The 57,671-nt window shown below is 56.9% G+C and carries 33 protein-coding genes (2 of these 33 running past the window's edge); 14 read left to right on the forward strand and 19 right to left on the reverse strand.

The window, feature by feature from the left end:
- Both SH410x_RS22165 and SH410x_RS22170 read right to left on the reverse strand, forming a co-directional pair.
- Nucleotides 1-111, reverse strand: partial view of a DUF1588 domain-containing protein gene (locus SH410x_RS22165; RefSeq protein WP_473670823.1) — the start only. Its footprint begins 2,367 nt before the window's first position; 111 of the gene's 2,478 nt are visible here — the first part of the coding sequence; its start codon is at nt 109-111; its stop codon lies beyond the left edge, outside the window.
- Between the two features lie 113 nt (nt 112-224).
- Nucleotides 225-1,544, reverse strand: a complete 1,320-nt coding sequence (locus SH410x_RS22170) for a DUF1552 domain-containing protein (protein WP_473670825.1) — start codon at nt 1,542-1,544, stop codon at nt 225-227.
- A gap of 651 nt (nt 1,545-2,195) precedes the next feature.
- Between SH410x_RS22170 and SH410x_RS22175 the strand changes: the two genes are divergently transcribed.
- Nucleotides 2,196-2,975 (forward strand): SDR family NAD(P)-dependent oxidoreductase, encoded by a 780-nt coding sequence (locus SH410x_RS22175; protein WP_473670827.1) that lies wholly within the window; start codon nt 2,196-2,198, stop codon nt 2,973-2,975.
- A gap of 63 nt (nt 2,976-3,038) precedes the next feature.
- On the opposite strand, the gene SH410x_RS22180 is transcribed toward SH410x_RS22175, so the two are convergent.
- Both SH410x_RS22180 and SH410x_RS22185 read right to left on the reverse strand, forming a co-directional pair.
- Nucleotides 3,039-5,111: a S9 family peptidase gene (locus SH410x_RS22180; protein ID WP_473670829.1), complete on the reverse strand. Its 2,073-nt coding sequence runs from the start codon at nt 5,109-5,111 to the stop codon at nt 3,039-3,041.
- A gap of 183 nt (nt 5,112-5,294) precedes the next feature.
- Nucleotides 5,295-6,398, reverse strand: a complete 1,104-nt coding sequence (locus tag SH410x_RS22185) for a cis-3-hydroxy-L-proline dehydratase (protein WP_473670831.1) — start codon at nt 6,396-6,398, stop codon at nt 5,295-5,297.
- 793 nt (nt 6,399-7,191) lie between these two features.
- Here SH410x_RS22185 and SH410x_RS22190 point away from each other — a divergent pair.
- Together SH410x_RS22190 and SH410x_RS22195 are read left to right on the forward strand one after the other, a co-directional pair.
- Nucleotides 7,192-8,205 (forward strand): ThuA domain-containing protein, encoded by a 1,014-nt coding sequence (locus SH410x_RS22190; RefSeq protein ID WP_473670832.1) that lies wholly within the window; start codon nt 7,192-7,194, stop codon nt 8,203-8,205.
- Nucleotides 8,206-8,272: 67 nt separating this feature from the next.
- The gene (locus tag SH410x_RS22195; protein ID WP_473670834.1) at nt 8,273-8,887 is read left to right on the forward strand and encodes an HD domain-containing protein; all 615 of its coding nucleotides are present in this window, start codon (nt 8,273-8,275) and stop codon (nt 8,885-8,887) included.
- A 133-nt stretch (nt 8,888-9,020) separates the two neighbouring features.
- Here the strand turns inward: SH410x_RS22195 and SH410x_RS22200 are convergent, their stop codons facing one another.
- Both SH410x_RS22200 and SH410x_RS22205 read right to left on the reverse strand, forming a co-directional pair.
- Nucleotides 9,021-9,785 (reverse strand): platelet-activating factor acetylhydrolase IB subunit, encoded by a 765-nt coding sequence (locus SH410x_RS22200; RefSeq protein WP_473670836.1) that lies wholly within the window; start codon nt 9,783-9,785, stop codon nt 9,021-9,023.
- A 520-nt stretch (nt 9,786-10,305) separates the two neighbouring features.
- Complete coding sequence (locus tag SH410x_RS22205; protein WP_473670838.1) at nt 10,306-10,869, reverse strand: elongation factor P; 564 nt, start codon at nt 10,867-10,869, stop codon at nt 10,306-10,308.
- Between the two features lie 232 nt (nt 10,870-11,101).
- Between SH410x_RS22205 and SH410x_RS22210 the strand changes: the two genes are divergently transcribed.
- Together SH410x_RS22210 and SH410x_RS22215 are read left to right on the forward strand one after the other, a co-directional pair.
- Nucleotides 11,102-14,251 carry a DUF7133 domain-containing protein gene (locus SH410x_RS22210; protein WP_473670840.1) on the forward strand — a complete coding sequence of 1,050 codons (3,150 nt, stop codon included), beginning with the start codon at nt 11,102-11,104 and terminating at the stop codon, nt 14,249-14,251.
- Between the two features lie 104 nt (nt 14,252-14,355).
- Nucleotides 14,356-15,333: a DUF4886 domain-containing protein gene (locus tag SH410x_RS22215; protein ID WP_473670841.1), complete on the forward strand. Its 978-nt coding sequence runs from the start codon at nt 14,356-14,358 to the stop codon at nt 15,331-15,333.
- 228 nt (nt 15,334-15,561) lie between these two features.
- Here the strand turns inward: SH410x_RS22215 and SH410x_RS22220 are convergent, their stop codons facing one another.
- The 3 genes from SH410x_RS22220 to SH410x_RS22230 are packed head-to-tail and all read right to left on the reverse strand — an operon-like array spanning nt 15,562 to nt 21,454.
- A complete protein-coding gene (locus SH410x_RS22220; protein ID WP_473670842.1) occupies nt 15,562-16,971 on the reverse strand; it encodes a proton-conducting transporter transmembrane domain-containing protein in 1,410 nt (469 codons plus the stop codon).
- Nucleotides 16,971-18,359, reverse strand: coding sequence for a proton-conducting transporter transmembrane domain-containing protein (locus SH410x_RS22225; protein ID WP_473670844.1), 1,389 nt, complete (start codon nt 18,357-18,359; stop codon nt 16,971-16,973). Before SH410x_RS22225 ends, SH410x_RS22220 begins: the two co-directional genes overlap by 1 nt.
- A complete protein-coding gene (locus SH410x_RS22230) occupies nt 18,356-21,454 on the reverse strand; it encodes a DUF2309 domain-containing protein (RefSeq protein ID WP_473670845.1) in 3,099 nt (1,032 codons plus the stop codon). Before SH410x_RS22230 ends, SH410x_RS22225 begins: the two co-directional genes overlap by 4 nt.
- A gap of 1,170 nt (nt 21,455-22,624) precedes the next feature.
- Here SH410x_RS22230 and SH410x_RS22235 point away from each other — a divergent pair.
- From SH410x_RS22235 to SH410x_RS22245, 3 genes are all read left to right on the forward strand, one after another.
- A complete protein-coding gene (locus SH410x_RS22235; RefSeq protein ID WP_473670846.1) occupies nt 22,625-23,512 on the forward strand; it encodes a sugar phosphate isomerase/epimerase family protein in 888 nt (295 codons plus the stop codon).
- 132 nt (nt 23,513-23,644) lie between these two features.
- On the forward strand, nt 23,645-24,760 hold the full coding sequence (locus SH410x_RS22240) for a transposase (RefSeq protein WP_473670848.1): 1,116 nt from the start codon (nt 23,645-23,647) through the stop codon (nt 24,758-24,760).
- Nucleotides 24,761-25,420: 660 nt separating this feature from the next.
- A complete protein-coding gene (locus SH410x_RS22245) occupies nt 25,421-27,250 on the forward strand; it encodes an acyltransferase family protein (protein ID WP_473670850.1) in 1,830 nt (609 codons plus the stop codon).
- A gap of 337 nt (nt 27,251-27,587) precedes the next feature.
- On the opposite strand, the gene SH410x_RS22250 is transcribed toward SH410x_RS22245, so the two are convergent.
- Entirely contained in the window at nt 27,588-28,145 is a 558-nt protein-coding gene (locus SH410x_RS22250) for an IS66 family transposase (RefSeq protein ID WP_473670852.1), read from the reverse strand.
- 80 nt (nt 28,146-28,225) lie between these two features.
- Here SH410x_RS22250 and SH410x_RS22255 point away from each other — a divergent pair, with 80 nt between their 5' ends.
- Entirely contained in the window at nt 28,226-29,317 is a 1,092-nt protein-coding gene (locus tag SH410x_RS22255) for an IS630 family transposase (protein ID WP_473668492.1), read from the forward strand.
- 2 nt (nt 29,318-29,319) lie between these two features.
- Here SH410x_RS22255 and SH410x_RS22260 read toward each other — a convergent pair whose 3' ends face one another.
- A complete protein-coding gene (locus tag SH410x_RS22260; protein ID WP_473670854.1) occupies nt 29,320-30,207 on the reverse strand; it encodes an IS66 family transposase in 888 nt (295 codons plus the stop codon).
- A gap of 383 nt (nt 30,208-30,590) precedes the next feature.
- On the opposite strand from SH410x_RS22260, the gene SH410x_RS22265 reads away from it, so the two are divergent.
- Nucleotides 30,591-30,947, forward strand: coding sequence for a hypothetical protein (locus tag SH410x_RS22265; RefSeq protein ID WP_473670856.1), 357 nt, complete (start codon nt 30,591-30,593; stop codon nt 30,945-30,947).
- Nucleotides 30,948-31,345: 398 nt separating this feature from the next.
- On the opposite strand, the gene SH410x_RS22270 is transcribed toward SH410x_RS22265, so the two are convergent.
- A complete protein-coding gene (locus SH410x_RS22270; RefSeq protein WP_473670858.1) occupies nt 31,346-36,037 on the reverse strand; it encodes a WD40 repeat domain-containing protein in 4,692 nt (1,563 codons plus the stop codon).
- Between the two features lie 744 nt (nt 36,038-36,781).
- On the opposite strand from SH410x_RS22270, the gene SH410x_RS22275 reads away from it, so the two are divergent.
- Complete coding sequence (locus SH410x_RS22275; RefSeq protein ID WP_473670859.1) at nt 36,782-37,903, forward strand: serine hydrolase domain-containing protein; 1,122 nt, start codon at nt 36,782-36,784, stop codon at nt 37,901-37,903.
- 99 nt (nt 37,904-38,002) lie between these two features.
- Here SH410x_RS22275 and SH410x_RS22280 read toward each other — a convergent pair whose 3' ends face one another.
- Both SH410x_RS22280 and SH410x_RS22285 read right to left on the reverse strand, forming a co-directional pair.
- Nucleotides 38,003-39,397, reverse strand: coding sequence for a DUF1501 domain-containing protein (locus SH410x_RS22280; protein WP_473670861.1), 1,395 nt, complete (start codon nt 39,395-39,397; stop codon nt 38,003-38,005).
- Between the two features lie 33 nt (nt 39,398-39,430).
- A complete protein-coding gene (locus tag SH410x_RS22285; protein ID WP_473670863.1) occupies nt 39,431-42,559 on the reverse strand; it encodes a PSD1 and planctomycete cytochrome C domain-containing protein in 3,129 nt (1,042 codons plus the stop codon).
- Between the two features lie 952 nt (nt 42,560-43,511).
- Here SH410x_RS22285 and SH410x_RS22290 point away from each other — a divergent pair.
- Nucleotides 43,512-44,225 (forward strand): 3-keto-disaccharide hydrolase, encoded by a 714-nt coding sequence (locus SH410x_RS22290; protein WP_473670865.1) that lies wholly within the window; start codon nt 43,512-43,514, stop codon nt 44,223-44,225.
- A 37-nt stretch (nt 44,226-44,262) separates the two neighbouring features.
- On the opposite strand, the gene SH410x_RS22295 is transcribed toward SH410x_RS22290, so the two are convergent.
- Genes SH410x_RS22295 through SH410x_RS22305 form a run of 3 tightly spaced genes read right to left on the reverse strand, consistent with a single transcriptional unit; the run spans nt 44,263 to nt 51,745 of the window.
- The gene (locus tag SH410x_RS22295) at nt 44,263-46,629 is read right to left on the reverse strand and encodes a carbohydrate kinase family protein (RefSeq protein WP_473670866.1); all 2,367 of its coding nucleotides are present in this window, start codon (nt 46,627-46,629) and stop codon (nt 44,263-44,265) included.
- Nucleotides 46,630-46,667: 38 nt separating this feature from the next.
- The gene (locus tag SH410x_RS22300; protein ID WP_473670868.1) at nt 46,668-50,009 is read right to left on the reverse strand and encodes an efflux RND transporter permease subunit; all 3,342 of its coding nucleotides are present in this window, start codon (nt 50,007-50,009) and stop codon (nt 46,668-46,670) included.
- A complete protein-coding gene (locus SH410x_RS22305; RefSeq protein WP_473670869.1) occupies nt 50,006-51,745 on the reverse strand; it encodes an efflux RND transporter periplasmic adaptor subunit in 1,740 nt (579 codons plus the stop codon). Before SH410x_RS22305 ends, SH410x_RS22300 begins: the two co-directional genes overlap by 4 nt.
- Before the next feature lie 167 nt (nt 51,746-51,912).
- Here SH410x_RS22305 and SH410x_RS22310 point away from each other — a divergent pair, with 167 nt between their 5' ends.
- Nucleotides 51,913-52,509 (forward strand): TetR/AcrR family transcriptional regulator, encoded by a 597-nt coding sequence (locus tag SH410x_RS22310; RefSeq protein ID WP_473670871.1) that lies wholly within the window; start codon nt 51,913-51,915, stop codon nt 52,507-52,509.
- Nucleotides 52,510-52,665: 156 nt separating this feature from the next.
- On the opposite strand, the gene SH410x_RS22315 is transcribed toward SH410x_RS22310, so the two are convergent.
- Nucleotides 52,666-54,879 (reverse strand): hypothetical protein, encoded by a 2,214-nt coding sequence (locus SH410x_RS22315; protein ID WP_473670873.1) that lies wholly within the window; start codon nt 54,877-54,879, stop codon nt 52,666-52,668.
- Between the two features lie 99 nt (nt 54,880-54,978).
- Here SH410x_RS22315 and mnmG point away from each other — a divergent pair, with 99 nt between their 5' ends.
- Nucleotides 54,979-56,829 carry a tRNA uridine-5-carboxymethylaminomethyl(34) synthesis enzyme MnmG gene (mnmG, locus tag SH410x_RS22320; RefSeq protein ID WP_473670875.1) on the forward strand — a complete coding sequence of 617 codons (1,851 nt, stop codon included), beginning with the start codon at nt 54,979-54,981 and terminating at the stop codon, nt 56,827-56,829.
- Nucleotides 56,830-56,889: 60 nt separating this feature from the next.
- On the opposite strand, the gene SH410x_RS22325 is transcribed toward mnmG, so the two are convergent.
- Nucleotides 56,890-57,671 carry the 3' portion of a sugar phosphate isomerase/epimerase family protein gene (locus SH410x_RS22325; protein ID WP_473670877.1) on the reverse strand. Its footprint extends 67 nt past the window's final position, so 782 of the gene's 849 nt are visible here — the last part of the coding sequence; its start codon lies beyond the right edge, outside the window — the gene reads right to left on this strand; its stop codon occupies nt 56,890-56,892.

A 57,671-nucleotide genomic window follows, 5' to 3' on the forward strand; every position in this document is an offset into this window, starting at 1 on the left:
GGCGAGAAACGATTCAGCAAAGTTGCCAAAGTTTTGGCTGACCGGCTGTCCGGGCGTGTAAGTTTGGCCGCTCGCCACCGAGATCAGGCTCAAACCCAGGATCAAAGACAAGGCGAAGATCCTTGAAAAAAATTTCCAGAGGGTGATTTCCGATGCGCCCGGCTGGAAACTCACTCCACGTATTTCCTTCGTGCTGCTTTCGCGGAGCGAAACGCGACACGTACTCATACGAGTACTTCTTTCAGAGGGCCAGTACTCACGTCAAACTTTTTCGCCATCTTGTCGTCCATGTTGAAGCGATCACAGTTCTGGCCGGCGGCTCTCAGGAGCGATGTGTAGAGTGCATTGATCGGTCGCTTGCCGTCGAGCTGTGTGAAGCAACCGGATTTGAATGCGCCGTCCAAATTGCCCAACAGCATCACCGGCCAGTTGGCGCCATTGGTATGCTGTTTGTCCGCATTGTTGCTGGTGTAGACGATCAGCGTATTGTCCATCATTGTGCCATTTCCTTCGGGGACGCTTTCGAGCGTCTCCATGATCCGGACCAGCATGCGACTGTTGTACTGGCGGATCTTGATCCAGATCGGATTGTCGGGTTGATCCATGTGCCCAAGGTTGTGCCCCTGTTGCTCGACGCCGATTCCTTTCCAGGCACCGAAGATCTCGCCACGCCCCGAGCCGATGGTCAGCGTATTGGTGATCCCCGATGTGAGGGCCGAGATACCAAGGTCCAGCAGCACGTCGTGCCAGTCGGTTTCGAACTCTGGCTCGGTGTATCGCTCGTCAACGGTGGGCGCGAATTTCCGCAGGTGACCGGCAACCGTATCGAGCCGCGTCCGTAGGCCATTGACGTCCTGGAACCCCTCTACAAATTGGCCATAACGCTGCTGGTCGGAGGCGGGTAGCGATCGCCCCTTCGCCGCGGCCAGTTTCTCGACCTGATTCATCACACTCGATCGGGCTTCGTGCTGGAGCCGAATGTTGCCGGTCGAGATGCCGCCGTATAGCATCTGATAAAGATGGTTCGGATTCGAATGCATGAAAATTGGCTGACCGGCACCGCTGGCCGATAGCGTCGCAAGCGTGGGCTTGGTCTTCATGTTCTCAATCGAGTCCATGCCGATGCACAGATGAGGTAGCAACGTCTGCGGCAGAACCTTGCTCAGTTCAAAATCGATTGTCGATGCGCTGGGCGGCACACCGTCACTACCGCGATAGCCGCCCAACGCGCCAAAGAAGGCGCTGTGCGAGGGGCTGGTGTGGATGCCGTGCAAGCCGTTGATAATGTGAAGACGTTCCTTGTACGGTTCCAATGCGCTGATCGGCTCAGGCAGCTTGGCTTTGGCCAACGAACCGCTACTGGTCATCCCCTTCGGGATACAGGTCTTCGGATCAAAGCCCTGGTTCTGCATGAAGAAGACGATACGCTTGGGCGCCGCTTGGCCGATGGGGGATGCCATGAGACGTTCGGGAATAAGCGAAGCACCCAATGCGGCACCAGTGCTGGCTGCGATTCCTTGCAGCATCTTTCTACGGCTGAGCATGATCGTTCTTTCAATGTGATTGAAGGTCGACTGTCAATTTTGAATATGTCTGGTGGACCAGGTTGATCCGAACAGACCAATCTTCGAGAATTCACATACCCGCCGCGGCGGAGACGGCCGCAGGCCATCGTGATTCGAAGTGCATGGGGAGGGAGTGGGGGCAGGAGGTGTCCGTTGAGGCTTAATGCAGCACGTTTATTCTAGCGATCCATGGATGCCGGGTCAAAGCGACTTGCTAAACCTCTCGTATCTATTGGGAATGCCGCTCTTGATTGGATGGGTGGATGGCACCTCACTTTGGATGCGAACGTCGCCCCAAACATGATTCGGCATGTCTCGTTAGGCAGGCTAATCGTGATCGCCTTTGAAACGTGGAACGCGTTTGGATGCCGAGGTAGATCAATTTGCCGCGAGCAGCGGCACCCTGCGTGGACTGGAAATCGGTTAATGTAGCGTTGCGGATCCATGCCCCTTGTTTCGTTTAGTATCGTGTGCAGGAAAACTGACGTAGGTTCGCTCGCCAGCGCGTGAGATCCCGCCGTCTGGCGACGAGTAGCTGCGGGCGAATTCATCACTTGTTGTTCACGGGGTAATGCGGATTGGCTTTCCCTGATGATTGAAGCAATTTACCCTTCGTACTGAAAGTCGTTCATGAATCGTTGGCCCGGGCTCGCCCAATTTCAACTTACCGATCAGGTCGCCATTGTCACCGGCGGCTCGAAAGGGCTTGGCGAGGCCATGGCCGCTGGGCTCGCCTCCGCGGGCGCCAACCTGCTGCTGGTCAGTCGCACTGACGATGAAGCGAAAGCAGCGGCGGCAACGATCGCGACTGAGTATCCCGTCAAAGCGATTGGCATGGCTGCAGATGTGTCCGACGAAGACCAAGTTGCCACGATGGTCGCTCGCTGCATGGAGGAGTTCGGACGGATCGACATTCTGATCAACAACGCGGGCATCAACATTCGAGGGCCGATCGAGGAACTGTCGCTCGATGACTTCCGGCAGGTGCAGCGAATCAATGTCGAAGCGATGTGGCTTTGTTGTAAACATGTCGCGGTAGTGATGAAGCAGCGGCAGTACGGGCGAATCATCAACATGGCCAGCACGCTGGGGTTGGTCGGCTTGGCAAACCGAACGCCCTATGCGACGAGCAAGGGAGCCGTCGTGCAAATGACCCGCGCACTCGGCCTCGAATTCGCTCAGGATAAGATCACCGTCAATGCGATCTGCCCGGGGCCCTTTTTGACACCCATGAACGTACCCATCGCCGATAGCGAAGAGGCGAAGAAGTTTATCGTTGGCGCAACCGCACTCGAGCGGTGGGGCGAATTGAAGGAAATCCAGGGAGCAGCCATCTACTTGGCCAGTCATGCGGCCAGCTACACAACGGGAAGTATCCTGGCAGTGGACGGCGGTTGGACCGCTCGCTGATCATGATCGAATGAAGAGGCAGAGGAAAGCTCTCAATCAGTTTCTGCTGCCTGACATCGGACTCTACTGCGGGCCCGACGCAAGGTGTTCGATCAGGTAACGAAGGATGAGCATTCTCACATGCAACTCCGATCCCCGCCCCTCACGCAAGCCATGGTCTCGATTTGGGTAAACCATATAGTCAAATGGTTTGCCTAGCTCGATGAGTCGATCGACGAGACCTTCGATGATCTGTATGTGTGTATTGGTTTCACCAGAACCCGTGATCATCAAAAGGTTACCCTTCAGCCCCTCGGCGAAGTTGATGGGGGCCGAACGTTGATAACCATCGGGATTCACTTCGCGGGTTCGCATGTAAATCTCTTGGAACCATGCGTTGTAGAGGTGCGGTTGTGGTTTGGGCACGACTGCAATTCCAACGTCGTAGAGATCCGACTGGCGAAACATGGCGTTGAGCGTGTTGGAACCACCGCCACTCCAACCCCAGATCCCAATTCGCGATAGATCCACGTAGGGTCGCACGCGACCAAGTTCTTTCAGAGCAGCCGCTTGCTCCTCGGTTGAGAGTGGCCCCAGGCTGCCGAAAATGCTTCGCCGCCATGCAGCACCTTTCGGCGCGGGGGTCCCCCGGTTGTCAATCGAGACAACCAGATACCCCATGTCAGCGACCACGCGGTGAAAGTCGATCTGGCTTGCACCCCACTTGTCCAATACGGTTTGTGAATAGGGTTCGCCATAAACGTAAACGAATACCGGATACTTCTTCGAGTCATCGAAGTCCTTCGGCTTGATCATCCAGGCGTCGAGGGAAACCCCATCGCCGATATCGAGCTGAAAGAACTCCGTCGGATGCGAGATGACTTGATCCATCTTCGCTCGCAACGGGGCTTGATCCTCCAGTACGCGAACGACTCGGTGGCTCGGCAATTCGACCAGTTCAACGGTTGGTGGTGAATCCAGAGTAGAGAATGTATGGAACGCCCAATGGGCATCTGGGGAAAAATCGTAGTCGTGAGTACCGGGCTGGTCCGCGGGAGTGATCCTTTGCAGCGTTCCCGTTCCATCCAGTGGCACGCGGTACAAGTACTTTTGGGTTGCGTTATCGGGTGACGCATAAAAGTAGAACCACCCGCCACTTTCATCGACGACCGCGCGATCGATGATGTCGTACTCACCCGGCGTCAATACCGACAGTTCCTCGCCATCGCGGGAGTAAAGAAACGCGTGTCGCCAACCATCCTTTTCGCTGACAACAACGAACGCGTCGCCATCTTCAATCCAGTCCAAACCGGAGTTGATTCCCTGGCTACCGACGGCCCACGCAGTATTGGTTTCACTGTAAATTCGTCTTGCCGGGCCCGCGAGTGAAATTAAATAAAACTCACGTTTGTCACGAAAGCGGCTCAGGGTTTCGACAAGCACTTCGTCTGAGTTCCCTGCCCAATCCACCTGCCCGAGATAGAAGCCCTCCTCGGGTACCTCGATAGGCAACCACTGAACATCACCCCCACGGGAGCTTACGACGCCCACTCTCAGCGACCCGATTTTCTCGCCTACTCTGGCAAAACGAACGTCTCGCACGCCCGGGTAGGACGGATCGTCGGGCACCAGCACGGGGCGCCGTCGGACGTGCGTTGAATCCGACTCAACGAACAAAAGGTGTTGCCCATCGGGACTCCATATGGGATCACGATAAAAAATGTCTCGATCACCGGACCGCCTCGTCAACTGAGTACGTTGTCCACTTTCAAGATCTCGGACGAAAAGATTTCGATTCTGAAACTCCACGACGCGATCTCCCGCGGGCGAAAGACGCTTCCCGTGCTCCGCCTTGTTCTCGCCGTGCGTTTCAACTCGGGTTCGCTCGCCGCTACTCGCCTCAACGCTCCAAAGGACGGAAGTCTTAGTCTTCGGATCACGCTCTCGAATCGTATATCCAGAACTGTCTGCAAGCCATTCCGCATGAAACCCCGCAGGTCGAAACTCACCGCGTTCGTAGATCGCTTTGAGCCGTGGCAGCGCTTCGTCGACCCAGGCAGCGTTCGGTGTGACTTGCGCGTTCAGACTTGCACTGCCAACGACCAGGCAGAGTGCCCAACAAGCAATCGTGGATGGGAGCGTTGAATGGACTCTCATGATGTGTTCCTCGGTTCGCAGGTGCTTTGAAAACTGGATTGGTCACTACGGTCGGATCGAGCGGGCGACCATCGTCGCCTCGTGCGCCGCGAGAGTTGCGTGGGACTCGGCGCGGAGCGAAAGACGACTCAAACCTGCTCGATCAATGGTCATGATGTCATTACCTTGACCCGAATGCACCGTTTACTTCACTTCGAAAACCGGTTCGCCCAAAACATCCATCTTGGGAGTGACGCCGAGCCCCGCGTCGGTGCTGGCGGCCATGAAACCCTGTTCGCGGCGAGGCGCACCGTCCGCCGTGCTGACGGTGACGTAGCTGTTGAAATCAGTGGCCGTGAACCGAAACTCTTCCGGTGTGCTATGCGCCAAATGGGCAATCGCAGCGGTCGTGATGTCGCCACCCCAACTGTCTTCGAGCGTCATCGCGATGCCCATTGAAACGCACAAATCGCGAGCTTGCTTGGTCTTGGTGAGTCCGCCGAGCTTGCTGATCTTCAAATTCACGACATCCATCGCGAGATCACTTTTCGCCTGCAACAACATCTCCAAGCTGTCGATGTTCTCATCGAGCACGAACGGTTGATCTGTGTGCCGCCGAATCGCGAGACACTCCTGGTAACTCAAACAAGGTTGTTCGATGTAGACATCCACATCGCGAACTGCCCGAACCACTCGCATCGCTTCGTGCTGCGTCCATCCGGTATTCGCGTCGGCAACCAATCGATCCGTTGGACGAAGAACCGAACTGACTGCGAGAATCCGTTCGATATCCGTATCAGGATCACCACCGACTTTCAGTTGGAACCGCGTATAGCCTTCATCACGATAGCGGGCCACGTTACCTGCCATTTCATCCGGCGGCACTTGCGAAATGGCTCGATACAAACGCACACTCTCGCCATATCGACCGCCCATCAGTTGACAAACTGGCAGGCCACAGGCTTTGCCAAGAATGTCCCAACACGCAATGTCGATGCCCGTTTTGACATAGGCATGGCCTTTCAGTGCCATGTCCATCCGGTGGTTCAAGACGCCAAGTTCTCGAGGATCGCTGCCAATCAGGTGCGGTGCCAGTTCACGAACTCCCGCCCGTACCCCTGCCGCATAGGCGGGCAGATAGAACGGCCCCAAGGGACAGACTTCGCCGTAGCCGATTAGGCCACATTCCGTTTCGACGCCAATAATAGTGCTATCAAAAACGGAAACGGATTTCCCTCCTGACCATTTGTAGGAACCCTCAACCAAGGGTAATTCGACGCGGTAAGCAAAAATTCGAGCGATCTTCATAGAACACATACCTCTGGATGTCATGACAACGGGGGAATTGCTTCGCGAAAGCGAATGACTCAATCGAGTAACGAAACATCGCGTGAATAACCCATGACGAATTCTCTCGTCGCCAGGCGGTGGAATCCCACACTCGGGCGAGCGTACCTACGTCAGTGTTTCTTCAACGCGATCCAAACCAGCTCAGACATCGGGTGACGCGGAGTGAATTACCCAAATCTGCTTACGTGGGCCGGAACGTGGAGCCCACGTGTCTGGCGACGGTACCTGCCTGTGAATTGGCGTGATTCAATGTCTCGCTGTCGCTTCGCACTGGCGGCATTTTATCGACTTCCCTGATCGTGCTCTTGGCTCAAAACGTCCTCCACTCGCGAAAATGCGCACAGAACGGCAACCAACCCCAAGCACGGGTAGCTCCCCTCGGTTTCGAATCCACCCACACGGAGCGGGATATCGAACATTTTTCTTAGTCGGTCCTTGCCGAAATCACCAGCGAGAAAACGACTCGTCTTTCGAGACCGCCCGCTCCGTCTCGTCTTTTCGTTCCCGGTACGCTGAGGCGATTAACGAGTCTCGGAGGGATGCTCGCGTTTCTGAAACGCTCAAACGCTGGCTGTCGAGACCGGATCAAAGTACAATCACGTGCAAGTGGGCGTGGTGGATTTTGGCGGCTTTGCGATCGCGAAGACGATCACGCCTGACAGTTATTTTGAAACCGCTGCCAGTCGCGGCCCTGGTGAGTGAAGTCGTTTGTCGAAACCATTCCGACCGTTTACAAAAGGTAAGTAGAGAGATGAAGATTCACTCATTGTTAGCACCGAGTGTTGGATTGGCGTTCTTATTATGTTGTAGTTTCGTCAGCATGGGCTCCGCGAGTGCGCAGGCACCGGAACCCAAGTTGAAAGCGTTGATCATTGACGGCCAAAACAACCATCACGTGTGGCCCAAGTCGACCATCATGATCCGGCAATACTTAGAAGACACGGGCCTGTTTGACGTCGACGTTGTCCGCACTCAATTCACTTGGAATGGAAAACGCGAAAAGCAATTTTTACCCTTGGCGGGTGCGGGGGAAACACAGGATCTTCCAAAGCCAAAACGTGACCCAGAATTTTCGCCACCCTTTGCCGACTACGATGTCGTGATCTCAAATTTTGGCAACAGCGCCGCTGATTGGCCACCGCAGACACAGCGCGCACTCGAGGCCTATATGCGAAATGGTGGAGGATTCGTTTCGGTGCACGCGGCTGATAACTCGTTCGGGCAATGGGATGAATACAACAAGATGATCGGCCTTGGCGGCTGGGGTGGCCGCGAACCGAAATCAGGCGAATACGTTTATTATACGAACGAAGGTGAACTGACCCGGGACGCAACGCCCGGCGGGATTGGATCGCACGGCCCGCAGAACAATATTCTCGCTACCGTGCGAGAAAAAGATCACCCCATCACCGCCGGCCTCCCCGAGCACTGGCTAACGGCAAAGGACGAGTGTTATGCCAAACTTCGGGGCCCCGCTGAGAACCTGACCATCTTGGCTACCGGCAAAGACCAATCTGGTAGGGCGCCGACCGACCGTCACGAGCCTATTTTAATGGTGATTGACTACGGCAAGGGACGCGTCTTTCACACCACGTTGGGCCACGATTCGTATTCCTGCGAGGGCGTTGACTTCATCGTCACGCTGACTCGCGGTTGCGAGTGGGCGGCAACCGGCAAAGTGACTCAGCCGCTACCGGAAGACTTTCCCTCCGCTGAACACCCTGTCAGTCGCCCCTTCGAGTTGCGTGAGAAGCCACAGCAGTGAATTCGCTGTTCGATCAAACCCGAAGCACCGGGTCGCTTCTTCCCTTGTTTTAATACGTGACGGCAGGATGAGAGATAACACCGGACTGATTGCGGACGTCGAAACGATCGTGCGAGATCGTATGGGCGGGCAAGCGGCGGGGCATGGGATGGATCATGTGCTGCGGGTGCTCGCGTCGGCCAGAGCGATCCAGGCAGAGACTGGTGGCCAATTGATGGTCGTTGACTTAGCCGCTCTGCTGCACGATGTAGGCGATGCCAAATTCCACGATGGTGTGGAACGCAGCGCAGAGTTTGCCCGTGAAATTCTGGGTGCACTTGGTGTCGACGAGCCGACGATCGACCATGTTGCCCATATCGTGGACAATATTTCGTTCCGAAAAGGGATCGATGCCAGCAACCTGTCTCTCGAGGGCAAGATCGTGCAGGACGCGGATCGGCTCGATGCCTTGGGAGCCATCGGCATCGTGCGGACGATTGAGTACGGCGCCGCCTTCGGCCAGCCGTTCTATTTGCCTGACGCCGGCGATGCAAAGACAGGCGTTGGGCACTTCCACGAAAAACTGTTCAAGCTGAAAGATCTGTTGAACACCGATGCGGCGCGGCGACTCGCCAAAGAACGCGAGGTGTTCATGCGCAAATTCTTGGATCAGTTCATGCGTGAAAGCTGCGTTGAAGTCTGACACGCAGCCGGATCAATCGATCACGATGTCGACGATACAGCGTGACAGAGCTATCGCAAATTGAAGGTGGCCACGCTCGCCAGAGCGTGAGATCTACGTTCTGGCGAAGTTGTGGCGAACGCAACGACTCGGTCTATTCATTCGTGGTCGTAGTGGGTTCGCCCATCAGTTTTGCAACAGTGGGTTCGATCGCTTCGGCCCAAATCGCATAGCCCTTTTCCTTGGGGTGCAACAGATCGGGCATGACTTCGCGAGTCAGGATACGGTCATCTGTCAGGAATCCTGAATTGATGTCGAGAAAGAAAACCATTTCGCCATCAGCCTGCTCTTTGATCAACTCATTTGCTTTCATATTCACCTGCCGCCCAGCGTGCGAGTCATCTTCGCCACGTGGGAAGATCGCCAGGACGAGCACCTTCATTTCAGGAAGCGTTGTTCGCAGTTCTTGGACGATCGCGTCGACACCCTCAGCAATTTCCTCGGGGGTGTTGCTGCTGCAGTTGTTCGTGCCAATCATCAGCACGGCCAACTTCGGAGAGATGTTTTCAAGGTTTCCGTTCTGTAGACGCCACAGCACATGTTGAGTCCGGTCGCCACCGATACCTAGATTCACTGCATTGCGATCGCCATAGTACTTCTGCCAAACTTCACGGCCGGACCCCTCCCAACCATGGGTGATCGAATCCCCGATCATCAGCAGGTCCGCGTTACCTTCCTTCACACGCTTATTAAAGCTCTCGTGACGCTTCATCCAATTTCCATCGCGTGGAACTGGGACGATCGCGGTATTGGGTTTCGGTGGTGCTGCGGTCTCGAGTACCGCATCCTGAGCGACACAAACCGATGCTAGTAAGAGCGTTACGACAACCGGCAACTGACACAAAACAAAGCGAGGCATTTCAGAGTCTCTGACGCATAGGAGGGGGAGGCAGGTGGGACGACGAGATCGTCGAGGAAACACAAACTAATTCAATGCCGGCACGGAATCAACCATAGACGGTGAGTTAGTGTGAGAGACTCAGACATTCTGGGGGTGTGCAAAACGGCTCATCTGACGGAAGCGTACATCGTGGAGACCGCACCTCTGCAGAGCTTCGTTCCGTTTTCCCCGGCAGGCCCACACTAATTTCCCGGCAGGCCCAGTCGAACGCAGTCAATCCAATCCCACCAATAAATCATGGGGCACTTGAGACATGCCTCCCAAACCTCCGGCGCACGCTTCCGTCGGATGATCCATATTTCAGACGCCACCGCGATCCTTGAAAATCCCGCGCACGTGGCTTATCGCTGCGGCACCCACGGTAGAACCGGACGGGCCTAAAAACGACGTGTCGGGCAGTCCGTACCAATCCGATCGCTGGCGTCTCTGCACGGCGGGATCAGTGACCTCAAACTCGCTGACCGCAAACTCGCTGGGCTCAAGCTCGAGCCAAGAACTCGCCGGTGCGGGTGTCGATTTTGAGCCGCTCGCCTTCCTTGATGTATTCCGGAACCTGGACAACGAGGCCGGTTTCGAGGGTCGCGGGTTTGTTGCGCGAGGTCGCCGAGTTGCCTTTGATGCCGGGGTCACACTGAGTGATCGTCAGTTCGACGGCGGCGGGTAACTCGATACCCACGCACGCATCGTTGTAAATCATGGCTCGGATGCCTTCCAAGCCTTCGGTCATGTAGGGCAATTCATCTTCGGCGTCTTCCAACGAGATCTCGTACTGCTGGAAATCCTCTTTGTCCATCAAGAACAGATGGGTCGGGTCGGAATACAGCATTTGGACATCGCGGCGTGAAAAGTCCGCTTCGTCCATCAGGTCGGTGCCTTTCAATGTGAAGTCGACTTTGTTTCGCGTGATCAGATTCCGCGCACGGAACTTGTAGAGCGTTGCGGCACCGCGTGCCGATGGGGAGTGGACGTTGATTCCCTTGATCACGCAGGGATTGCCGTCGTGGACCACGACGGAGCCGGTTTTGAGTTCTTTGGCGAGCATTTTGGCGTTCGAGAGGATGGTTAAATTAACGGTCTGGCAACCGGTATGCTACGTTAATAATCCATCGGGGTTTCCGGCGATAGGACACCTCCCGTCGCTTGCGAGTAAGATTCCGTCGGGTGAGCTATGATTGGTGTATAACTAGTCAGGAACTAGGTTCATGCGAGCGTAGCGAGTAAGCCGCATGCCTGGATACATAGCTCGATTTACCTCTCGCGAACAAAGTACACCTATGCCCCAACGCCCGCTTCTGTTTTTGATCTGTTCGGCATCTCTAGCTCTCCTCCTTTCGGAGAATGGGTTCGCTCAAGACCAAGCGAATCCGACCACTGAGATTGATGGGATTCAATTCACGCTCGCCCCGGGCTTGCGGATTGAAAAGGTCGCTGACGAGTCGTTGGTCAAATGGCCGATCGTCGCCGACTGGGACGATCAAGGTCGGTTGGTGGTGGCCGAGTCTGCGGGGGTGGCCAAGCCGCTTGTCGAACACAACAAAACGAAGCCTCACAAGCTGATTCGTTTAGTCGACAGCAATGGCGACGGCAAATTTGACCAACGCATCGTGGCCGCCGAGCAGCTCGCGTTTCCCGAGGGCGTCTTGTGCATCGGCAACGATGTGCTCGTCTCCGCACCGCCGCTGATTTGGAAGCTGACCGATGCCGACGGTGATGGGGTTTGTGAAAATCGCGAGGTGTGGTTCGATGGCCAGACGATCACTGGATGCGGCAACGATTTGCACGGCCCATATCTTGGCCCCGACGGCTGGGTGTATTGGTGCAAGGGAGCGTTTGCGTCCCAAACGCACGACCTGATCGACGGCGGGACACTGCAGTCTTCGGCCGCCCATATCTTTCGCCGCCGCATCGAAGGGGGGCCCATCGAACCCGTGATGACGGGCGGCATGGATAACCCTGTCGAGGTCGCCTTCACGCCTGAGGGCGAGAGATTTTTCACGAGCACGTTTTTGCAGCATCCCGGTGGTGGTCTCCGCGACGGCATCGCCCATGCCGTTTACGGTGGCGTGTACGGCAAAGAGAATTCAGTCTTGGCGAATCATCCACGCACGGGACCGTTGATGCCCATCATGACTCAGCTTGGTCCGGCAGCCCCCAGCGGATTGGCGTGTCTTCAATCCGATCGACTGACTCGGTTTGCCGAGCACGAGGAGGCACGCATCCTCGTTGCCGCCCTGTTCAATTTACAAAAGGTGACCGCCCACCAATTGGTTCCCGAGGGAGCTGGTTTCCGCTCGATCGATCACGATTTAGTCGTCGCCGACCGTGTTGATTTTCATCCTACCGATGTGATCGAAGACGCCGATGGCAGTTTGTTGGTTATCGATACCGGGGGCTGGTACGATCTGTGCTGTCCCACGTCACGAATTGACCAAAAGACGGCATCGGGAGGCGTCTACCGGATCTCGTCGGACGAAACCGCTGCCGTCGATTTCACGCGTGGCCCGGTTGCCGTGCCATCGGGCTCTGAGCAAGTGTCCACGACCGTTGACTCGCTGTACGACGAACGACCTTGGGTTCGTCGCCAGGCGGGTTTGACTTTGGCGGGGGCGTTGGCGAGTGACGAGGCGACCACGTCTCTGGACGTGATCGTCCGCGATACCGATCGTTCCCTCGACGATCGCATCACGGCGCTGTGGGCCTTGAGCCAAAGCAGCAGCCCGGCCGCGATCGCTGTCCTCTCGGACCACCTGAGCGATCCCAATCCATTGATTTTGCAGGTGGCGTGTCACGCCGTAGCCATCCATCGCGACGCGAACTCACGCCAGCCCGTCGAGCAGCTGTTGATGCATCCATCGCTGGCCGTCCGCCGCACCGCTGCCGAGGCACTCGGCCGGATCGGCAACGCTGCCTCAGTGGCCCCGCTGCTAGTTGCCTGTGAACATGCCGGCGACGATCGCCATCTGGAACATTCTCTGCTGTACGCGCTGATCGAAATCACGCAAGCAAATCCCATCGATCTGATCGCAATGGCTGATTCGGATACCAAATTACGATCCGCTCTATTGGTGCTCGACCGCACCGGACGCAGTGACCAGGTCGACATCGCTCATTTTTTCACCGCATTGAACAGTAGCGATCCTAAACTCCGCGACATCGCCGCTGAGGTTCTGGCAAAGCACCCTCAGTGGGCCGCTTCGTCGATCGAGAGAATTCGTGAGATGTTCGCTGAGATGACTGATTCGGATTCCGCCAACGCCGATAACCTTTCACGCCTGGTCGTGGGCTGGAAGAGCGAACCGTCAACGCAGCAGATGATCGCTGATTGGATCAATGGCGCGACCGCAGCGAACGAATCACAGCAACTGTTTTTGGCGAGTCAGCTGAGTCGGTTCTCGCCGACGAAGATGCCACATAATTGGGTCGGCGGAATCGCCAGCTGGTTGGCGGCATCCAACGAGCCTGTGCAACGGGCGCTGACCGAGAATTTGGCTCGGATTCAAATCGAAGCGGCCGACGCGCCGCAGTTGCTCGAAACGATGATCGATATCGCGCGGAACGCGGATCTTGTCGTCCCTCGCTTGCGCGTGCTGGCGGCACTCCCCGCGGGACGTAATGTCGAAGATGCGGAACTTGAGCAAGAGGTGGTTGATTGCTTCCTGAGCGATGATGAAACGCTCTCCCCGCTGGCATCCAAAGTTCTCCAACGAGTGAAACTCTCCGACGCAAGTGGCTTGGTCGATGCGTTGCCACGCATTCCCTCCCAATCTCTGGCCACCGCGATCGAAGCGGTCCATCGGGCGAGCGATGATGCACTTCAAGCTAAGATGCTCACCAGTCTGGCATCGCTGCCGGCAGCCAAAACGTTGCCGCAAACCTATTTGACGAACCTGTACAAGCGATCGTCGAAGGAGTTGCAGGAGCAAGCCCAACAGACGGCTGCGGATTTGGTGCGGCCCCCAGCAGATGTCAAGGAAACGGTCGACAAAATGTTGGCTCGACTTCATCTCGGCGACCCCGTTCGAGGCTTGCAAGTATTCCGCAGCAGCAAGGCGGCCTGCAGTGCCTGTCACCGAATCGGCTTTGTCGGGCACGATGTTGGTCCGGAGCTCACGCGGATTGGAGCGAGCCGAACCCCCGATGCGTTGTTGGAAGCGATCCTGTTTCCCAGCGCTCGACAAGAGCAGAGCTACCAGGGATCGCGAGTGCTGACGGTCGATGGCCAAATTCACAACGGATTGATCAAGCATCGCACACCCGAAACAATCGAACTTCAAGTCAATGCCGAGCGATCAGTCGTGATCCCAACCGACGAAATTGAGCTCTTGCAATCGAGCGATATCTCAGTAATGCCCGCTGGGTTGGCGGAGCAAATGACGATCCAAGAACTTTCGGACCTGATGGCATTCCTGCAATCGGCGAAGTAGCATCGTTCGCTAAATCCTGGACTCGACCATCTGGCGGTGATCGCTGCCTTGGCCCCAACGCGTTCTCATTATCCAGCTGACTTTCGTATAGGACTGCACACTCAATGCTTCGATCACTCGTGTTACTTTGGCTCCTGACCGCGATCTCCTTGGGGGCGTGCCCATCAGCGGTAGCGGAAACGCCGGAAGGGCAACCGTCAGGGCAGCAGAAACAGGTTCGTATTCTGACCGTTGGAAACAGCTTCACCCATAACGCAACGCGTTATTTAGACGAAATCGTTGCCGCCGCTGGACATAAACTGACGCACAAAATGCTGTCGATTGGCGGTTCCCCGCTCGAGCTTCATGCCCGGAAAGCGATGGCGTTTGAGGATGATCCTGCCGACGCATCTGCGAAATACTCGGGCGGCGAGAGCTTGCAGCAAGCGTTGCACAGCGAGCCTTGGGACTTCGTCACAATCCAACAACTCAGCAGCAAAAGTCATGCTGCCCAATCCTATCGACCCTACGCCCAGCAATTGGTCGACATCATCCATCGCGATGCGCCCCAGGCTGCGGTGCTGGTCCATCAGACCTGGGCGTATCGAAGCGATGACCCGCGATTCCGAAAAACCAGGCCTGTCGCGGGCGAACCGGCCACCCAACAAGCCATGTATCAGGGTTTGAGCGAGGCCTATCGAACGATCGCGGAGGAACTGTCGGCGAGCCGGATTCCGGTCGGCGACGCATTTTGGATTGCCGATAACGATCCGCAGTTCGGATACCGTGCGTCCCTCGAGTTCGATGCCGCGTCGCTCGAATTCCCCGAACTTCCCAAGCAAAACCACTCACTTCACGTGGGTTACCGCTGGAACGATCGCAATGGCAAGCCACAGTTGGGCATGGACGGCCATCATGCAAACCTGGCCGGTGAATACCTCGGAGCATGTGTGTGGTACGAGTGCTTGTTCGGCGAAAGCCCCGTCGGCAACAGCTTTGTGCCTGAAGAACTGGATGCTGAATTTGCCGCGCACTTGCAAAAGATCGCCCATCAGGCGGCACAGCAAGGCGGTGATGTGGCCCACGGTATTGCCGGTGAGTAGCGATCCGTCTACCAACGGATGATAACAACGAGTGAGTGGACGCCGCGATCGCAACGACCACCGGGCACCGGTTCATCGTGAGGAAACCGCAACGACTCCAAATGGTCCGCCAGGACTGTTGTCGCATCGGCCCCCGCTGCCGCCCCCAGACCGACTTCTGACCTTCGTTGACCAGAAGCTAGCATCGTGCGTTCGGCGAGCCCTTCGATTGGTTGAACCGAAGTCGATTCAGTGGTCGGTCGTGGGTGGTTCGCCCACACCGTCGTGTTCGAGAAACTCGGCCGCGGCATGGTAACGAGACAGCACTCCCACCTGCGGGGCGATTCCACCGCCGATGATCAACAGCACAATGATGAGCACCGTGATGCGTTCGGCGGGGCGACACCCCAGCGACACGGACGCCCTGTGCCGTGTGCCGGTGAAGACGTAGAAATAGGCTTTCACCACAGCAATCGCGTTCAGTGCCGCAGCGACCACGATCACCAGTCCAATCACCGGATAGGCTTTGACCGCACCAGCGACCAACAGTTCAGTGCCGATAAATCCAATCGTGCCGGGAAAGCCAATCGAGGCGAGCCCGGTGAGCAGGAACATACTCGCGAGAAAGGGAGTGTGCTCGTAGAGCCCATGGAAACTATCGAGCGTCAACCGTCCCGTCCGGGCCTCGACACTTCGCAACGCGATACCAAAGCCGAGCAGTGAGATGCCAATGGACAGCCAGACGCACAGCGCGCCGGTCAATCCGAGTGGCTCGCCCATTGCCAATCCAATCAACACTCGCGACGACTGGCTGAGAAACAAGTAACCAAAGAATCGCCGCGCGTCGCGCTGTACCAACGCCATCGCCGCAGCGTACACGGCGGTGAACAGCGATAGAACAACAATGGCCTGCAGTGTCCAAGGTGATGCGATGGGGAGAACCAGACGCATCACCGCGTAGGCACCCGTCATCGGCGTCACAAACAACAACGCCGTACCAAAACTAGACTTTTCAAAGAGATCTGCCATCCAGCAGTGCAGTGGACAGATCCCGCTGCGAATCAACGCCGCCGCAGCCAGCAGGCATCCGCCAAGGATCGATGGATTCGTTGGGCTGGCATTGTCCGCAACCAACCCTTGGCCGCAACACAGCAACAAGACGAACAGTCCCATGTGTAGCGAGAACACCCGTGTGTTCTGGTTGCGCTTTCTTAATTCCACATAAGGCGGAATGATGGCCACCGATAGCAACGCGATGATGATCCATGGATGACAGCACGCCAGGGTTGCCATCAGGATTGCTTCGGAGAGCAGCATCCACACGAATGAGAAACGACTCACCATCGTTCGCAGCATCGTCATCACCATCGCCAGGTACAGCAACGCACCCAGTGGAAGTAGCGGGGCGCTGAGTTGGTCGATGGCAAACACGCCACGGCCGAGCGCGTTGGCGAAGGCATTCTCATGAGCGAGAGTCTCCGCTCCCTGGATGAATGCGAAATCAATCCATGCGCCAATGGTCGCGAAAAGCGTCAAACTGCAGATTACGATGCAGTGAGTTCGCGCGCGATCTTGATTATTGAGTCGTGAAACCCAAATGGCGCCCGCCAGTGGAACCAGGACACAGAGTCCAAGCCAGGGCAAATGAAACTCCGGCATCAGACCACATCCTCCAGTGAATCACTTGGCGGCGAAGAGGGGGCCGATCCCTGCGACGTCTCGCCAGAGAGTAGACGGGTCCAGCGACGCTCCCACGTGTCGAAAACTCGGAAGGTTGCCGTGAACGGTCGAACAATCCAATCGCTGAGCAACGCATCGAGATTGCCTCGCTGCAAGGCCAAACGGTAAAGCCAACGCTGGAAAACCGTGACGTTTTTTGCGGGGGTGCTGTCGTCGCCCGCCAAGTGTTCCCCGACGGCATCTTCGAGCGATTGGCGGTCACGCAGGGCCGACGGTGACCGCAGCAGTTGCAGCGTCCTCAGGCAGGCGTGACCGATCATGTGAATCAACGCAATGTAATACAGCCCCAATCCAATTTCGATCGTGATGATGCCGACCTGCGTTAGCGAAGCAAACGCTAGTGAATTCTTGACGTCACTTTGAATTCGTGAAGCCAGGGCACCGAAGACCGCCGACACCAGCCCGAGAGCGATCACGGCAAGACGCAGCGGTAGCGAAACGTCCAACAGGGGGCTGACACGCAGCAGCAGGTACGTACCCAGGTGAATGGAAAGCGCGCCGTAAAAAATGGCACTCGACGGGGTGGGGCCTTCCATCGCACGCGGTAACCATCCGGAAAACGGAACCATCCCCGACTTGCCTGCCGCAGCTAGCAGCAACAGACAACCAACCGCAAACGCTGGCCACTGCCCGATCGTCACGGCCCCGTTCGGCCATGCACCCGTTCCGATGAAAACATCAAAGTGGCCCTCGCCTTGAAAATGATGCATCGCCAAAGCGGCAATCATGAATGCCGCATCCGAGATTCGATAGATCGTCCAAACATGAAGCCCATTGCGGACCGGGCCCGGACGCTCGTGAAAGAATGCCACCAGCAACGCCGATGAGAGCCCCACAAGTTCCCAGCCGAAAAAGAGCGTTTCGATGGTTCCCGCTAACGAGGAAACAACAATGCCCAACAGAAACAATGCGTACTGCAGAAAGAAACGACTGAAGCCGCGTTCACGGTGTAGGTATACCGCCGCGAATGCTCCCACGGTCCCGCAAAGTACATACGATAGAATCGCGAAGGGGACAGACAGCCGATCAAAAACAAACTTCAAATGGAAGTGAAAGTGCTCTTGCTCGATCGAGATCCAGTTGCCTAGCTCGATGGGGACGTGCCGAGAGCCCGTCGCCAGCATTAAAACGAAAATGGAGATAACCGCCAGCAAACCCATGACCACACTCGCTTTGGTGAAGCGAGCCTGGGTGCGCTCACTCAACTGAACGCCCACGAGCAAAGGAAATCCCAAGCACGCCAAGAGTACCGCCGGGCTGGCGACGACGACCAATCCGAGAAATTGCATGAGGGAGTCGATGTTCATGTGGCCACTCTCGTCTCGCCGATTGATGAGAATGGAAGATGCTCACGCGACCCCGCATAACACTCCCGAGATGAATTGACTTCCGCTAGCTCGGTCTTGCTGACTTCGTGTGGATGAAACTCTCCGTTCTTGAAGACTTGAATCTTGGACGTTTCGGGATCAATCGTCGCCAGATAGATCCATGAACCTCGGACAAGCTGTCCGATGGAGGGGTTGCGTTCCATGATGGCGAGCATTGCCTCGGGCGTCGACTCGATCACGAAGAGCATTCGCATGGGATCGTGGATTTCGACCATCTGCTGATACAGTCCCGTCCGCAGGTCGCTCGACGTGCCCTCCATCACGCCGAGTAGCGAGACAATGTTGTGGGGCAACTTCGAACCGGATCCGTATTTGACGAAGTCCACACGGGAGAAGTAGTACTCGAGATTGATGCCCGCGCAGACGGGGACCGCAGCGGCTAAAATTCGAGCGAGAATGGAGGACTCTGCGTCGTCTTGGGCCGGATCATACGAATTGAGAAATGCTCGTCGATCCAAGAACAGGCCGCGTGACCATTCGCGACGGCCGACAAGACAAAGTGCATTGGTGGCATGGTTGTACTCAGGACGCACCTGGGAAATGTCCTGAGCGCGTGCCTCAACATGCCGCAGTGCCTCCTGAGAGGAAATGTCAAGCGGCGCCGAAATGAATCGACGAGACCGCTCCTGGGCATTTCGTCCACGGGCTCGCTCAATCGACTCGCGTGCGTCGTCAAAGTCATCACGATGCGATGCCGGCATGCGATCGAGATCATAGAACACGACGGAATCGTCGCAGGTGTTGTGGTATGCCCCGACAAACATCGTGTCATCGGGAATCGCGATCCCCAGGCTGGCTACTTTGGTACGCACTCGCCAGTCATTTGCCATCTGCGCGAAGGCGCGTGCGTTCGGGCCACCGCGTTTGCCCGCACACGCCCCGCAGCAATAAGCCGACTCATGTGGATTGTTGAGACTGGAGGAGCCATGCCCACAGACAACGAACAGTCGTGAAAAGTGTTCAGGTTTGCTCAGTCCCATATCCTGTAACAGATGCAGCACCACGCGCGCCATTTCGTCGGTCGAGTAACCGATGTGACCGTTGGTGGGACCGGGGTCGTCCGCGTATCGCTCCAACTGCAGCCGAGTGATCGGGGGTGGTTGAAGCAGCGATCCAAAGCGGCGGTGAATACGTGCGGTCAGGTGGGGGAACAATACCCGAGCCACCAAAGGAATCGTGGCCAGAGAGCCGACGATGCCTGCCAATATTCCACCCACAAACGTTCGGCTGAGCGTGCTAAACGCGTGCCTTGCTAGACCGAGTCGACGACGCAATTCAGCCCGATCGCGATGCACGCCCTCAAATGTATAACCCACGTCCTCTTGCACGTAGTGCGCGGGGGTCACGACACCCGGACACAAAGGCTTGTAAAAGCCGTCGGCCGCGCCGCGATAGTACATGGCTACTGCAAAAAAACCTGCCGCAGCAAATGTCTCACACATCGGTTCCACCTCTTCCAGGTGGCGTCGCAATGACTCTTCACGGTCATCGATGCAGGTCGCCAACTGAAACTTTGGACGCTGGTTGCCCCACGGCCGCGGCACCTTCGCGCGGCGGGCCGAATGGATCGCCAACGCGTTCAACGCCGATTGGTGATACTGGCGCTCATACGCTTTCTGGAAAACATGTCGCCGCTCGATCGATGAGAAACCCTCGACCTCGTCACTGAGTTCACGCCATTGAGCCTGGGTGAGTTGCAGCAACTCCAACGGCGTCCAGCCCAGCATTTGAGCGACTTGAAACAACAGGAACGCACGTCGTTCCCCGTTCATTTCCTGGGGTTGGGCGAGCCTCGCTTTTGCAGTGTGGAGGATATCGGTCAGCGAACCGGTCTCATCCAATTCCGCTTCGCCCAAGTGGCCGATGGCATGCTTCTCAAGAATCAGCTGGACCGCAAGCAATCCGACCAACGAGCCGTGGGGAACGGTGTGCACCGCCCAGTCCACGCCCGACTCGAGTTGCCAGACCATCCCCGCCCAACCGCCCAACGCCAACAGCGACTGCGTGATGAATTCCTCACGCTCCTGCGGTGCAATGCCCAGCTCGCCAAGCGACGCTTCGATCGATGCTTCCGCAGTGGTATTGCTCTGACGCAGCGTCGCCAGTTCAGCGGGCAACCCGCGTAGCCAGCGATCAGTACCGCCGACCGGAACGCTATACAAAGCGGTAAACGACTCAAAAAAGCCGCGATCACGATCCGGAAGTACCCAGTTCGAGTAACCTTGGTCGACAAAGGCCGCACAGAAACGGATCAAGGTCTCCTGCACCTCTCGGTCAATATCTTTTCCCGTCGCGTGCAGCAACAGATCACGAGGGCGACTAAAGGCCATCGGTGGCGACATTGTCGGAAACTGGCGAATGCCGTTGAGACAGGCTCGCCACAGTAAATGCAGCGAAAACGATTCCCAGCAGGCTTCCGTCCAGCGTGAGCAGTCGGGACCCAGCTTTGCCAACAACCCGTCGATCCCAACGCGAGTGATCTCCTCGTCATTGGCATTTTTCAGCCACCGCCTGGCGGCTGAAATCGTGCGGACGCGATTGATTTGCGTCGTCTGCTCTCGAAATCGTTCGATCGCATCGGTCTCGGCAACGATCCAGCGCAATTCCGCGTCTGGCCCAACAAGCACGGCGTGCCGAAGCATCGCGTAGTGAATTTCACTGCGTGTTGCTAGTCCGCCGATTTCATCCGTGCGGTGTTGACCGAGCGTCTCGCAGACGACCGCCTCGAGATCCCGATCCGTCACTCGACCGCTGCGATGGAGTCGTTGGTACTCCTGCTCCGTCAGGTAGGGCTCAGCGTGGTAACGGGCAAACCCATGTTTCACGGCATCATGAAACGATTCTGACTCAAAGGCATGCAGCGTGTTGTGGTGGACGAAGACCTCGATCGGTCCTTGAGCCGGCAACAGATGAGCGGCTCGTTCCACCAGGTCCAGCAACGGTAGATTTCCAGCATGACGATCGCTGTTGGGCGAGCTCTCGTCGTCGTTGCCGGAGATGCTAGAGATACTCATGGGAGAGGAACGCGTGGCGTACTCGATGATGACTCAGGGCGAAACATGCCCGTGAGTTCGCCGAGTATCTCAGACAAGTTGCAATTGTCAACGGACTTGACAGACGCCTATCCGGACGCCCGCTGTCGATGACCTCCGTCGATTTCCAACGGCGTTTTAAGGCCATTTCACCCCGACGCTTCAGTACGTCCAGCGACAGCATGCGTTGCTCGACGGAGCCGGATTCCGCCTGGAGACACGGCTTTATGGTGCGTAGGCGTCCCGTCCGCACCTCGTACCAAATGAGTGCGGGCAGTCCGCGCACCAACCTCTGAACCGAACGGACGACTACGCGAATCCGCATACAGCCGCTCGCCCCCCCAGCACCAATTCTTATCTCACGGAAAGAGGGACACAGCACTTTCACGAGGAGGGCACAAAGAAACCCGCAGCGCCCCCCAGGCTCAGCGTCTCCCCCACAGCCTGCATTTATCCCAGCTAGATAATTGCGCGAGAAAAGTGCTGTGTCCCTCTGCACCCCCTCTGCACGGAAAGAGGGACACAGCACTAGCGGAAAGAGGGACACAGCACTTTCACGACACCCACGGAAAGAGGGACACAGCACTTTCACGACACCCACGGAAAGAGGGACACAGCACTTTCACGACACCCACGGAAAGAGGGACACAGCACTTTCAAACCACGGGACGGAAAGAGCGGAAAGAGGGACACAGCGGAAAGAGGGACACAGCACTTTTACCAGCACAAGCGGAAAGAGAGCACGGAAAGAGGGACACAGCACTTTCACGAGGAGGGCACAAAGAAACCCGCAGCGCCCCCCCAGGCTCAGCGTCTCCCCCACAGCCTGCATTTATCCCAGCTAGATAATTGCGCGAGAAAAGTGCTATGTCCCTCTGCACCTCCCCCTCTGCACCTCGAATTGCGCGAGAAAAGTGCTATGTCCCTCTGCACGTCCATGTCCCTCTGCACCTCCTCCCTCTGCACCGCGATTGACCGGCGTTTCGGTGCGTCTGCGCACGTGCTCGAACGCTCTTTTTTTGGGGTATAGTATCATGCTCACTTGAAAACACTCCGCTCGCTGACGCTCGACCCTCCCAGGGGGAAGGGTGAAATTTGCCTGCTCACGATTCAACGCTTCCGACTCAGCGCCCTCCAACCAAGGCCTTCACCATGACCTATCCACGCCGCCAGTTTCTTGCTCAGTCTGCTGCCGGACTTGCCGCTCTGTCCGCCCTCGGTAGTCGTTCGGCACACGCCGCCGCGTCCGCCAGCAACCGTCTAAAACTTGGCCTGGTAACTTATAACTGGGGCAAGGACTGGGATTTGCCGACGGTGATCCAAAACTGCCAAGCCAGCGGGTTCGCCGGCGTGGAACTGCGGAGCACTCACAAACATGGCGTGGAAATCACCAACGACGCCCAGCAGCGGGAATCGATTCGGAAACGTTTTGCCGACAGCGACGTGGAACTGGTCGGTCTGGGCAGCGCTTGTGAATACCACGCCGTAGATCCCAACGAACTGCAGAAAAACATCGAAGAGACCAAGCAGTTTGTCAAACTGTGTCAGGCCGTCGGCGGCAGTGGCGTCAAGGTTCGCCCCAATGGCCTGCCCCCAGAACGACCGGTCGAACAAACCATCGAGCAGATCGGCAAGTCGCTGAACGAAGTCGGGCAGTTTGGTGCCGACCACGGTGTGCAGATTCGAGTCGAAGTCCACGGAAAACTGACTCAGCAGATCCCTCACATGAAAGCGATCATGGACGTCGCCGATCACCCCAACGTGGTCGTCTGCTGGAACTGCAACCCCGCTGACTTGCACGGGCAAGGCCTGCAGCACAATTACAAACTGCTGCAAGACCGGATGGGCACGGTCCACATCCACGACCTGCGAAACAACCAGTACCCCTGGGACGAATTATTTCCGCTTCTGAAGCAAACTGACGTGGAGTGCTTCACCGGTTGGACGCTGCTCGAAGACGGCAAAGTTCCCTCGGACATCGTCGCAGCCATGAAAGAGAATACTGTCCGTTGGAATGAGTTAGCCGGTAGCAAGAGTTGATCGCTATGGGAACCAAGCAAGTACAAGGAAGGAGGGACACAGCACTTTTGCGAAAAATTTGACTCTTCTCATCCGAGGGGGTAGGCTGGTTTGGAGGCCTGTGGCAAAGTCCCTGAACATGCGAGGTGGATGATGACTCGAATGGCACGCTGTGAAATCTTTGATCCCGACGAAGTGACCATCGCCCATATTTACACCCGCGTTTGCCGCAGGTGTTTTCTGCTGGGAGATGACCCGATCTCCGGTAAGAACTTCGACCACCGAAAGGTCTGGATCGAAGAGTATTTACAGCAGTTCGCGGCCTTTTTCGGGATCGATTTGATCGGCTTTGCGATTCTGTCAAACCATTTTCATTTGATCCTGCGCTCACGCCCCGACGTCGTTGCGACATGGAGTGATGAGGAGGTGGCGAGGAGGTGGTTGATGCTGTGTCCACACCGCCGCAAAGCGGATGGCTCTGCGATGACGCCGACCGATTCCGAGATCAAGTGCATCGCCGGCTGTCCGATCAAACGGGAGGAAATCCGCCAGCGGCTGAGTAGCTTCAGTTGGTGGATGCGGTTGATGTGCCAGCGGGTGGCGATGCGGGCAAATCGCGAGGACGAGCAAACCGGCCGGTTTTTCCAAGATCGATACCACGCGACGCGATTGGCCGATGAATCATCGCTGCTAGCCTGTGCGGCGTACGTGGACCTCAATCCGATTCGTGCGGCGTTGGCGGACACTCTGGAGCAGAGCGATCACACCTCGGTGCAACGCAGGATCGAGGGGTTGGTGGAGGACTCGCCGTCCGCCAACGCGTCTGGTGGTGATGCGGGCCGCAGCTCTGAGGCGGCAGACGACGGGCGGAGTCGCCGTTCGACGATACGCCGTGATGGGTTCCTGTCGCCGGTGACGATTGACGAACGGTCCGATCCCGTGGGGCCGTGTGCGAGTGAGTCTGACACACGTTGTAGCGACAAGGGATTCTTGGCGATGTCGCTCGAGGACTACTTCGCGCTGCTGGACTGGACGGCCCGACATCACGCCCCTGGTAAACGCGGCCGCACTCCTGCGGGTGTGCCACCAATTCTGGTCCGACTTGGCCTGGATAGGGCAACGTGGTGTGAACTGGTGAGCGACTTTGGGCGATTGTTTTGCAGCGTGGCGGGGCGTCCCGAGTGCGTCGACTCCATGCGATGTCACCGGACCCACCGCCGCTACCACCTTCGCCGCCGCGCCCGCGAACTACTGACGACCAGCGGTTAGCGAATCTCGCTGGATCTTGGTGTGCAGATATCGGTTTGTGGAAACCGAACAAGATGGAGCACGCTTTGAGGTCGGCTTGCCATGTCAAATCCGATGAGTGAATCGTGTCAGGCAAGTGCCGCGGGCAGTTCGGACACGCCGAAGATTTCCCTCCGGCGAGTGAGCCGGTCTCTGATAACCTGATAAAGTGCGCTGTCCCCATGTCCGATGGTCGATGTCCGTGACAAAGTGCTCTGTCCCCATGTCCGATGGTCTCTGATAACCTGACAAAGTGCTCTGTCCCCATGTCCGATGCGATGTCCGTGACAAAGTGCTCTGTCCCCATGTCCATGCGCTGTCCCCATGTCCGGTCCCCATGTCCGATGGTCTCCATATCCGATCGATACGCTCGCCAGAGCGTGGGATCCCACCGTCGCGCGACGGTAGCTACGGGAGAATTCGTCGCTTGTTGCTCACGCGATGCTAAGCGGAGTTGAACTTGCCGAGATCGAGTGCAAGAATGTTCATCTGACATCTGTCCTTATGTTTGCTGGGTGGAGTCAAGGTGGCTGACGATTCATCCTGCTATGCTCACAGGGCCGATCGCTGTTTTTTAACGAATGGCTCCCATACATCTAAATCCAGGCCTTGCATGGATTCTTTCTGCTTGACGAATAGTATATGCCGCCTGTGAACCATTCGAAGAGCCATACTGCCTCATATCGACCAGACATCGACGGGCTAAGAGCAGTTGCGGTCGTTGGAGTGGTTCTGTTCCATGCCGGTCTCGGGCTGCCAGGTGGTTTTGCTGGTGTCGACGTCTTCTTTGTGATATCCGGATATCTCATTACGCGATTGATCTTGCGAGACTTGGGAAACGGCGACTTTTCGATACTCACATTTTGGGAGCGTCGCATCAGGAGAATCCTGCCTGCCTTGACAGTGGTTGTCGTTGCGGTTTTGGTCGCTGGGTGGTTCCTTTCCCTTCCCTTTCATTATTTGGTAATCGGGCAATCAGCAATTGCTCTGGCCGCTCTATCATCCAATATTCAGTTCTGGCGTACGACTGATTACTTCGCCCCCAATGCTGAAGAAAACCCACTGCTGCATACTTGGTCACTGTCTGTCGAAGAGCAGTTCTATCTGATCGTCCCGTTCTTGCTGTTTTTAGTATTCAGGCTACGTCGAGGCCGTTTCATACCACACCTGTTGGTAATCGGCTGTTTCATTAGCTTTGTGTTTTCAATTTTCCATCTCCGTCACGATCCGTCAGGCGCCTTCTATCTTCTGCCTTCACGGGCGTGGGAACTTGGAGTCGGGTGTTTATTGGCCATTATGCCCCCGACAAAGAGTTCGTCCGTCCGATCCGCTCTTGGTTACATCGGACTTGGTTTGATTCTGGCGACATTTTTGCTTTTCGATCCAGGGATTCCTTTTCCCGGGATCGCAGCACTCCCTTCCGTTATCGGCGCCGCTTTCATCATCCTGTCGAACGATACGCGGGCGGAGGAACGTTGCAAATCGGCAATCACCCATATCCTAGGATCCAGGCCTTTTGTTTTTGTTGGGTTATGCTCCTACTCATTCTACCTTTGGCATTGGCCGTTTTTTGCATACCACAGGTATCTGCTGTCATCCCCGCCAAGAGTTGCGATAGCGATTGGCTATATCGCTGCGTCTTTTTTAATTGCCATTGCATCGTTATATCTGGTGGAAAAGCCATTCCGAGGGCATGGAGTGAAACTGAAGCAATCTCGCGTATTCTTGCTTGGCGGCGTGACGATTATGCTAGTTTTTACCTGTTCAGCATTTATCTATGGGACTGGAGGTGCCCGGGATAGAGTTTCTCAGGATGTTGCAGACTTTGATTCTGCAAATGGTGATGAATACATGGCTAAAGAAAAACGCCTGCAGATTCCCGGTGGTTCTGAATTGCGTGTGATCGGGAATACAGATCGGGACCCCACTCTCCTGGTATGGGGAGATAGTCATGCCCTTGCAAGCCTCCCTGCCGTTGATCAAGCACTCAGGGAAATAGACCGTTGTGCGGTTGTTGCTGAAAAAGGTGGCACTGCGCCAGTGGTCGGTTGGGGAGGCTCTCCTGAGCAACTTGGGTTCAATCGTTCCGTTTTTGAATACGCGAGGGCTGCGAAGGAAAGGGGGCTAACTGATGTGCTTCTGATTTTCTTCTGGAGCGTTTATGTCGAGGAGCAGGAAACGCCTATTGGTTTCAACGCACCGCCTGAAGGGTTCTCGGACGCATTGCTCCAAACCATTGTTGAGTTAGATCTCGCTGGTCTAAACGTGATTGTATTTAAGGAGACTCCGGTTTTTCCAGTTCATGTTGCTAGAGCATCGGCACTCCATGAATGGCATGGAACGCCTCGCCCGAGGCTTGCATATCATGAGAATCAAGCATACAGGTCTGTTTACGATCCCATTCTTGAGCGAATTCGCACCAACGTTCCTGAAGTTGAGATATTCGTAACCGTTCACGGCCTACGGCCATGAACGAGTAGTGTCTGATGATCCGAAGCGATGCATCGTGCTCAGTCAACGGACTGTCCTGTCAAGCTCACTGACATCTCTGCTGCGATGGATCTATATGTCGTGACAATTGTATTGATGTGATGTTCGTGATTTCCATCCACCTTAAACGCTCGTGGTCGTGAGTGGAAGGTTTTCTCAGGCATCTCTGAAGTGTCCAATGATTTTTTCAATCCGGCGGGCTGCCGTCGATGCACGCACTTCGATCGGTTGAGCCCTTTTTGCCCATTGGACGCAGGAGCCAATCCTCCGAAAATCCACCATTCTGGATCTCCACCGCTGAAACTACAGCAGAGTGAGGCTACGAACTATCACAGGAGGCTGGCAGTAGACTCGGCGACGGCTCGCCCCGAAGAAACTGGCTCACCGACTCAACCAGAAATTCAAACACGCTGCGACCTTGCTGCTCGCAGGTTACCACCACGGTGCAGATCCGTTCAAACCAAGCTTGACCATTCTCGCCACGCGTTCCTTGCGTCATCCGGCGATGAATCGCCACAAACCGAATCGCCTGCTCGGCCAGATTGTTGGTCGGGCCGATCTGCGGGTCACTGATGAAGCGAAAGTAGTCTTCGAAGTGATCGTAGAAACGCTTTGCCATGTTGGCGGCGTGTTGTGTATCGGGTTGTTCGCCAGTCGCATTCCAAACGATCTCATTGCGGATGCGTTCGAGCGACTGGCGAAACGTTGTTTCGCTGGCGAACTCATCGCGGCGAGCAATCGTCTTGAAAAGCTTGCGAAAGTCTTCACGCAACCGCTGCCCGTAAACCTGGTTGGCGTGCTCAGGGTGGCTGCACAGAAACTTGATGTCGCGAATCAGGTGAGCGATGCAGAACTGCAGCTTGACGTTCTTAAGCACATCTGGGTAAGTATTTCGGTATAACTGGCAAGCTTTTTGCACCCATGTTGAGTTGGGAATCCTTTCTGATTTGCTAGCAAATGCTCGATGGTCGAGATTATGCGAAGCATCATGTTTCTCCCTGTTTCACGAACCGGGAGATTCAAATGGCACGCCCCTCTACAAAATTCGCACAAATTGGCTCAGTCGAGCAAAAACAGCAACTGACGGAAATGTGGAAAAGTCATCATTGCCACTATACGCGAGTTCGTGCGCACGCAATCTTACTCAGCGACCAACAGTACGAAATAAGTTCCCTTGTCGATATCTTTGGCGTGGATCGAGATTCGGTATCCAGTTGGATTGACAGATTTTCAGAAGGCGGCCCCGACGCACTTGAAGACTCCGAGCATCCCGGTGCGCCGCCGATACTCAACGCCTCAGAGCAGCAAACTCTCCGGCGACTACTTCGAAAATACCCGAATCGACCAGCCAAGGTGCTGAAAGAGCTGAAAGAAAAAACCGGCAAGGAAATCAAGCGACCCACTCTGCGAGAATACGCGAGGCGGTTTCGGCTGAGTTGGAAACGTTATCGTCGAAGTTTGCGGCAAAAACGGGATGAAAAGAAATTTCAATTGGCCAAGGAAGAGCTAGCCGAGTTTCTCGAAGAACCGGATTTGAACGTTGTTTACTTTGACGAGGCGGGTTTCTCGCTCAAAGGAGTTGTTCCCTACGGATGGCAACCGATCGGTCGACGCTACGAAATACCCGTAACCGGGGCACACGGCAGCAACGTTCAAGCGATTGGGTTTCAGGGTCAAGACGGTGAAACCCACACCTATCTCCACAAAGGCTACGTGAACAGCGAAATGGTGATTGCAATTTTCGATGATTATTGCCAAACAATCGACGGTCCAACTGTTGTGGTCCTTGACAATGCCTCAGTCCACACGAGCGGAGCATTTCAAACTCGCATGGAAGACTGGGCAGAGAAAGGACTCTACATCTACCATCTGCCGCCATACAGTCCAGAGCTGAATGCAATTGAAATGCTTTGGAAAAAACTCAAGTACCAACTGCTCCCCGCTGGCGCCTGGGAGCGCTTCAGTACACTGCTAAACACACTTACGAAAACACTCAATGAGTTTGGAGAAGTGTCGTATATGCCTACGCTTTTTAATTATGCCGAATAAATTCACCCGACGTGCTTATCAAGTCGCATGTATTTGTGGTATGCCGAGAAGTAGTCGCAACCGATCGTGCCATCGAATTCGGCTCCCAGCGTTTCCAGCAACACCTTGCTGCCGCGACTCGGAGAAATCCTAAAAACGGTAAACAGGTAGGCACGAAAGCACCAGGTCCAGAGTTTATTGCCGTCGTCTTTGTGACCCGTCTCATCCACATTGAGATGGCTCTGCTGGGAGATCGCGTCCAGCAATTCTTGATAGGGATCGGCGATGCTCTGGCTGACCTTGCCGACGAGCTTTTGAATCAAGCCACGACTGAGCGTCACGCCGACGATATCACGGAAATACTTTCTGATCTTCGTAATTGACATGTGGCAAACGCCTTTGAGCCAACCGATCAGAGCGGTCATCTTCGGCCCTACCAATCCAGCCCGTTGAATGTCATCGGGCAAGGCACAGTGATGCGTTTTTCCGCAGTCTTGGCAGGTTTGGCCGACCCGTCGGTGCTCGGTGATCGTGATTGGTTTATCGATCAGCTCCACGCTCTGGAGCGTCTTGTAATCAAGGTCGCCTTCGCATAGCGAACCACCACAGCAGGGACACTCGTCGTAGCGATACTCAAGGATGAGATCGACTTGCTCATCCAGAAAGGATTTCCGCTCGTGGCGTTGATGGCCGAGTTGTCCGCCCCGTTTTCGTTTGGGAGGGCGGCCTGGCTTTTTTCGTTTGGGTGGTGGGTTGGTGATATCGCTCGAAGGTGGCTTGGACGATGTCGCCGAGTTTTTGCTTGCCTTGGCAAGTTGATCTTGGATCGCGGCAAGCTGCTTCTCTAGCTCAGCTATTCTGGCAGCTAATTGGACGCACTCTTGGCACTGGTTGCTTGCTTTTCCATCCATGATCTCAGCATTCTAGCCGGTGTCGCCAAATCGACCGATAGCAATTTCACTGCAGAAATCCTGAAATCTCGATGCGTTCAGGGCCGAAGGCCGTGAACGGTTACAGATATTCGACCCTCAATCACTCTTCCTCGGAGAGGAGGGGCAATTCGAGTTCATGGATATGGACCGGCGTTTATTGTTTAAGGATCAAAGCCATTTGACGAGGCGTGGTGCGATGCGATTAGCGCCAGCATTAGTCAGAATGCTCGAAGTTAGAGGGTCGGGCCGACCGAAGCATGCCGGTCGGGTAGGACAGGACGCTACTGGACAATAGGGTTGAGGCGGCAGACGACGGGCGGAATCGCCGTTCGACGATACGCCGTGATGGGTTCCTGTCGCCGTTGACGATTGACGAACGGTCCGATCCCGTGGGGCCGTGTGCGAGTGAGTCTGACACACGTTGTAGCGACAAGGGATTCTTGGCGATGTCGCTCGAGGACTACTTCGCGCTGCTGGACTGGACGGCCCGACATCACGCCCCTGGTAAACGCGGCCGCACTCCTGCGGGTGTGCCACCAATTCTGGTCCGACTTGGCCTGGATAGGGCAACGTGGTGTGAACTGGTGAGCGACTTTGGGCGATTGTTTTGCAGCGTGGCGGGGCGTCCCGAGTGCGTCGACTCCATGCGATGTCACCGGACCCACCGCCGCTACCACCTTCGCCGCCGCGCCCGCGAACTACTGACGACCAGCGGTTAGCGAATCTCGCTGGATCTTGGTGTGCAGATATCGGTTTGTGGAAACCGAACAAGATGGAGCACGCTTTGAGGTCGGCTTGCCATGTCAAATCCGATGAAGGAATCGTGTCGGGCAAGTGCCGCGGGCAGTTCGGACACGCCGAAGATATCCCTCCGGCGAGTGAGCCGGTCTCTGATAACCTGATAAAGTGCTCTGTCCCCATGCGGGTCGACACGCCGAAGATATCCCTCCGGCGAGTGAACCGGTCTCTGATAACCTGACAAAGTGCTCTGTCCCCATGCGGGTCAAGTGCTCTGTCCCCATGCGGGTCCCGGTCCCCATGCGGGTCCCGTCCCCATGCGGGTCCCATGCCATGCCGCTCCAGTCCCCATGCCGCTCCATCTCAATCCGTCGCGTGATCACTTTCCGAAATAAATCCGGTGACGAAGGATCAATTGCCGGAGTTTCGAAAGTCTTTCCGCATCCTGTTCTCGCTGAAAGAGTATCTCTGCCCATTCGAACCAACGCGTGCTGGTCCGGTCCTTGGCGTAGTACGCATCCATTCCCCTCAAGACTCGATCAGGATCGAATCGCATGAAGTCACTGGCGGGTTGTCCGCGAGGGTAATAGCGGGCGGAGCTGACGATCAACCTGGCGTACATTGAGTCGCCGTCAGCGCCACCCAATTGGTCGCAAACTCGATCGATGTAGTTCTCAAAATCGCCCGGGTTCCCGTGCCATCGTGGCAGCAAATAATTCACCGCCGCGGAGTGTACCTCCAAACTATTTTTCGCGGGCGTCTCCATCGCTCGTCGGGTCAACTCGCCCACCGCTGTTTTGGGAGCCGACAGTCCCGTGGCGAATGACACCGAAAGCGAAAACACTCGCGTGGCAGGTTGCTGCTTCTTCAGCAACGGTTTGATGTGATTCAGTGCGACGGCTAACTGCTCGTGATAGGTTTGCATTCCTTCATTGGTGACCGTATTGACAAATCCGCTCCCACGCGCTGCCCAAGCCAAGTCGCTGTGATACTGAGCACGCAGCATGGGGATCACGATGGACTGCGGCATGCGTTCGCCGGCTCGCTTCAACCACAATTCTTTACGGATCCGAGGATCGCCGCCGTGCACCCAGCCATATTCTTGGGAGACGAGGTTGAGGGCATTGAGGAACTCTTCACTTAACTCGTCGGGATACTCACCAACCTCCGCGATCGATGGTGTTCGCAGGTATGCGAAGGCGGCATCCAATTGATCGATCCGATCGCCGTCAATCAAATCCTCCGCCAAGGCTCGAAGGATGCGATCCGCGTTGATTTGCTCTGGAGCCACGGCAAGAATCCATTGGTCGCCTCGACGGAATACCATCGCCTTGCCCCGCCCCGCGATGATCACCGGTTGAGTCAGATCGCAATTCACATACTCCACGACGCCCATGGGGTGGCCGTTGAAATCAAAGTGCGACACAAACGCATAAGGGTCTGCTGAACCCGCCAATCCAGGAAGCATCCCCATGACGCGAATCAGTGGAATCCCTTCGTCGGCCTCGACGTTCTTCATCCAGTGAGGAATGGTGCCCAACTGGCGTTTGGCTTGCACCAACTCTCCTTCCTCGACACCGAAGTAGATGGCCCAGGGTTGCTCCACCGTGCTGACCCAAGCCCTGTGATCCAAGACCGCCATTTCGCGAATACTTGGAAACTTCTTCAGTCGATTTTGGTTCGCGATCTTTCCTGTGGCTTCGTCCACCTTCAACAGGTACATGTTCTGATTGCTCGTCGCGATGAAGTTTTGCCCGTCGCTCGAACACCACAACTCTCGGGTCATGCGTTCGTCTTCGAGTAACTCAATGCGAGAACGTTTGACTTCCATCGACGCCAAATCCAGGAGGTTGATCCATCCATCGTGGGTTGTGAAAGCGATTTGGTCGCCATCCGCACTTTGCGTCGAAGCCAAGGGTTGCTTCACGGCCTCAAAACTCGCCCATTTGGTTTGCTGCTGCAGATCCCAAACTGCCAGAACACCACTTTCAAATCCAATCAATTGGTGGCCGTTCGGCGACAGATAAACCGGGTGCTGTTCATCCCATTGGCGTGGGATTCGATGGATGGTTTTCCCGGTTCGGTCCACCACGGCAGGATTGTTCCCTGTAATCAACAAGAAGGATCCATCCACTGAAATCTGCCGCACGGTCTGGCCTGGAGTCAGCGCTAACTGCGTTTCTTTCCATTTGGGTGAGAAACCACGCCGCAGCACCTCCAATCGCTGCCGGTATTCGGCATCGAGAGTGGCTGGACGAGCAATGATCTCATCTTCCGTGACCGGCAGAGCCAAACGCTCATCGACTTGATCGTCCCATTCAATTCCATGTTCGCGGCGGTACAACTCCGCCCGAAGCTCCGATCCGTCGACCGGATGAAGTTCGTCCACGGACAATTGGGTCAGCAGTCCTTCCTCGTTTTCAACATCGATGTAGTAACGATTCGCGCGGAGAGGCGTGCCCGGCCGAGTTGCCCGCCCGTCCGCCCGTCGAATCGCTCGATGGGTGACGGTGGACGGATCCAGTCCGGCCGTCCTGCCCGCTTTCCCTTCCTGGCGAAACTCAGCGGCGAGGTCCTCCATCCTCTCCAAAGCCTGTTGCTGGAACAACCGGCGTGCGATGCGAAAATGGACACCTAACGAGCTAAGCATGATCACGTCCTCGCCATCAAAACGTTCAAAATGAGCGGCCAGATGCTGGTTTGAGTCCGCCAAATGCCAAGTCTGAAAACTTGGCGGCTTCGGCAAGTTGCGTAGTTCCTCCTCCAGCTCTCGCCGGAGGTTCTCCTGGAACACATTGACCGTTTGCGTGGCAGCATACTCGTCCTCCGTCGAAACAGTTCGTCTCACCTCGGACTCCGAACGCAATTGCACATCGAGTTCGAGTTGCTCCAAATGTGAAAAAGCGGCTTTCGGGATCGACTGACGCTTCCCTTCCCAATCCGTGAACTGCCATTCCTCGTTATCGCTCCAGCTTGGATCCTCAGCCGGCGGCAACGGCGCCTTCCCGACCAACCCGTAGACCCGCAGGGTAGGAACACTGATCGGGATGGTCTGGTTCGGAAACTGCTCTTTCAGAGCCTGCCATTGCTGGGCAGCTTGTTCGTTGCTGCGGTCCGTCATTAGCTCCGTGTCAATCAGGAAATCAACCGTCCCATCGCGCATGATCCAACTATCGAGATGTTTGCCGACGACAACGCCGTCGAAACCAATTTGCGTCTGGTAAAGCGGTTGATGCCAGCTCACGGACCAGTCTTCCATCGATTTCGCGGATGGCAGCTGCACTCCAAAAATTGTTTTCTTCTCAAAATGCTCCTGCAGCTTGATCCACTGGAGCCGCTCCTCACGAGAGGTTTTGGCAATTTCCTGCATTCCCTTGGTTGATGATCCAGGCTCGGATTCCAGCATCATCAACTTCATCTCCATCGCATCGACGTAATGCAGTTGATCCGCTGGAAAAACCACCGGTGTGTCACGGCCGGCCATTTTGACCTTTAACTTTGTCTCGCCCGCGACCTCCAACGGTTTGATCAATAGCAGGATCGCGTGAGAGCGTCGGACCATGAAATATTCGGAATGCAGGGAAGGACGTTTTGCCTTCGGATGAGCCTCAAAGTACTCGTTCATTCTTTGGACGCTTTGTTCGGCGACCTCTCGCCAAGGCTCGTCCAATTCCGTTTTCAAAACCGCTGCCGTCACGTCCTCCGCCCCGACCTGATAGACATAAAACGGGTGTCTCTCACCGATCAGCGTCGCGGTAACACGCGTGTTGGGAGCAGTGTCTTTGAGTCGCCAAGTCGTCGCCGTATTGAGGTACCAGACTGGATCGCGTTCCACCAACGACTTGCGTTGATCGCTCCAAGCCTCCGCTATCTGCTCAGCGGAAACCTCTGCGTCCGCTTCCTGTAACTTTCGTTCGAAAAGCACCCGCCGCAGATCCAACTCCGATGGACCGGTGAACGAACCGAGCGACTCCCCGCGTTTGATCCGAAACTTGCGAAAGCGAGCCCGTTCGGGTCGGTGATCTGGAACAAACCACGAAACCTTGCTCTGCGAAGAATCCGCTTCGTCTTCCACAATCTCCAGAGGTTTGCCTGGACCGAGCATCCCCAACCTGCCAGGCCAACACCATAGGTCCGTTTGTTCCAGACCGGGAATTTGCTTCACCTTTCCGGACTTCAACCAACCACCTGCTCGTTCGCGATCAACGTCGGCGAGCAATTCTTTACGCACACGAAATCGAGCCATCACGGGATAGGAGGCATGGGGTTTCCAAATGCGACCAAAGACATACGCATCCTCGACCTCGCCAAGCAGCTCCGCTCGAAAAGCCACTCCAGGATCCTGGGTCTGCCAGACCGAAAGCTCACCGAGAACCTGCAGTCGTTTTTGAATCAAATCACGCTGCTCACCCCTGAACGACGTTAACGGAATGGCGATCAACTCTCGCTGAATGCTCCAAAACGACATGTCGTCCTCAACGGACAACAAACTCGCGTTATTCAGCTCCCGATCACCTTGGGTCCAAGGCTTGTCACCTGCATCGCGAATGGAAAAATCCTCGCGAAGCCTATCGACTAACTGACGCCAAGGTCCGAGTGACTTCTCAATGAATTCGCGATCCGATTCGCTGAACTGCCTCAGCGGAAACGACTGGAGTCTCTGGAATCGGTCTTCGAGATGGATCCAATTGTCTGGACCGATCCATTGAACCAGTCGCCCCTGAACCGGATCACGCCCCTCCAATTGCCACTCGCGAAGTTCGGTCACTTTCGGAGCGTCTTCGGCGCGGGCGCTCAACACGACTTTGGCACCATCGGCGATCGCAGACGGTGTCAGGCCACTGGGCAATTGCCCCTGTGCTCGCATGCCGAAACACAGCAGAAAAACCGACATCAATACGAAGCGTTGGACAAGAGATTTTGTCTTCATTCCAGTCACCAGAATCAAGAATGGATCGATCGAATAAACAGCGACAGAGAGAGTGTCCCATTGAGTGTAACCGGCGTTCCGCCGTTGGGTGTAGTCATCTTTCCGATACTCGAAACGCACTCTGCATGCAGTTTTGTTCACTTCGATTGATTCCCCTTCGAGAGGCGACTTGGCGCTACTGACTCACTGAGTGGATGGCTTGATCAACGATCTCATTCGAAAGCAGAGGGACGAAAGCAGAGGGACACAGCACTTCGACGAGACGAAAGCAGAGGGACACAGCACTTCGACGAGGAAGTCCACTACCCAAAGCCCACAAGGCGCCAGCACCGCGCATTCTGCCTCGCCCCCGGTCTACACCATGCTAGACAGTTCGTCGCGTAAGGTGCTGTGTCCCCCATGTACGCCCCATGTACGCCGTAGCTTGGGACCATTGTCCCGAGCCACAAGAATTCAACGCAAAGTCGGGGAGTCGCAAGGACGCAGAGCAAGCACAGGGCAAGCACAGGGACACAGCACTTCGATGAGGGGCCGTAATCGGATGCCAGCAAGCCCTCCATGCCACGCAGGCTGTCTGGCCCACGCATTTTGCTAATGCTAGCCAATTCTTCGTGAGAAGTGCTATGTCCCCGAGTAAATGTGAGAAGTGCTATGTCCCCGAGTAAAAGTGAGAAGTGCTATGTCCCCGAGTAAGTCCCGCCGCCGAGTAAGTCCTGTCCCCGAGTAAATCCCCGAGTAAATGTCTGGATCTGGGTAGATGTTGGAAGGTGGATTAGAATTCATTGCCAGCCACCCACGTCCTGCCTGTTGCCGTGGGCATTATGCAATTGTGGCACGCCGCCACCCTGACGTTGGGCGTGCCGTCGCTAACCCGGAAAGACGCGAATGAAAATCATTTACTCCATCGCTCTCGCTTCACTTTGCTTGACGTCCATCACTGTCCATGCCGCGAGCCCGCCACCCAAGGATGTCTCGGGACTCCTCGCACCGGTCATCCAAAAGCACGACGTTCCCGGCATGGCGGCTACCGTGGTCCGAAATGGCGAGACGGTCGCCCTTGGCGTGGCGGGCGTCCGTACGCGTGGCAAGGCCGACAAGATCGCCGCGACCGACCGCATGCATATTGGCTCGGACACCAAGGCGATCACGGCCATGCTCTGCGGGATCCTCGTCGATGAAGGGAAACTGAAGTGGGATCAAACCATCGGCGAGACTTTCCCTGAGCTGAAAAAAAACATGAACCCTCAGTACCAGGCTGTGACGCTCGAACAACTCCTTACCAACCGCAGCGGGGCGCCCGGCGGCCTCGAAAAGGATGGTCTGTGGGGTAGGCTCTGGCGGCACCAGGGCACGCCCACCAGCGCTCGACGACTTCTGCTTCGGGAGCTCACGTCGACGCCGCCCGAAGCCACTCCCGGCGAGAAGTTCATCTATTCCAACGCCGGGTTCTCGATCGCCGGCCACATGGCCGAGAAGGTCACCGGTGAATCCTGGGAAGACCTCACTCGTGAAAAGATCTTCCTTCCCCTCGGCATGACCACCGCCGGCTTCGGCGCTCCCGGCACGGCTACAGAGAACGACCAACCACGCGGCCACCAATCAGATGGATCGCCGGTCGAGCCCGGCCCTCAGGCCGACAACCCAGTCGCGATCGGCCCCGCCGGCATCGTCCACTGCTCGATCGGTGACTGGTCCAAATTCGCCGCCGCCAACCTGCCATCGGCCAAGACCCAACTGGTCAAACCCGAGACTCTTGTGAAGCTACACACTCCGGCCGCGGGCAACCCGAAATACGCGATGGGCTGGATCGTTGCCGAAGGTCAACCTTGGGCCGGCGGTCCTGCTCTGACCCATGCCGGCAGCAACACGATGTGGTACGCCGTCGTCTGGCTCGCTCCCGCAAAAGACTTCGCCGTGCTCGTCGCCTGCAACCAAGCAAACGCCAAGGCTTGCAACGACGCTGCCCTCGCGCTCATCGCGGACCATTTTAAAAGCGAGTCGCGATAGGAGATCCATGTGCTCCCAACTCGACGCGTGAGCGAGGACTTGCCGTATGACGGCCTCCCGGGCGCGTCGGGGTAGGCCGGCCGACGCGAGCCCGTCACTTCACGCTAAGATCTCTTGGGGCACGGTGCCGTGAACGTCCGTCAAGCGGAAGTCGCGGCCTGCGTAGCGATAGGTCAGACGTTCGTGATCGATGCCCAAGAGATGCAGCATCGTGGCGTGCAAGTCGTGCGTGTGGACAGCTCCTTCGGCCGTCATGATGCCGTATTCATCGGACGCCCCATGAACGATCCCGGGCTTCACACCGCCGCCGGCCATCCAAGATGAGAAGCAGTGATTATGATGTTCGCGGCCGGCGTGGTCCGCTGTTTGATGAAACGGTGTGCGGCCAAATTCGGTGGTCCAAACTACCAAGGTGCGTTCCAGCATGCCGCGCTGTTTCAGATCGGTGAGCAAGGCGGCAATCGGTTGGTCGATCGCCTCGGCCAAATGCTGGTGGTCGCCCATGTTTCCATGAGAGTCCCAGTTGGCGCTCGAGCCCACATCGATGAGCTCAAGGAAACGCACTCCGCGTTCGGCCAGTCGACGAGCGACAAGGCATTGCCAACCAAAGCCGCTGGTGGTACCACGCTGCAATCCGTACAGGTTCAAGGTTGCTTCCGTTTCACCGGAGAGGTCAAACGCCTCGGGCGCTTCACGCTGCATTCCAAAGGCCGTTTCAAACGAGCGGATACGGGCATCGAGAGCTTGGTCGGCATCACGCTGTTGGAGATGATCGAGATTCATTTTGTTTAGCATCGCGAGTTCCATTTGCTGCAACGCGGCGGGAACTTTGGCGTGGATGTTCGGTAGCGGTTGCGTGCCGGGCATCACGTGAGTTCCCTGGTGACAGGCGGGCAGGAAATCACTGCCCCACGTCTGCGCACCCGCGTAAGGTGCCGCCGGAGCGAGCACCATGAAGGACGGCAAGTTTTGATTTTCCGTCCCCAATCCGTAGCTGACCCAGGCGCCGGCGCTCGGTCGTGCGAGCTGGGCGGATCCGGTGTGCGCCGCGAGCGTCGCCTTGTCATGACCGTCGCTTTCACAGTGCATCGCGTTGAGCACACACACGTCATCGATCACCGAGCCGATGTGCGGGAAGAGATCGCTCACCCAGGTGCCGCTTTCGCCATACTGTTTGAATCCCCACCGTGGCTTGATCAAAAATCGTTCAAACTGGCCCGCCTTGTTCAGCCAACGTGAGGCGGTGATCGACTTGCCATGATCGATGGTGAGCTGAGGCTTGTGATCAAACGTGTCGACTTGCGAGACACCGCCGGTCGAAAAGATGAAGATCACGCGATCCGCAGTCGCGGGAAAATGTCCTGGCTTGGCAGCTAGCGGATCGGTCGATGCGGCTTGAATCTCGTTCCAAATCCCCGCCAGAGCCAGCGCGCCAAAGCCACCCGAGGCGCGGTGCAAAAATTCGCGACGGTTCGTTTGTAGAGGGAAATTCATTTTTTTACTTGAGAGAGAGAATGCCGAAAGGCGTTAGTCCACGTGCAAGAACTCATTGCTCGATAACAACACGCGTGCGATCGCTGCCCAAGCGGCCACCGAAGGAGTCTGCCCCAAAGCTTCCGCAGAGGTCTCCGCAGCGGCCTCTGTGCTGGCAAGCTGGTTCTGATAGGCGGCGAGGAACGCCAATGTCTGGTCGACTTCTGCATCACTGGCAACACGCCCCAGAGCACGCTCGTAGGCCCAGCGAACGCGCGACGCATCATCATCGGATGATGCCAAGAGCTGATTCGCAAATGCTTTGGATTGTTGATGCACGAACGGAGAATTCATCAGAAACAGCGACTGGGTCGGAGTGATCGTCGGTTGCCGCTGGGCGACACTGATGTTTGGGTCGGCCGCGTCAAACATCGCTAAGAAAGGATGTCGGCGATTTCGCTGGAGCATCAGGTAAATGCTACGATGATTGGTCTCGTAGACGGCATGGAACGGTTTATGGATGCTGAAGGCCCATGTTCTGACGGCGGGAAACGGATGCGGTGGTGGAACGGCGCGATCAAGTTCGCCGCTCACCGCGAGCATCGCATCGCGAATCGATTCTGCATCGAGCGGCTGGCGCGAGTAACGCCACAGCCATCGATTGCCGGGGTCGGAATTCATGTTTTCGGTGTGATCATCGCTCCCCAGGGTGTAGGTTTGCGAGTTCATGATCAACCGATGAAGCGTCTTGACCGACCACCCCGAGGCGATGAACTCCGACGTTAGCCAGTCGAGTAATTCCGGATGACTGGGCGGCTCGCCCTGGGCCCCAAAATCACTCGGGGTCGAAACCAAACCCTGGCCAAAATGCCATTGCCAAACCCGGTTGACGAAAACGCGAGCGGTCAACGGGTTCGAGGGGCGGGTCAACCAGTGGGCCAACTCGAGTCGTCCGCTGCCGGTGGATTCGGGGGGCAGTGGGTCTCCGCCGAGGACTTCCAAAAAGCGCCGGGGGATTTCATCGCCGAGCCGCGCCGGTTCACCGCGTTGTTGCAGTCGTGTGTTGGTCGCGGTGCCTTCGCTGACACCGTAGGCTACCGCGTAGGGAAGCGTTGTGAGGGTCGCGTCGCGTTGCTTGGTGACGTCCGCAATTTGAACATCCAACTCCGCTAAACGCTGTTGCGACACGGGCTCTTTTTTAGGGATCACGACAGGACCGGTGCCTGGGATTCCAAAAGTGGACTCTTGAAGTCCCAGGTTGTCGATGTCACGGCTCGGTGCCGGTCCTTTGGTATGCCCGATCCCGTCGCAGATGAACGTATCGACAATGCCATTCCAACTCGGGTTAAGTGGTTTGTCATGGAATTCGCTGAGGTCGTCGATCGCGCCGACGATGCCCGAGTAAGTCCTCTTTTGCTGGTCGAGGGTCACCCGCAGTGTGTACCAGGTTCCGGGTTGAAGCGTTCGGATGATCTCCCAGTCGGCGCCGCTGCGAATCGCGAACTCGGTAGCGGTCACACTGCATTCGACGGCGAGTGACTGCGCCACGCCTTGGCCGAGAAAGAATCGGTACGCTCCCTGCGGTGTGGCTGCGGCTGCGGTGCGGAAGTCGAGCGTGAAGTGAATTTGCTTTCCAGGTGCCGCGTGCAAGGCGTTTGCAAAACGGTAACGGATACCGTCGTGAGGTAACGGTGCCGCCACGCGGGCGCCGCGTGTTCCGGCCGGATGGACGTGGGTATAGGGGCTCTGCGCCTCGGCGAGAACCAGGTTCGGACCACTAGAGAACCATGGCTGAGCAGGAGGATTGCCGATCGTTTGATTTTCCCAACCGAGATCGACCCCGCCCGCAAACGACTTACCGTCCATTTCCGAGCGAGTTTGTTTGAGCTGTTCGAGTTCACGATTGAGCCGAGCGAGTTCGTCGGCTTTGACTTTGTCCAGCCGAGCTGACTCTGCGGCGGGCACTAAAGGGGGAAAGTGAGCGGGACGTGGATGCGATTCACCACCTGGAAACGCCCACTTCGTACTTTCAAAAATGCCGTACAACGCGTAGTAATCGGCCGCCGAGATCGGATCGAATTTGTGGTCGTGACAGCGGGCACATCCCACCGTCAGCCCCAGAATCGAGCGGCCCACCGAATCAATCGCGTCAGCGAAATCGAGATATTGGTAGGTCGTATTCGGAGCGTATCCGTAACGCTTACCGACGGCGAGAAAACCGGTCGCCGTCACCCGCTCGGCGTAACGGTCGGCAGGTCCGTCCAGGGCCAAAATGTCGCCCGCAATCTGTTCGCGAATGAATTCGTCGTACGGCTGATCACGGTTCAACGCATTGACAACCCAATCGCGATACTGCGCCGCTTCGGGTACGGGGTAGTCCGCTCCGTCACCGGCCGTGTCCGCATAACGCGCAACGTCTAACCAGTGCCTTCCCCAGCGTTCTCCGTAGCCTGGCGAAGCCAGCAGACGGTCGACGAGCGATGCGAATGCCTGCGACGATGAATCATCGAGGAATAATTGGATCTCCGCTGGAGTCGGCGGCAATCCAGTCAAATCGAACGTTGCGCGGCGGATCAAGGTGCGTTTGTCAGCGGTCTCAACGGGAGCCAAGTCGTGCTTGTCCAATTCCGATCGGACAAAGGCATCCACCGGATTGGCCATCCATCGTGAGTCGTCAACGTCGGGAGGGGACGGGTTCGACACGGCCTGAAACGACCAGAACTGCTTCGCCGCTTCGAGATCCATCGTTTTTGACAGCGGACCAGTCTCGGCATCGTGCACACGAGGATCCACCGCACCTTGCTGGATCCAAGTGACCAAATCCGCGATCTGAGCGGGGGTCAGTTTGTTTCCGTCAGGCGGCATGAGGGCCACGTCATCGGAGTCGCTGACGGCCTGGATCAGTAAGCTGTTCTCAGGATCCCCGGGCGCAATCGCCGTGCCGCTATCACCGCCGCGGATCCAGCCATCGCGTGAGTCGAGTCGCAATCCGGACTCCTGCTTCTTCGCGCCATGGCATTCAATGCAGTGGTTGATCAACAGCGGGCGGACTTTGGATTCGAAGAAATCGTCGGCCTGGATCGCCGTGGGGGCCGGCAAGCACAGAGTCGTCAGACCAAACAGCCAGCTCGCGAGAGGAAATAAGGCCCGGCCTGGTCGCAGGGGTAGATGGATCGATCTCATTTCTATCCACTTTCTTCGTAATCGCGGGGGCGGGACACATTGAAAGGTCAGCCGAACGCTTGGCGAGCGTACGCGTGCCGCCTAGCGACGAAAGCGGTAGGCGAGCAACTCGAAGGCTACGACGGCCACCCCTCTGTGCTGGATAGATTGTACACAATATACAGGATCGGGCCTACGCTCATTCAAGCAGAGCAGAAAGGGATCCTCTGCTTTCAATCGTTTTCGCTTGGAGCACGTGATACGAACTCCCAAGCCAGCCACTTCTCCGCGAGAAGTGCCCTGTCCCCATGCACGGTCCCCATGCACGCCGTAGCTTGGGACCATTGTCCCGAGCCACAAGAATTCAACGCAAAGTCGGGGAGTCGCAAGGACGCAGAGAAAACCCGTCGCTCCCGCTTGCCCTCCCTCCTCGGAGCGTCTCCCCAACTCAAGCGACTCTGCGTCCACTTCGTTCAGCATCACTTATGAACCGACGCCCCAACCCCATCTCGCAGGACAGCGCCGCGACGCACGCTATTCACCCCGAGGGCCATCCCGTTTAACTACCGCTCGCCCTGTGCACGCAACAACCCGCAGCGCTGGCACGTACCGCGTTGAGATAGCGGTTCGTCTTGGCGACGGTCTTCGAGATGATCCAAGCAGTTACCACCGGCCAGCAGGTTCAGTGAGAAAACAAATGTGACGAGAAAACAAATGTGACGGGGGTAGTTTCCAGGAACTGAGCTAATATTTCGATTTTACCGAGGTTGTCGGCAAATAGATGCAACCTGCTCCGGTGGCCGGCGCCGGTGCCGTTTTCCGGTTTTCATGGCGTGCTCCGGATTCATCGATTGACGCGTCAAAACGGGTAAAAACGTGTTCGCAAAACGTTCGTTTCTGATTTGCGGTACCTTGGAAGGTGTTGCTGTGACGCGAACTAATTTCGATCTACCCAAACTCGATGAGTAACCCCATGAATCGTTTCGTCTCTCTGTCGATTGCCCTTGTCACCATCGCCACCCTGTTTGAAACGGCTTCGGCAGAGACCGATACGGAGACGAAAACGGTCAGCTTGTTTAATGGCAAGGATTTGACGGGGTGGCATGTTGATGTTCCGCAACGGGACAAGAACCCTGACGCGAAAGCCAGCTTTATCGTTCGCGATGGGATGCTCGTGAGTCTCGGAGAACCGAACGGACATTTGATTACGGATGCGACCTACGAAAACTACCGACTGGAAGTCGAGTATCGTTTCGCGGCCAAGCCTGGCAACTGCGGCGTGTTGGTCCATGCATCGACCCCGCGTTCGCTTTACGAGATGTTTCCGAAGTCGATCGAGGCACAGATGAACCATGGGCACGCAGGTGATTTCTGGTGCATTGTCGAAGACATCACGGTGCCCGACATGGTCCAGCGGCGGGGCCCGAAGGAGAATTGGGGCGTCACCGAAGGTAAGGGGCGGAGGATTCTCAACCTGACGGATGACTCCGAAAATCCCGTGGGCGAGTGGAACGCGATGGACATCGAGTGTGTGGGCGATGAAGTCAAAGTCTGGGTGAACGGTGACCTGGTCAATCACGGAACCGGCTGCACGGCAACCCAAGGTCAGATCGCGTTGCAAGCCGAAGGCGCGGAGGTCGAGTTCCGCAAGGTGTGGCTGACTCCGATCACGAAACTGACCGACTGATCTGGCTCGTTCCGTGAGCGCTCATCGCCCCTCGTCTTCAGCGACTCGCCATGGAGTTTGCGAGCCCACGATCGTGCTCGCCCAGCCAGCAGCCCGACTCGCTGCCGTTGCTCGGACGGACAAATCCGCCGACGGGTTCGCGTCGTGACCATCCCGCGAGGATTCGCTTGCCGATCGCATCGAAAGAGAGTTCCTGGGACTTCGCATCGGGCGACTCGACACTCAATCCGCCAACGGCCACCGCCATTTCGAGTGCCTCACTGGGGCTTGCGTTGCGGGCGAGGGCGGCGAGGAAGCCGGCGATGGTGCGGTCTCCGGCACCGTTGGTGGAGGTGACCTTCACTTCGAAACAGGGCGAATGCAGTTCACGACCGACCCAGGCTTCGACATCGGTCTTGCTGGCATGGAATCCCTGAGCAATCCGGTTCGCATCCGACGTGGTCTTCAGGTACAGCCCTTGCTCGCCGAGTTTGAAGATCACGATACCTGTCCCCAGGGCTAGCAAGCGATCAGCCGTTTGACTCAAAAGGTTGCGATCGATCGATTCGGTTGGCCCACTGTTCCTCGCGAGGGCTACCTCATCACCTCGATTTGGATCGAGCATGAACAGTATTTCATCAAGGCTGGGCATGAAACAGTCAACATGCGGCAGGACGCGTTCGAGCCACGCATTCCAATCAACCTTCCCGGTCGGAGCGTTGGGATCGGGCATCGCCATGTCGAGCGAGGTCATCAGCCCTTGATCTTTCACGCGGCGAAACAGACTGGCCATTTCCACACCGCCGTCTTCCCAGAAACCCTGCATCAGTGGCGGATATCCAAAATGAAACAACTTAGGAACGAGCGAAAAATCACTGTCTGAAATTGTGGTCGAACGCTCCGCGTTCGGCCACTTATCCGCTCGTTCCTTGGCGCCGCCGAGCCGCTCGGTCTGGACGTCCTTTGCGGTAAAGGTGTCGTTCGCACCGGGGAAATGCAAAAACGAACGATCCACGCCCGGAGGCATGATGACAATCGAGTAGCTCGTGTGCTCGCCGGGGGCGACGATCATCCCTGAGGCAAGATCGTTATCGGTTGCCTGCAAAATATTGAGCAGCTCACGCCCAAACGAATCGTCGCCGATCTTTCCCATCAATGACGTTCGCACGCCGAGTTGGTGGAGGGTCAGTCCTGTGTTGGCGACACAGCCGCCGGTCAGCTGAGTTGCTGGACCAACCACCTTCAACTTACCCGCTTCAATGAGCGTGTTCGCGTTTGCGACAGTGAACGTCTCCGGAAACTCGGGGACAATGTCCAAGCAGATATGGCCCGCGACAATGACTTCCGGTCCCGCCCCTTCAGGTTCGCCTGATGTCTGAGCTCTGACAGAGGTCGTCGCCGAACCGCTGCCTGAATAATCGAAGAAACGATTCGTTGCCTGCATATCGTCTTCGAGGTTTCGCAGGGGACGAATACCGAGACTTGCGAGGTCGTTGTGGTAGGAACGGACCGCTTCGGCTGCGTCGTTCAATTGCCCGTCGGCGAGATATCGTAAGTGTTTGATGAAGGTGAGCTGATGTTCCGCGTTGTTGATCATCCGGCCGTACAGAGCGACGCGAGCACCGTACTTTTTGGCTTCCCACAACTGATGGAACGCGTCAAAGGTCGTGCCCGATGAACCACCCAAGATTCCCACAACGATTGACGAGTCGTAACTCACCAGCTGATCCATCGCTGCCGGACCGTGATAAACCATTTTCAAGAACAGAGGGCGTCCGGCTTCGGCAACACCCGCCAATGCCCTGACGATATGGTCGTTGACGAAAGCCCCGACGTCTGCGATCGGATTAACGGGGCAGTTCGGATCAAAAATTTCCAGGAAGTGTCGAAACCCTTTTCGTTCCGCTTCCAGGCAGAACTCGCGATAGGACGCAAGTGTTTGCGCATCGTGCGCGGTGTCGTTGTTGAACGTGACCGAGTAGAGTCCCAGATCGGCCCCGCGTTGACGTTCGGCGGGCAGGCAATCCACTTTCCCCGATTGGCCGTGATCGAGTAGGGCGGAACGAAATGGACGCGACGGTTCATTGCCGTAGACGCCCCCGCGCGCCAACCAGATCTCGGTGGTATCGTTTGCCCGGATCGCTGGCGTGACGCGAGATGCGTCAAAAAGGCGTTCGTTGATCGTGAGTACTTCGTTCGTACTCACGCTCATCAGCATGATGTCGACGAGGCCCTGGTGAGTGTTTTGACGGATGATCTCACGGTATTGCTGCAGTGTTCGAAACTGGCCTGTTTCGAGGTCCCTTCCCGGAGCGGCAATTCCGAACGCCATGTCGGCATCTTTGGCGTCAGCCAGGATGAACTCTTCGCACGCGGGATTTTGTTGGATGCGAGCAAGCTTTTCGTCGAGTGTTTTTGTGGGCATGGAAATGGCTGTCGGTAAAGTGTTTTAGTAGCGTGCTGTTACTCAACTCGCTGATGTGCGATCGGTTTGATGCCGAACGTTTCAACCAGCACGGCATACAACGCGGGCAGCACAAAAAGCGTCAACATCGTCGTGAACATCAAGCCGACAATCATACACCACGCCAAGCCGATCCAAAGTGGTCCACCACCGAGTGCCAACGGCAACAGTCCGCCAATGGTCGTCGCAGTCGTCAGGAAAATCGGCAGCATCCGCTGCTTTCCGGCATCGATCAAACATTGCCGAAATGTTTCCCGGTCCAGCTGAATGCCTGGGGCCGATTGCCGCTCCGCGATCAGGATGTCCGCAAACTCGATAAAGATGATTGCGGTGTTCAGCACGATTCCAAATAACGCGAGGATGCCGAGTTGGGGCATGAATCCGAGTGAGTTGTCGGTGATCGACAAGCCCAACCAGGCCCCAACCAGCGCCAGCGGCAACGTGCAGAGGATCATCAACGGCTTACTCCATCCGTTGTACTGAAAAATGAGGCACAGCACGATCAGGACAAACGAGACGGCGAAAGACAGCATCATCTGTCCGCCGGCCTCTTGACTTTCCTCGTAGGCCCCCCCCGCTTCGATCCAGTAGGTGGCGGGCAACGAATCGGTCAGCTCTTTCATCTCACGAGAGGCCAGGACCCGCTCGACGACATCGTTTCCGGTAACGCCGGGTAGCATCCTTGATGAAACTTCGATCACGCGGTTCATATCGCGCCGTTGAATTTTTTCGGGCTCCCACGAAAATCGAAAATTGGCCAGTGTCGAGAGTGGTACCTTTCCCTTGTCGCCTTCGACAAAGACCTCCTGGAGTCCGCGGATCGACTGGCGTCCCTCGGGGCGAAGGCGGAAATAGACCGGGACTTGATGATCGCCTTCGCGGAACGTCGTTAGTCTCAACCCGGAGTAGTAGGAGTTCAGGGTCTCGGCCACCTGCGCATTGGTGACGCCGGCCAGGGTTGCCCGGTCGCGGTCGACATCGACTTGCACTTGATAGCCATTGACGCCCCACGAATCGTTGACATTCCAGGTCTCCGCCTGGGCGTTAACGATCTTTTTCAAACGGCTGCTGATATCTCGCAGCACGCTGGGGTCGGCAAACCCGCTGCCCATGACGCGAAAAACCAGTGGGTCGGCAGGTGGGCCCAAGGCGAGTTTGACCGGCGTCACACGGGCACCGACAATCGGCTTGATACCACGCTGCGGATCACCTTTTAAACACGCGAGCCGCACGTCTTCGACGTAGTCAGCCGTGTAGCCACCATCACTCGTGCGGACGAGGATTTCAGCAAAGTTGCGAGCGGGCGGCTCGGGGCTCCATGCCAAGTTCCAACGTGAGCCGCCGCCACCTACCAACGTCCGCATCGCCCGTAGTCGATGCTGCGGGCTCGCACCCTCTTCCTTGGCGTGGTGGTCGACGCCGGCGTGGTCACCGGCGTCGCTGAGTTTGCGAAGAATTTCTTCGACGCGTCTTGCCACCGCATCGGTTTGCTCAATCGTCGCTGTTTCAGGCAACGTGATGGTGACGGCAAATTGATCACGCGAGGCTTCGGGGAAAAACTCGGAACTAACTGGCATGGTCATGATTGCCGCACACATCAAAACCGTCGCAGCGAGGGTGGTCCATTTAAAGCGGACAGCAAGCATCGCGGCAGCGCCGTAGAGACGCTGGATCCCACTTTCGGTTGATGGCGATGGCTTCGCATCGCCGCGGCGTAGGCGCCGGGGCAGCCAAGTTTGTGCTGCTAAAACCCACCGCACGGGCGGTGACGCCGAGGCGTCGCTACGCGGGGCACGAATGAAGACGCCCGCTAAGATGACACACAACGTCATCGCCAAGACCCAACTCAGGGCCAGCGTCGTTGAAACCGTCACCGGCAAACTGTAGACGTATTCTTTGCTGCCGCCTTCCAGCATGAACATCATCGGGCAAAACGCTGCCATCGTGGTCAGGGTGCCGACCAACATGGGGACCGCCAAGGTATTGGCCCCTTCGATCGCAGCCTTATAGGGTGGCATTCCAGCGATCTGGTTGGTGCGGGCTTGGTCACAGACTTGGACCGCATTATCAACCAGCAAGCCGAGCGAGATAATGATTGCGGCGAGTGAGATTTGTTCCAGTTGAACTCCCAGCGTCGAAATCAAACCGATCGAGGCGATGACGACCACCGGAATATTGGCCGCCATCACGAACGCGGTGCGAAAGCCGACGACCAAGTACACGACCACGACCACGATCAAGATCGCTTCGATCACGTTGACGATGACTTCGCTGATTTTGGCTTGCACGTTTTCGGATTGATCTGATACAGGCGTCGCGGCGATATCCGGTGGCAATCGTTTCTCGTACTCAATCAGCTCGAGAACACGCTGTTTGGATACATTGCAAACGTCGACGATGTTCTCGCCCGACCGCATCGTGACGGCAATCATCACCGCGGGTGATGAAGTCTCGCGATCACCAAAGCGGCAAAGATAGCTCGCAGGGTCCTCGTATCCACGCTTGACGACCAAGCCAAGATCGGACAGATAGACATTATTCCCCTCGGCATCGACCTCACCATCACGGACGACGCTCGAGATCTGGTTGATCTCGTCAATCGCATTGAATTCGCCCCCCGGTTTGACCGAGAAGTAGCCTGCATCGGTTGAGATTTGGCCGCCGGGTTGGATGATGTTTCGCTCCGACACCAGCCGTTCCAATTCCTGGGTGGTCAGTCCTTGCTGCGCCCAATTCCCCACATCGGTTTCGATGTAAACCGCTTCGCTAAGAACGCCAAACTTTTCCACCTTGGCCACGCCCGGTAGTAGACGCAACTCGTCTTCGATCGTTTCACCGAACTGTTCCAGTTGCCGAGGCGTGTAGCGATCACGTTCTCGGACGGCATCGCGACCAGACACGGGAGTTTGATGGACGGCTAGCAGTAGAACCGCGGTGTCTCCGAATTGGTCATTGACCACCGGGACGATCGATTGCTCTGGCATGGGTGCGAGGGCCACGCGCGCTCGCACTTTGTCCCAGATATTTTGGATGTCCGCCGGTGGAATGTCGTCGGCGACTTCGACGAAGATCGTTGATTGTCCGGTACGCGATGTGGACCGGATCGTGTCGACTTCCTCCAAGCTGACGACTGCCTGCTCGATCTTGTCCGTGATCAGTTCTTCGACTTTTCGAGCCGGTGCCCCTGGCCAATCGGTCGAAATCACACAAATGCGAATGGTGAACTCGGGGTCTTCACGACGAGGCATCGAAAAGAAGGTAATCGTGCCCCACACCATCAACATCACGACGAGTGAAAAAACGATCGGTTTGTACTTCACCGCAAGGGCTGGCAAACTCATCGCGATTCTCCGCTCTGAATCGCGATCCGCTCACCGTCCTGGAGAAAGTGCACCCCGCCGACGACAAAGCGTGTTTGTTCATCGATGTCACTGGGGTCCGTCGGCGTGATCTGCATTTTGGAATCGTTGTCGAGTTTATCGGTGATGTTCGTGTTGACCAAAATTTTGCGTGCAATGGTGTCACCGTCCTGCTCAGCGACGACGAACAAGAACGTCTGGCCCGACTCCTCGTAAATCGCCTCCACTGGAACGAAGTACCCCTCCGCAGGCGATTGGCTACTCAAGTTGACACGGACGAGGTCGCCCGGTCGCAACATCCACTGTGGCCCCGAATCGAAGATCAGAGATTTGCCGTCCCACCGCTCGCGGTCAGCATCCGGAAATTCCAACAGGCCCGCGATCAAGCCGAGCGGTGGTGGCGGTGAGTCGATAAACCGAACCTGCCGAAAGACCCAGTTGCCCAGATAGGGGATACGCAGGTCCAACAACTCCACCGGTCGCTTCGTCACGGTGGCGATCTCCGGGATGGGCTGTCCCGTTTGCGCGTTGGTTAATAGCCAAACAAACGATCCTTCGGCGGTCGTTTCAATCGCGTCTTCTTCGATGAAAAACGCGTCTTCGTGGGTATGGTCGAGTTCCTCCTGTGCGCCCACGATCGAGCGCACATCGAGCGGCCAAACGTCTCGAGTGCGCGCGATGCTGGAACCCGATACCGCGCTGGGCAGTTTGGGCCGCGATTGAGCGTTGAGGACCAAGAGCGTGACCGTAAAGGTACGTGTTGTCGGGTCCGCGCTGGGGGCAACGACATACACCAATGCCCGCATCTCATGAGGCTGACCCTCGTCGGTGACGAATGAGATCGGTACTTCTTGGCGGCGCTGCAGTTGCCTTGACTGTTCGCCGGACACTTCGATCTCGACTTTGATCGGATCCATCATCTGCAGTGTCAACACCGGCGCCCCGGCGCTAATGACACTGCCGGGGACCACATCGACAGAGGAGACTTGGCCGCGATAGGCTGCATAGAGAGTGGTGTTTTCCAGATCGCGTTTGGCATCTCGCAGCCCCTGCTCCGCCTGCTTGATTTTCGCTTGTGCGGATCGTACTTCCGCGTCGGACTGTTTCAACATCGACTCCAGTGAGGTGATGCGATCGCGAGCGTTCATCAAGCGGTTTTCAGCCACATCGTATTCGGCCTGCGACAACGCTTTTTGATCTTCGAGTTTCTTCGCACGCGCGAAATCGAGTTTCGCCAAATCCAAATCGGAAGTGGCTGACTGGATATCCGAGGGGATCGATTCCTCTTTGCGGATCAAGGCAACCTCATATTCGAGCTCGGCAACCTGCAGTGCTGCGGCTGCCGACTCGAGCGCGACTTCGTAGCGGTCGGGATCAATTTGCGCTAGCGGAGTGCCTTGCGAAATCACGTTTCCGCTGACGTCTTTGACCAATCCAAAGACGTCTTTTCCAGGCTCCAAGACCCATTCGACCCGGCCGGACACCTCAAAGCCCATCGATTCCGTTTTCCACGACTTGACGCTTCCTGAAACCAGATATCTTGAATCAGGAGCCACTTTCCGAAGCAGCATCGCGGTGACCGGTCGCGGTGGCTTGGGCGGATACACGGCCGGATCGGGCGTGCAGCCACCGACCAACAACAGGATCAACGCCAACGGGACAACCAATGCAGCGACCGCTACCGCCTCGATCCTCGGGTGCCTGCCAATCTCGGTCATGTCGCATCGGTCCACTTGGACACCCTCTCAGATGGAAACGTTCTTGCCTCATCGAAAAGTATACCGTAGAGTGTAACGAGTCAACGGCAAAATACACTGCACGGTGCAGTGTTGTCAGCCGTATTGAGCCCCAGCCAGAGTGTCCAGGCGAGCTGATGAAGGAACGGATGACCGACCGCAAACGACGATTGATCATCGAAGCAGCGATGAGCGAATTCCAGAGTTCGGGGTTTGAAAGCACCAGCATGGACCAGATTGCTGAGACCGCGGGAGTGTCCAAGCGGACGGTTTACAATCACTTCTCCAGCAAGGACGAGTTGTTTGACAACATCGTCGAGCAATTGGTCGAGCGGGTCGGGGTGACGTCAACGTTCGAGTACGATGGGGAGGCAAACTTGTCAGACCAGCTCGTCGAAATCGCCACGCATTTGACGCGTGCTGTTAGTGACGATGACTTTCAAGCCTTGGCGCGAGTGGTGATGTCTCGCATGTTGACGGCACCGGAGCTGGGCCGCTTACTGACCGAACAAACCAACCATCTGAATCAGCAGCTCGCGACTTGGTTAGCCACAGCGGACGGCGACGGACGCCTCCGCGTCAGCTGCCCCGAGTTTGCTGCCGAACAGCTGGTCGGGCTACTGCTGTCGTACGCGTTCTGGCCACGTTTGTTTGGCGTTAAAAAACGGACCCACCGCGTCCCTGCGAAACAATACGTTCCGGAACTGGTGGCGATGTTCTTACGCGCCTACACGATCGCCGATTGAGCTTGGCTGGTTGAAACGCGTGCCCAGCGTAGATTGGCGGCCGGCGACTCGATGGCATCGGACCTTGCGTTGGATTCTTCCGTGGGTGGGCTTCGGCGGACGGTGGGAATCCACGTTCTGGCGAACGTAGCTCTTGGGGGATTCATTCGCGATCGTTTACCGGCCTGGGATTGAGCGAAAGGCGCGAATTCGGGCGCGGGGGGCCAGCCCTTGGGTATCGATTGGTTCTTCCAGGACGTAGCCACCCACGTTGTCCGCTTGATCGAGAACATCGATCCGCAAATAGATTTGACGGGGTAATTGCGGGTCAGCGGGCCATACATAATCGCCTGTATTGCGAAGGCCAGCCGCAATGGTCGTCCAGGGCCCACTGACGGAGTCGCTGAACGACAGCGTGATCGGGCGAGAGACCAGGTATTCGTCTTCGCAGTGGTAGGTGATCACCAGCGAACCGGCCCGGTCCCCGGTACCGTACTTGGCACCTGAAATGCCGACTTCGGGAACGGTTTCGTCCACGACGACGACAATATCCGGTGCATCTCCTGGTAGCGGACGTGGGCTCGATAGACCGTTGGTGGCAACGACGACGATTTGAAAGCCGAAGATGCCCTCGCCGTTGGTTTCGATATCAAAGGGGCTCTGTTTGTCGGGGTCATTGCCCCACTTCTTCCAGACTTGGCCGCCGTCGGTGGTTCCATAGAGCTCAATCTCATCGACGCCACGGCCCCCGATGGCTTCGATCTCGTATTCCAAACTGAACTGACGGCTGAGGCTATAGCGCACGACGGCGCGCTGCGATAAACGTTCCAAGTCGAGCGGATTGTCGGCGGCGACCGGTTCGCGGCGCGCCTGACGCGACACCGTTGGCTGGTTGTCGGCTGCCGGCAGCGACCCGGGTTCGACTGGGCGCAGGCTTGGCTCGGTGCTGAACTGGCGGCTCGGATTGCGTGAGCGGTTGGGATCGATGGCTGTCCACGGCGACGAAACTTCGTCGTCGTTCGGGGGATCAAGCGTAACCTCGGGCATCGCGGGTTGGTTGAGCTGCGTCGGGGCCGGTCGTTCGCCCGTGGGTGCGGGAACGCTCTCTGTAAAAAACGGAGTCTGTGGATTCGCAGCCGCCGAGTTTTGTTCCAGGGCATTTCCCGCTGAGGGATTGATGGTGGTTTCCGCAGGCGGGCCAGCTTGTTGCGGCTGGGAAAGCTGCGGTGGCTCTGTGGGCGCATTGGCAGGTGCCTCGAGCGGTCGCATGGCTTGCATTGGCGTTTCAGGTCTGCCCAATGGAGCGGCGAGCGATTCGGGGGCTGCTGCTTTCGTCTCGGTGCCAGCCGCCAAATTTTCGATTGTCGGTGCCGCACGGCCGAAGTCGTTGCTGATCTGGTCTGCAGTCGAAGGCGGCGGTAGAACAGGGGAGTTGCCTGCCAGGGTGGACGCCGGTGGGCCCCCTGGCTGCGTGAAATTGGGAAACGTGTGAGGCTCACTGGCCGCATTGCCGAAACCGAATGCGTTCCCAAAACCGAGTGGACCGGAGGCAAATCGCGTCGATGCAGTGGTCGCGACGCGAGGTTTTTGGATACGATCTTTGACGACGATGGTTTCGTTGCCCGCACCATCAATGACGCGCAATCGCAGTGACAATTGCCGCCATGGTTCGGAGGGTTCAAACTCGAATTTCCCTCCGTCGTCGGTCCGCTCCACCTGAATCGACCGCCACTTTTGGTAGGTGTCGGTGACGTAGTACGCCGTCATTTTGGAGGGCTCGGTGGCGTCATTTACCGAAAAAGTGGCCGTCATCTTCCCGTCGGCATCCGCATCGGCTGTCAATTCAACGATCGGGTTGGTGGTATCGACAATTACCTTGAGTTCTGGCTCGATCGGCCCCGCGGGATGGGGTTGTCCGCCCGAATCGATCGTGCGAATCGCGAACCAGAACGTACCGTCCGGGGTCTCGGAAACCTGGAACTGGCCTGCCCCTGGCGACTGGCGATCGAGCAACCGCCAGTTCTTAGGAGCGAGCGGAGAATGATTGTCTGAAATGGTGGTCGAATGCTCCGACCGCGGAGCGTTCGGCCACTTATTTTCCGCTCGTTCCTCAGTAGGGGATGCGTTCTCAGCGGAGCGTTCGGCGGACGCCGCATCATCGGAGGCCGAGGCCATGTAGAGGTGAACTTCTCGCGGCGGTGCCCCATCGGCGCCAATGTTGAACGGAATCAGGAACGATCCCGACTTCAGCACCACGCCGGTGACAGCTTGCCCTTGGGCACGCTGTGGGGCAGCTACGCAGACCGCCAGCAGTACCGGGACGAGCACGGCGGTGGCTTTTTGCAGCAATTGATTTGCAGTTCCTGAACTTCGGTGCTGTTCAAATCGCATGGTTTGGTCAAAATCAGAGAATAACGGTCATTCGATGCGTTGCTCGAAAATACACCTTGTCTTGCCTTATCGTCATTTCCTCCCTGCGGACTTCAACTTTTGAATCGCGACCATTTTCAGAATCGTTACGACTATGACGTCGTCGTCATTGGCGCCGGCCATGCGGGCACTGAAGCTGCTGCGGCAGCCGCTCGGTTGGGCGCGCACACGGCTTTGCTGACCACGAACATCGATACCGTGGGGCAAATGTCCTGCAATCCTGCGATCGGAGGCGTGGCCAAGGGGCAGATTGTGCGTGAAGTCGACGCGTTGGGCGGATTGATGGGAGTGGCCATCGACGCCACCGCGATCCAGTTTCGCATGCTCAACCGCCGCAAAGGCCCGGCCATGCACAGCCCGCGGGCGCAGGCGGACAAGAAGGCATACCAAAATCACATCAAGTGGCAGATCGAATCGCAGCCCAACCTCGACCTGCGCCAAGAAACGGTGGAAGATCTGCTCACCGAGCCGGTCACGGACGCTGATGGCGACGGCATCGCGACCGAACGGATTATCGGGGTGAAGGTGCGGGGCGACGCAATCTACGTCGCAAAAACCGTGATTTTGACCACGGGCACCTTCCTGCAGGCGATCATGCATACCGGCGAAGCCCAGAGTGCGGGCGGGCGGGCGGGTGAAGGCACGACCGCGGGCATCAGCGGCGCGTTACGGCGGCTGAACTTCGAACTGGATCGTTTCAAAACGGGCACCCCGCCCCGTCTGAACGCCCGCACGATCGACTTTACCCAAGTCGAAATCCAACCCGGCGACGATGATCCGCAGCCCTTCAGCTATCTCAACGATACCGTGGCGACCGAGCAGATGCCCTGCCACATCGCCCACACCAACGACGCCGTGCATGAGCTGATTCGGCAGAATCTATCGCGGGCGCCGATGTACAGTGGCCAGATCGATTCTCGCGGGCCGCGTTACTGCCCCTCGATCGAAGACAAGGTGGTCCGCTTCGCTGACAAATCCAGCCACCAATTGTTCCTCGAACCGGAAGGCCGCCAAACCCAGGAGATCTATGTCAACGGAATCTCCACCAGCCTGCCACGCGACGTCCAGGACGCGATGTTTCGCTTGATCCCCGGGCTCGAAAAAGCTTCGATCATGCGTTACGGCTACGCCGTGGAATACGACTATTGTCCACCGACTCAGCTGTGGCCACACCTGGAGTCCAAACGCGTCGCGGGTTTGTTTCTGGCGGGGCAAATCAACGGCACGACCGGTTACGAAGAGGCGGCCGGTCAAGGCTTGATCGCGGGACTCAACGCCGCCCGGATTGTCGCGGGGCAATCGACATGGGTACCTTCCCGACAGGACGCATACCTCGGTGTGCTCGTCGACGATCTCGTGACGATGGGAACCGACGAACCCTACCGGATGTTCACCAGCCGGGCGGAGTATCGGTTGCTGCTACGTCAAGACAACGCCGATCGACGTCTGACCGCCCAAGCCGACGAACTCGGTCTCATCGACGGGCAACGACGCCAGCGTTTGGCGGAAAAACTCGAACAAATCCGTGTCTGCCGCCAGCTACTCGCGGCCGCTCGCATCGAGAAAACACCCGCCGACGCATACTTGCGTCGCCCCGAAGTGACATGGCCGATGATGTGCGAATGGGTTCCCGAACTCAATCGAATCGCCCCGGAGGCAGCCGAGCAGTGTTGCATCGATATCAAGTACGCTGGCTACCTCGAGCGACAACAGATGGATGTCGACAAGCAACTACGGATGAGCGAGAAACGAATTCCGGTGTCGTTTGATTATGGCGGTATCGGGTCATTGCGTACCGAAGCACGCGAGAAACTCACCAAAGTCCGCCCGCTCAACTTGGGCCAAGCCAAGCGGATCAGCGGGATCACACCCGCTGATATCGCTTTGGTCATGGCACACCTGGAGCATTAATCACGCTCCTCTCGCGGGCCAGAAAGGTGCGGTCGGCTCATGAAGCCCGCGTCAGTCGTTCTAACCCTGGCGTTGGGCGACTTGCGACTTCATGAACGCCAATCCTTCTGTCGCAAGGGTCATTTCGTCGGTGAACATCCGCCGCCAAATCTTGGTCGCTGCCGCAATTTCGGGCAACGCCAAGCCGAAGGCTTCGATCACCATCCATCCGTCATAACCGCTGCTGGCGATCGCATCAAAATTCTCTTGCCAATTGATCCCGCCGGTACCGGGTGTGCTGCGATCATTTTCGCTGATGTGGACATGGAATAGTTTGTCGCCGCCGGCATGGATCGCGTCGGTAACGCTCTTTTCCTCGATGTTGCTGTGGAAGGTGTCATACATCATGCCGCAGGCTGGATGGTCGACTTCTCGCGCGAATCGAGTGGAATCGGCGTGTGTGTTGAGGAAGTAGCACTCAAAGCGGTTGAGGGCTTCGACGCCCAGTCGCACACCCACCGAGCCTGCGTGTTCGGCCGTTGCCCGCATGCTTTCGACTCCCCACTTCCATTCATCCTCGGTCGGTCCGTTGCCACTGAACACGCCGATCGCAGAGTGGTAAGGTCCCACAAGCGTCTCGACCCCTGCGGCTGCGGCACAGTCGAGGGTCCGCTTGTTTAGTTCCACGCCAAGCTTGCGAATCGCGGGGTCCGACGAAATCGGATTGTCCTCTTCATTCCGGATGGTCACCGCGGTGCGTTTGAGCCCCAGCGAGTCGAGCTGTTTACCCAGCGCGGCATAATCGAGATCGAGATTGAACATCGGCAGCTCGACCCCGTCGTAGCCGGCCGCTTTGAGTTGCT

This window comes from Rhodopirellula sp. SH410 (genome assembly GCF_055811895.1).

Bases quoted from the DNA above. Each gene is read 5' to 3' on its own strand.
- SH410x_RS22305 (WP_473670869.1), bottom strand. From the start codon at position 51,745: ATGACCGAGATTGGCAGGCACCCGAGGATCGAGGCGGTAGCGGTCGCT.
- SH410x_RS22255 (WP_473668492.1), top strand. From the start codon at position 28,226: ATGCTCGATGGTCGAGATTATGCGAAGCATCATGTTTCTCCCTGTTTC.
- SH410x_RS22205 (WP_473670838.1), bottom strand. From the start codon at position 10,869: ATGCTCGCCAAAGAACTCAAAACCGGCTCCGTCGTGGTCCACGACGGC.
- SH410x_RS22285 (WP_473670863.1), bottom strand. From the start codon at position 42,559: ATGAGATCGATCCATCTACCCCTGCGACCAGGCCGGGCCTTATTTCCT.
- SH410x_RS22315 (WP_473670873.1), bottom strand. From the start codon at position 54,879: ATGCGATTTGAACAGCACCGAAGTTCAGGAACTGCAAATCAATTGCTG.
- SH410x_RS22245 (WP_473670850.1), top strand. From the start codon at position 25,421: ATGCCGCCTGTGAACCATTCGAAGAGCCATACTGCCTCATATCGACCA.
- SH410x_RS22280 (WP_473670861.1), bottom strand. From the start codon at position 39,397: ATGAATTTCCCTCTACAAACGAACCGTCGCGAATTTTTGCACCGCGCC.
- SH410x_RS22235 (WP_473670846.1), top strand. From the start codon at position 22,625: ATGACCTATCCACGCCGCCAGTTTCTTGCTCAGTCTGCTGCCGGACTT.
- SH410x_RS22300 (WP_473670868.1), bottom strand. From the start codon at position 50,009: ATGAGTTTGCCAGCCCTTGCGGTGAAGTACAAACCGATCGTTTTTTCA.
- SH410x_RS22195 (WP_473670834.1), top strand. From the start codon at position 8,273: ATGAGAGATAACACCGGACTGATTGCGGACGTCGAAACGATCGTGCGA.
- SH410x_RS22295 (WP_473670866.1), bottom strand. From the start codon at position 46,629: ATGCCCACAAAAACACTCGACGAAAAGCTTGCTCGCATCCAACAAAAT.
- SH410x_RS22240 (WP_473670848.1), top strand. From the start codon at position 23,645: ATGACTCGAATGGCACGCTGTGAAATCTTTGATCCCGACGAAGTGACC.
- SH410x_RS22215 (WP_473670841.1), top strand. From the start codon at position 14,356: ATGCTTCGATCACTCGTGTTACTTTGGCTCCTGACCGCGATCTCCTTG.
- SH410x_RS22225 (WP_473670844.1), bottom strand. From the start codon at position 18,359: ATGAACATCGACTCCCTCATGCAATTTCTCGGATTGGTCGTCGTCGCC.
- SH410x_RS22310 (WP_473670871.1), top strand. From the start codon at position 51,913: ATGACCGACCGCAAACGACGATTGATCATCGAAGCAGCGATGAGCGAA.
- SH410x_RS22275 (WP_473670859.1), top strand. From the start codon at position 36,782: ATGAAAATCATTTACTCCATCGCTCTCGCTTCACTTTGCTTGACGTCC.
- SH410x_RS22185 (WP_473670831.1), bottom strand. From the start codon at position 6,398: ATGAAGATCGCTCGAATTTTTGCTTACCGCGTCGAATTACCCTTGGTT.
- SH410x_RS22175 (WP_473670827.1), top strand. From the start codon at position 2,196: ATGAATCGTTGGCCCGGGCTCGCCCAATTTCAACTTACCGATCAGGTC.
- SH410x_RS22180 (WP_473670829.1), bottom strand. From the start codon at position 5,111: ATGAGAGTCCATTCAACGCTCCCATCCACGATTGCTTGTTGGGCACTC.
- SH410x_RS22190 (WP_473670832.1), top strand. From the start codon at position 7,192: ATGAAGATTCACTCATTGTTAGCACCGAGTGTTGGATTGGCGTTCTTA.
- SH410x_RS22220 (WP_473670842.1), bottom strand. From the start codon at position 16,971: ATGCCGGAGTTTCATTTGCCCTGGCTTGGACTCTGTGTCCTGGTTCCA.
- SH410x_RS22200 (WP_473670836.1), bottom strand. From the start codon at position 9,785: ATGCCTCGCTTTGTTTTGTGTCAGTTGCCGGTTGTCGTAACGCTCTTA.
- SH410x_RS22210 (WP_473670840.1), top strand. From the start codon at position 11,102: ATGCCCCAACGCCCGCTTCTGTTTTTGATCTGTTCGGCATCTCTAGCT.
- SH410x_RS22260 (WP_473670854.1), bottom strand. From the start codon at position 30,207: ATGGATGGAAAAGCAAGCAACCAGTGCCAAGAGTGCGTCCAATTAGCT.
- SH410x_RS22290 (WP_473670865.1), top strand. From the start codon at position 43,512: ATGAATCGTTTCGTCTCTCTGTCGATTGCCCTTGTCACCATCGCCACC.
- SH410x_RS22170 (WP_473670825.1), bottom strand. From the start codon at position 1,544: ATGCTCAGCCGTAGAAAGATGCTGCAAGGAATCGCAGCCAGCACTGGT.
- SH410x_RS22230 (WP_473670845.1), bottom strand. From the start codon at position 21,454: ATGAGTATCTCTAGCATCTCCGGCAACGACGACGAGAGCTCGCCCAAC.